This is a genomic window from Flavobacterium lacisediminis (assembly GCF_025909975.1).
Lineage (GTDB): Bacteria > Bacteroidota > Bacteroidia > Flavobacteriales > Flavobacteriaceae > Flavobacterium > Flavobacterium lacisediminis.
Window position 1 is genome coordinate 173015 of sequence record NZ_JAPCIO010000006.1, and the last position, 50609, is coordinate 223623.

45 protein-coding genes are annotated in these 50609 nt (G+C 31.9%); 25 read left to right on the forward strand and 20 right to left on the reverse strand.

Features of this window, described 5'->3' with window-relative positions; genetic code table 11:
• The first annotated feature begins 131 nt into the window (after positions 1 to 131).
• The 10 genes from OJ995_RS10140 to OJ995_RS10185 all read left to right on the forward strand — a co-directional run bounded on the left by OJ995_RS10140 (position 132) and on the right by OJ995_RS10185 (position 11476).
• Positions 132 to 2534, forward strand: a complete 2403-nt coding sequence (locus OJ995_RS10140) for an alpha-ketoacid dehydrogenase subunit alpha/beta (protein WP_264369307.1) — start codon at positions 132 to 134, stop codon at positions 2532 to 2534.
• Positions 2535 to 2740: 206 nt separating this feature from the next.
• A complete protein-coding gene (locus OJ995_RS10145; protein WP_264369308.1) occupies positions 2741 to 4141 on the forward strand; it encodes an anthranilate synthase component I family protein in 1401 nt (466 codons plus the stop codon).
• A gap of 75 nt (positions 4142 to 4216) precedes the next feature.
• Positions 4217 to 4780 (forward strand): anthranilate synthase component II, encoded by a 564-nt coding sequence (locus OJ995_RS10150; RefSeq protein ID WP_133606303.1) that lies wholly within the window; start codon positions 4217 to 4219, stop codon positions 4778 to 4780.
• 44 nt (positions 4781 to 4824) lie between these two features.
• A complete protein-coding gene (trpD, locus tag OJ995_RS10155; protein ID WP_264369309.1) occupies positions 4825 to 5817 on the forward strand; it encodes an anthranilate phosphoribosyltransferase in 993 nt (330 codons plus the stop codon).
• 2 nt (positions 5818 to 5819) lie between these two features.
• Positions 5820 to 6605 (forward strand): indole-3-glycerol phosphate synthase TrpC, encoded by a 786-nt coding sequence (trpC, locus tag OJ995_RS10160; protein WP_264369310.1) that lies wholly within the window; start codon positions 5820 to 5822, stop codon positions 6603 to 6605.
• Entirely contained in the window at positions 6602 to 7243 is a 642-nt protein-coding gene (locus OJ995_RS10165; RefSeq protein WP_264369311.1) for a phosphoribosylanthranilate isomerase, read from the forward strand. The genes trpC and OJ995_RS10165 overlap by 4 nt, the downstream gene beginning before the upstream one ends.
• On the forward strand, positions 7227 to 8414 hold the full coding sequence (gene trpB, locus OJ995_RS10170) for a tryptophan synthase subunit beta (RefSeq protein ID WP_264369312.1): 1188 nt from the start codon (positions 7227 to 7229) through the stop codon (positions 8412 to 8414). The genes OJ995_RS10165 and trpB overlap by 17 nt, the downstream gene beginning before the upstream one ends.
• A 125-nt stretch (positions 8415 to 8539) precedes the next feature.
• Entirely contained in the window at positions 8540 to 9301 is a 762-nt protein-coding gene (gene trpA / locus OJ995_RS10175) for a tryptophan synthase subunit alpha (RefSeq protein WP_264369313.1), read from the forward strand.
• Positions 9302 to 9385: 84 nt separating this feature from the next.
• Positions 9386 to 9943 (forward strand): NfeD family protein, encoded by a 558-nt coding sequence (locus tag OJ995_RS10180; RefSeq protein WP_264369314.1) that lies wholly within the window; start codon positions 9386 to 9388, stop codon positions 9941 to 9943.
• 12 nt (positions 9944 to 9955) lie between these two features.
• A complete protein-coding gene (locus OJ995_RS10185; protein ID WP_264369315.1) occupies positions 9956 to 11476 on the forward strand; it encodes a flotillin family protein in 1521 nt (506 codons plus the stop codon).
• A gap of 78 nt (positions 11477 to 11554) precedes the next feature.
• Here the strand turns inward: OJ995_RS10185 and yaaA are convergent, their stop codons facing one another.
• From yaaA to OJ995_RS10200, 3 genes are all read right to left on the reverse strand, one after another.
• Positions 11555 to 12313, reverse strand: coding sequence for a peroxide stress protein YaaA (gene yaaA, locus OJ995_RS10190; RefSeq protein WP_264369316.1), 759 nt, complete (start codon positions 12311 to 12313; stop codon positions 11555 to 11557).
• Between the two features lie 142 nt (positions 12314 to 12455).
• A complete protein-coding gene (locus tag OJ995_RS10195) occupies positions 12456 to 13493 on the reverse strand; it encodes an RluA family pseudouridine synthase (protein ID WP_264369317.1) in 1038 nt (345 codons plus the stop codon).
• Complete coding sequence (locus OJ995_RS10200) at positions 13480 to 14139, reverse strand: PASTA domain-containing protein (RefSeq protein WP_264369318.1); 660 nt, start codon at positions 14137 to 14139, stop codon at positions 13480 to 13482. Before OJ995_RS10200 ends, OJ995_RS10195 begins: the two co-directional genes overlap by 14 nt.
• 179 nt (positions 14140 to 14318) lie before the next feature.
• Between OJ995_RS10200 and OJ995_RS10205 the strand changes: the two genes are divergently transcribed.
• Both OJ995_RS10205 and coaD read left to right on the forward strand, forming a co-directional pair.
• Positions 14319 to 15293 (forward strand): D-alanine--D-alanine ligase, encoded by a 975-nt coding sequence (locus OJ995_RS10205; RefSeq protein WP_264369319.1) that lies wholly within the window; start codon positions 14319 to 14321, stop codon positions 15291 to 15293.
• A 3-nt stretch (positions 15294 to 15296) separates the two neighbouring features.
• Positions 15297 to 15755: a pantetheine-phosphate adenylyltransferase gene (coaD, locus tag OJ995_RS10210; RefSeq protein ID WP_264369320.1), complete on the forward strand. Its 459-nt coding sequence runs from the start codon at positions 15297 to 15299 to the stop codon at positions 15753 to 15755.
• Position 15756: 1 nt separating this feature from the next.
• Here the strand turns inward: coaD and OJ995_RS10215 are convergent, their stop codons facing one another.
• The 3 genes from OJ995_RS10215 to OJ995_RS10225 are packed head-to-tail and all read right to left on the reverse strand — an operon-like array spanning position 15757 to position 18499.
• Positions 15757 to 16392: a class I SAM-dependent methyltransferase gene (locus tag OJ995_RS10215; protein ID WP_264369321.1), complete on the reverse strand. Its 636-nt coding sequence runs from the start codon at positions 16390 to 16392 to the stop codon at positions 15757 to 15759.
• Between the two features lie 16 nt (positions 16393 to 16408).
• Positions 16409 to 17140, reverse strand: a complete 732-nt coding sequence (locus OJ995_RS10220; protein WP_264369322.1) for a DUF4348 domain-containing protein — start codon at positions 17138 to 17140, stop codon at positions 16409 to 16411.
• A 12-nt stretch (positions 17141 to 17152) separates the two neighbouring features.
• On the reverse strand, positions 17153 to 18499 hold the full coding sequence (locus tag OJ995_RS10225) for a DEAD/DEAH box helicase (protein WP_264369323.1): 1347 nt from the start codon (positions 18497 to 18499) through the stop codon (positions 17153 to 17155).
• 95 nt (positions 18500 to 18594) lie between these two features.
• Here OJ995_RS10225 and OJ995_RS10230 point away from each other — a divergent pair, with 95 nt between their 5' ends.
• From OJ995_RS10230 to OJ995_RS10240, 3 genes are all read left to right on the forward strand, one after another.
• On the forward strand, positions 18595 to 19326 hold the full coding sequence (locus tag OJ995_RS10230; RefSeq protein ID WP_264369324.1) for a hypothetical protein: 732 nt from the start codon (positions 18595 to 18597) through the stop codon (positions 19324 to 19326).
• 7 nt (positions 19327 to 19333) lie between these two features.
• Positions 19334 to 21046 carry a M14 family zinc carboxypeptidase gene (locus OJ995_RS10235; protein WP_264369325.1) on the forward strand — a complete coding sequence of 571 codons (1713 nt, stop codon included), beginning with the start codon at positions 19334 to 19336 and terminating at the stop codon, positions 21044 to 21046.
• Positions 21047 to 21107: 61 nt separating this feature from the next.
• The gene (locus OJ995_RS10240) at positions 21108 to 21626 is read left to right on the forward strand and encodes a hypothetical protein (RefSeq protein ID WP_264369326.1); all 519 of its coding nucleotides are present in this window, start codon (positions 21108 to 21110) and stop codon (positions 21624 to 21626) included.
• Positions 21627 to 21670: 44 nt separating this feature from the next.
• On the opposite strand, the gene OJ995_RS10245 is transcribed toward OJ995_RS10240, so the two are convergent.
• Entirely contained in the window at positions 21671 to 22270 is a 600-nt protein-coding gene (locus OJ995_RS10245) for an NUDIX hydrolase (RefSeq protein WP_264369327.1), read from the reverse strand.
• A gap of 7 nt (positions 22271 to 22277) precedes the next feature.
• Here OJ995_RS10245 and pyrE point away from each other — a divergent pair, with 7 nt between their 5' ends.
• Complete coding sequence (gene pyrE, locus OJ995_RS10250; protein WP_008258530.1) at positions 22278 to 22925, forward strand: orotate phosphoribosyltransferase; 648 nt, start codon at positions 22278 to 22280, stop codon at positions 22923 to 22925.
• Positions 22926 to 22956: 31 nt separating this feature from the next.
• The gene (locus OJ995_RS10255; RefSeq protein ID WP_026725027.1) at positions 22957 to 23349 is read left to right on the forward strand and encodes a hypothetical protein; all 393 of its coding nucleotides are present in this window, start codon (positions 22957 to 22959) and stop codon (positions 23347 to 23349) included.
• A 48-nt stretch (positions 23350 to 23397) separates the two neighbouring features.
• On the opposite strand, the gene OJ995_RS10260 is transcribed toward OJ995_RS10255, so the two are convergent.
• Positions 23398 to 24519, reverse strand: coding sequence for a cysteine desulfurase family protein (locus OJ995_RS10260; protein WP_264369328.1), 1122 nt, complete (start codon positions 24517 to 24519; stop codon positions 23398 to 23400).
• Between the two features lie 122 nt (positions 24520 to 24641).
• Here OJ995_RS10260 and OJ995_RS10265 point away from each other — a divergent pair, with 122 nt between their 5' ends.
• A complete protein-coding gene (locus OJ995_RS10265; RefSeq protein WP_264369329.1) occupies positions 24642 to 25148 on the forward strand; it encodes a hypothetical protein in 507 nt (168 codons plus the stop codon).
• Positions 25149 to 25232: 84 nt separating this feature from the next.
• Here OJ995_RS10265 and OJ995_RS10270 read toward each other — a convergent pair whose 3' ends face one another.
• Positions 25233 to 25793 (reverse strand): DUF8465 domain-containing protein, encoded by a 561-nt coding sequence (locus OJ995_RS10270; RefSeq protein WP_264369330.1) that lies wholly within the window; start codon positions 25791 to 25793, stop codon positions 25233 to 25235.
• Entirely contained in the window at positions 25777 to 25974 is a 198-nt protein-coding gene (locus tag OJ995_RS10275; RefSeq protein ID WP_264369331.1) for a hypothetical protein, read from the reverse strand. The genes OJ995_RS10270 and OJ995_RS10275 overlap by 17 nt, the downstream gene beginning before the upstream one ends.
• Positions 25975 to 26093: 119 nt before the next feature.
• Between OJ995_RS10275 and OJ995_RS10280 the strand changes: the two genes are divergently transcribed.
• The 3 genes from OJ995_RS10280 to OJ995_RS10290 all read left to right on the forward strand — a co-directional run bounded on the left by OJ995_RS10280 (position 26094) and on the right by OJ995_RS10290 (position 27614).
• Positions 26094 to 26375 (forward strand): DUF2752 domain-containing protein, encoded by a 282-nt coding sequence (locus tag OJ995_RS10280; protein WP_264369332.1) that lies wholly within the window; start codon positions 26094 to 26096, stop codon positions 26373 to 26375.
• 20 nt (positions 26376 to 26395) lie between these two features.
• Positions 26396 to 26731, forward strand: a complete 336-nt coding sequence (locus OJ995_RS10285; RefSeq protein WP_264369333.1) for a CCC motif membrane protein — start codon at positions 26396 to 26398, stop codon at positions 26729 to 26731.
• Positions 26732 to 26921: 190 nt separating this feature from the next.
• Positions 26922 to 27614: a hypothetical protein gene (locus OJ995_RS10290; RefSeq protein ID WP_264369334.1), complete on the forward strand. Its 693-nt coding sequence runs from the start codon at positions 26922 to 26924 to the stop codon at positions 27612 to 27614.
• A gap of 62 nt (positions 27615 to 27676) precedes the next feature.
• On the opposite strand, the gene OJ995_RS10295 is transcribed toward OJ995_RS10290, so the two are convergent.
• The 4 genes from OJ995_RS10295 to OJ995_RS10310 form a co-directional block, all read right to left on the reverse strand.
• On the reverse strand, positions 27677 to 29140 hold the full coding sequence (locus OJ995_RS10295) for an oligosaccharide flippase family protein (protein WP_264369335.1): 1464 nt from the start codon (positions 29138 to 29140) through the stop codon (positions 27677 to 27679).
• 4 nt (positions 29141 to 29144) lie between these two features.
• A complete protein-coding gene (locus OJ995_RS10300; protein WP_264369336.1) occupies positions 29145 to 30440 on the reverse strand; it encodes a glycosyltransferase family 4 protein in 1296 nt (431 codons plus the stop codon).
• A 26-nt stretch (positions 30441 to 30466) separates the two neighbouring features.
• The gene (locus OJ995_RS10305; protein ID WP_264369337.1) at positions 30467 to 32947 is read right to left on the reverse strand and encodes a YfhO family protein; all 2481 of its coding nucleotides are present in this window, start codon (positions 32945 to 32947) and stop codon (positions 30467 to 30469) included.
• A gap of 90 nt (positions 32948 to 33037) precedes the next feature.
• Positions 33038 to 33292, reverse strand: a complete 255-nt coding sequence (locus OJ995_RS10310) for a DUF4834 domain-containing protein (RefSeq protein ID WP_133606205.1) — start codon at positions 33290 to 33292, stop codon at positions 33038 to 33040.
• Positions 33293 to 33399: 107 nt separating this feature from the next.
• On the opposite strand from OJ995_RS10310, the gene OJ995_RS10315 reads away from it, so the two are divergent.
• Both OJ995_RS10315 and OJ995_RS10320 read left to right on the forward strand, forming a co-directional pair.
• Positions 33400 to 34368: a transporter gene (locus OJ995_RS10315; protein WP_264369338.1), complete on the forward strand. Its 969-nt coding sequence runs from the start codon at positions 33400 to 33402 to the stop codon at positions 34366 to 34368.
• Position 34369: 1 nt separating this feature from the next.
• Entirely contained in the window at positions 34370 to 35488 is a 1119-nt protein-coding gene (locus OJ995_RS10320) for a GTP cyclohydrolase (RefSeq protein WP_264369339.1), read from the forward strand.
• 46 nt (positions 35489 to 35534) lie between these two features.
• Here OJ995_RS10320 and capB read toward each other — a convergent pair whose 3' ends face one another.
• Entirely contained in the window at positions 35535 to 36794 is a 1260-nt protein-coding gene (gene capB, locus OJ995_RS10325) for a cysteate-C-fatty acyltransferase (protein WP_264369340.1), read from the reverse strand.
• A 405-nt stretch (positions 36795 to 37199) separates the two neighbouring features.
• Between capB and OJ995_RS10330 the strand changes: the two genes are divergently transcribed.
• Entirely contained in the window at positions 37200 to 37418 is a 219-nt protein-coding gene (locus OJ995_RS10330; protein WP_264369341.1) for a hypothetical protein, read from the forward strand.
• 10 nt (positions 37419 to 37428) lie between these two features.
• Here OJ995_RS10330 and OJ995_RS10335 read toward each other — a convergent pair whose 3' ends face one another.
• Entirely contained in the window at positions 37429 to 38184 is a 756-nt protein-coding gene (locus OJ995_RS10335) for a LytR/AlgR family response regulator transcription factor (RefSeq protein WP_264369342.1), read from the reverse strand.
• A gap of 94 nt (positions 38185 to 38278) precedes the next feature.
• On the opposite strand from OJ995_RS10335, the gene OJ995_RS10340 reads away from it, so the two are divergent.
• Positions 38279 to 41200 carry a sensor histidine kinase gene (locus tag OJ995_RS10340; RefSeq protein ID WP_264369343.1) on the forward strand — a complete coding sequence of 974 codons (2922 nt, stop codon included), beginning with the start codon at positions 38279 to 38281 and terminating at the stop codon, positions 41198 to 41200.
• 2012 nt (positions 41201 to 43212) lie between these two features.
• Here OJ995_RS10340 and OJ995_RS10345 read toward each other — a convergent pair.
• The 4 genes from OJ995_RS10345 to OJ995_RS10360 form a co-directional block, all read right to left on the reverse strand.
• The gene (locus tag OJ995_RS10345; RefSeq protein ID WP_264369344.1) at positions 43213 to 45156 is read right to left on the reverse strand and encodes an OmpA family protein; all 1944 of its coding nucleotides are present in this window, start codon (positions 45154 to 45156) and stop codon (positions 43213 to 43215) included.
• An 11-nt stretch (positions 45157 to 45167) separates the two neighbouring features.
• Entirely contained in the window at positions 45168 to 46091 is a 924-nt protein-coding gene (locus tag OJ995_RS10350) for a PorP/SprF family type IX secretion system membrane protein (RefSeq protein ID WP_264369345.1), read from the reverse strand.
• A gap of 6 nt (positions 46092 to 46097) precedes the next feature.
• Positions 46098 to 47345 (reverse strand): T9SS type B sorting domain-containing protein, encoded by a 1248-nt coding sequence (locus OJ995_RS10355; RefSeq protein WP_264369346.1) that lies wholly within the window; start codon positions 47343 to 47345, stop codon positions 46098 to 46100.
• A gap of 83 nt (positions 47346 to 47428) precedes the next feature.
• Positions 47429 to 50609 (reverse strand): beta strand repeat-containing protein (locus tag OJ995_RS10360; RefSeq protein ID WP_432419330.1); only part of this gene is annotated, 3181 nt, incomplete at its 5' end.

A 50609-nucleotide genomic window follows, 5' to 3' on the forward strand; every position in this document is an offset into this window, starting at 1 on the left:
TAGATTCATTGCGTTTTTCAAATTAAAACTATTGATAATTTAATAATAATTAAAAAAATATTGTCCCCCCTATTGTTTTATAATTGGTTTTAATTAAATTTGTTGAATTATCAATTTCGTACAAACGGCTTATGAAAACAGCAACAACATCGGAAGTAGTTTCTTTTGAAGATTTCAAAAAAGAAGTGATTAACGATTATAAAATCGCCCGAATCAGTAGAGAATGTAGTCTTCTTGGTAGAAAAGAAGTGCTTACAGGTAAAGCAAAATTCGGAATTTTTGGCGATGGTAAAGAGGTGCCTCAATTGGCATTAGCGAAAGCATTCCAAAACGGAGATTTCCGTTCTGGATACTATCGTGACCAAACCTTTATGATGGCAATTGGTGCTATGAATATCGAGCAATTCTTCGCTGGTTTATATGGTCATACTGATATTAATTTTGATCCAATGAGTGCTGGTCGTCAAATGGGCGGTCACTTTGCAACACATTCATTAGACGAAAACGGAAATTGGAAAAACTTAACCCAACAAAAAAATTCGAGTTCTGATATCTCTCCTACTGCTGGGCAAATGCCTCGTTTATTAGGATTGGCTCAGGCTTCAAAAATATACAGAAATGTTTCTGGAATCAACCAAACCAACTTCTCCGAAAACGGAAACGAAGTAGCTTGGGGAACCATCGGAAATGCTTCAACTTCTGAAGGTTTATTCTTCGAAACTATCAACGCTGCTGGTGTTTTACAAGTACCAATGGTAATGAGCGTTTGGGATGACGAATACGGAATTTCAGTTCACGCACGTCATCAAACAACAAAAGAAAACATCTCAGAAATCTTAAAAGGTTTCCAACGTGATGAAGAAAATAACGGTTACGAAATTTTACGCGTTAAAGGTTGGGATTACCCTGCTTTAGTAGAAACGTACCAAAAAGCATCGCAAATTGCACGCGAAGAACACGTTCCAGTTTTAGTTCACGTAAGCGAATTAACGCAACCGCAAGGTCACTCAACTTCTGGAAGTCATGAGCGTTACAAAAATGCAGAACGTTTGGCTTGGGAAGCAGAATTTGACTGTGTAGCTAAAATGAAAACTTGGTTAATCGATAACAATATCGCTACTTCTGAAGAATTAGATGAGATTGACAACCAAGCAAAAAAAGACGTTTTAGAAGGTAAAAAAGCAGCTTGGACTAACTTTACTGCACCAACAAAAGCGGAACAACAAGAATTAGTTGGTTTATTAAATACAATCGCTTCACAAAGTGAAAACAAAGTATTTATCGAGAAAATTGCTAACGATGTTGCGTCAATAAAAGAACCAATTCGTAAAGATATTTTAGTGGCAGCTCGTAAAGTGTTGCGCATGATTATCAAAGAAAATACACTTGCTACTTTAGCTACTTGGATTGAAAATTATACGGAGAAAATCCAACCAAAATTCAGTTCGCACTTATTTTCTCAATCGGATAAAACCGTTTTAAAATCAAAAGAAGTAGCTCCAACCTATGATGCAACTGCTGAAGACGTAGATGCGCGTTTGGTGTTAAGAGATAACTTTGATGCTATCTTCTCAAAATATCCAGAAACCTTGATTTTTGGTGAAGATTCAGGAAACATTGGTGACGTAAACCAAGGTTTGGAAGGCATGCAAGAAAAATACGGAGAATTACGCGTTGCCGATGTGGGAATTCGTGAAGCTACTATTTTAGGTCAAGGAATCGGTATGGCAATGAGAGGATTGCGTCCAATTGCTGAAATTCAATATTTAGATTATTTGTTGTACGCTATTCAAATCATGAGTGATGATTTAGCTACATTACAATACAGAACAGCGGGACGTCAAAAAGCACCGTTAATCATCAGAACTCGTGGTCACCGTTTAGAAGGCGTTTGGCATTCAGGTTCTCCAATGGGAATGATTATTAATGCAATCAGAGGAATTCACGTTTTAGTTCCAAGAAACATGACCAAAGCAGCTGGTTTTTACAACACCTTATTAGAAACTGACGAACCTGCATTAGTTGTAGAATGTTTGAACGGTTACCGTTTGAAAGAAAAAATGCCAACGAATTTAGGTGAATTCAAAACACCTATTGGAGTAGTTGAGACTATCAAAACAGGAACTGATATTACGTTAGTTTCTTACGGTTCAACATTACGTTTGGTAGAACAAGCAGCAAACGAATTAGAATCGGTTGGAATTAGCGCTGAAATTATTGATATTCAATCGTTATTGCCTTTTGATATTAATCATGATATTGTGAAATCGGTAGCAAAAACGAATCGTTTATTAGTAATTGACGAAGACGTTCCTGGTGGAGCAAGTGCATACATTTTACAAGAAATTGTTGAGAACCAAAAAGCCTACCAACATTTAGATAGCGCACCGCAAACATTGGCTTCAAAAGCACACCGTCCTGCTTATGGAACCGATGGAGATTACTTCTCAAAACCTTCAACAGAAGACATTTTTGAGAGAGTGTATGCGATTATGAATGAGGCAAATCCAACAAAATATCCAAATTTGTATTAAAAAATTTGTTTATTCGAAAATTAATTAGAAATATTTGCAACATACAATTAAGAAAATGATTTCAATTTTAAACAATACTTGGTGGTGGTCTAACTTACGTCGAACTTCGTGAGCGAAACCTGCTATAGTATAATTTAAAACCAAATACATAGAAAAGGCTTGTCAATCACGACAAGCCTTTTTTTATTGCCAAAAATTAAACAAATATGAAAAAATACAAGTTACATACCAATTACAAACAAATTCTAGCCGACACCATTACGCCTGTGAGTGTTTATTTGAAAATTCGCGATAAATTTCCAAATAGCATCTTGCTAGAAAGTTCTGATTATCATGCGAATGACAACAGTTTTTCATACATCTGTTTCAATCCGATAGCTTCTATTAAGGTAGAAAATCAAAAAATTGAAACGAATTTCCCTGATGGATTTTCAGAGATTATTCCAATTGATTCTGGTGTTAACGTGGCTAAAGAAATCGAAAATTTCTCTAATCAATTTCAAACAGAAAAGTCAGATTTTAAATTCATCACGCAAGGATTATTTGGCTATTTAGCTTATGATGCGATTCAATATTTTGAAAAAGTTTCGATTGCAAAAAAATCAATAGAAAACGAAATTCCCGAAATCTTTTACGCTGTTTATCAAAACATTATTGCTATTAATCATTTCAAAAACGAAGCGTATTTATTTTGTCATAGTTTTGATGGAAGCAATAATATCGCTGAAATTGAACAATTATTACAATCGAAAAACTTTGCTTCCTTTTCGTTTCAAAAATCAGGAAACGGAACTTCAAACTTAACCGATGATGAATTCAAAAACTACGTTTCGTTAGCCAAAAAACATTGCTTACGTGGTGATGTTTTTCAATTGGTGTTATCTCGAAGATTTTCACAAGATTTCAAAGGCGATGAATTCAATGTGTATCGTGCTTTACGAAGTATAAATCCTTCACCGTATTTGTTCTTTTTCGATTATGGAAATTTCAAAATATTCGGTTCATCGCCCGAAGCGCAATTGGTAATCAAAAATAATTTCGCCGAAATTCATCCTATCGCAGGAACATTCAAACGTACCGGAAACGACGAACAAGATGCCGAATTAGCTAAAAAATTAGGCGAAGATTCTAAAGAAAACAGCGAACATGTCATGTTGGTCGATTTAGCAAGAAACGATTTAAGCCGAAGTTGTAACGAAGTAAAAGTAGATAAATACAAGGAAGTCCAATTTTTCTCTCACGTGATTCATTTGGTGTCAAAAGTATCAGGAAAATTAAAAGAAAATCATACTTTTATGGAGTTGGTAGCCAAAACATTCCCAGCCGGAACATTAACCGGAGCACCAAAAATAAAAGCCATGCAATTAATAGAAAACATTGAGAAAACCAACAGAAGTTTCTATGGTGGTGCTATCGGAGTTTTAGATTTTGAAGGCAACTTTAATCACGCTATTATGATTCGTTCTTTTTTGAGTAAAAATCACACCTTACACTTTCAAGCTGGAGCCGGAATTGTAGAAAGTTCATCAGAAGAAAACGAAATGCAAGAAGTATACAACAAATTGGGCGCTTTGCAAAAAGCTTTAGATTTAGCAGAAAACATATAAAAAGGTTTCAAGTTTCAGGTTTCAGGTTAATTGGAACTTGAAACTTGAAACAAAAAAAACATGAAACAAAAAAACATGAAAATAGCAGTTATAGACAATTACGATAGTTTTACATACAATTTAGTCCACTATTTAGAGGATTTGAATGCGAATGTAACCGTTTTCAGAAACGATGAATTTGAATTGAATGAATTAGAAAAGTTCGATAAAATTCTACTTTCGCCAGGACCAGGAATTCCTGATGAAGCGGGTTTGTTGAAAGAGGTAATCAAAAAATATGCTACTACTAAAAGTATTTTCGGAGTTTGCTTAGGATTACAAGCTATAGGAGAAGTTTTCGGCGGCACTTTAACCAACTTAGAAAAAGTCTATCATGGTGTAGCTACAAAAGTCACAAAAACCGAAGACGACTTCATTTTTAATAATTTACCAAACGAATTTGAAGTTGGGCGCTACCATTCTTGGGTAGTTTCAAATGAAAACCTTCCGGCTGAATTAATCGTAACTTCTACTGATAAAAATGGTCAAATTATGTCGATGAAACACGCACATTTTGATATTCGTGGTGTTCAATATCATCCTGAAAGTGTTTTAACACCTTACGGAAAAAAAATCTTAGAAAATTGGCTTTTGAATTAGTTGTCAATATTCAGTAATAAGTGTTCAGTAAATAAAAAATCCAAATGAAAAATATATTAAATCGATTAATTCAACACGAAATCTTAACTAAAGAAGAAGCTAAAGACGTTTTGGTCAATATTTCTTCTGGAAGTTATAATCCAAGTCAAATTGCGGCTTTTATGACCGTTTACATGATGCGAAGTATAACCATTGAAGAATTAGCAGGTTTCCGTGAAGCTTTGCTAGAATTGTGCATTCCAGTTGATTTTTCAGCATATAATACTATCGATTTGTGTGGAACTGGAGGCGATGGAAAAGACACTTTTAACATTTCTACTTTAGCTTCATTCATTGTAGCTGGAGCTGGAATTAAAGTTGCGAAACACGGAAATTATGGCGTTTCCTCTATTTCGGGATCGAGTAATGTGATGGAAAAAATGGGTGTGAAATTTACTAACGATTCTGATTTCCTAACCAAATCCATCGAAGAAACAAATATTGCTATTTTGCACGCACCACTCTTCCATCCGGCTATGAAAAATGTAGGTCCGATTCGAAAAGAATTAGGTGTGAAAACGTTTTTTAATATGTTGGGTCCAATGGTAAATCCATCATTTCCAAAAAATCAAATGGTTGGTGTTTTTAGTTTAGAATTGGCTAGAATGTATGCCTATTTGTACCAAAATACTGAAACCAACTACTCTATTTTACATGGATTAAGCGGCTTTGACGAAGTTTCATTGACTGATGAAGTGAAAATTATATCCAATACATCTGAACAAATTTTAAAACCATCGGATTTCAAATTACCCGAATGCCGATTAGAAACCATCAAAGGTGGAACAACCGTTGATGAATCAGCTAAAATTTTCTACGACGTCATTTCTGGAAAAGGAACAACAGCTCAAAATAATGTAGTTTGTGCTAATGCAGCCATCGCCATTCAAACTGTTGAAAAATCGAATTATGATGAAGCTTTAGCAAAAGCGCAAGAAAGCTTAGTTAGCGGAAAAGCATTAGAAAAAATGAAAAAATTAATCGAAATAAGTAACTAATCATGAACATTTTAGATAAAATAATCATCGATAAAAAACGTGAAGTCGAACTAAAGAAAAGCATCATTCCCGTTTCGCAATTAGAAGCTTCTGTTTTATTCAATTCTCGAACCTATTCATTGAGTAAGTTATTAAAAAACAGCTTTTCAGGAATTATTGCGGAGCACAAACGTCGTTCGCCATCAAAAGCCATTATTAATAACAATCATTCAGTTGAAGATGTAGTTTTAGGATACCAAAATGCGGGAGTTTGCGGAATTTCGGTTTTGACAGATGCTAAATATTTTGGTGGAAGTTTGGATGATTTGTTATTAGCAAAAGCTTCAGTAAATATTCCATTATTACGAAAAGAATTCATTGTAGATGAATACCAAATTTTAGAAGCCAAAGCCCACGGAGCCGATGTAATCCTATTAATTGCAGCGGTTTTAACTCGAAAAGAAATCAAACAACTTTCAGAATTTGCACATAGTTTAGGTTTAGAAGTATTGTTAGAAGTACATAATTTAGAAGAATTAGAAACAGCCATAATGCCAAGTTTAGATATGATTGGTGTTAACAATCGTAATTTAAAATCCTTTGAAGTGAGTTTAGATTATAGTAAAGAATTAGCTTCTAAAATTCCAGACGAATTTGTAAAAGTATCAGAAAGTGGGATTAGTTCTTTTGAAGCAGTAAAAGAATTACAAAAATATGGTTATCAAGGCTTTTTAATGGGTGAACATTTCATGAAAACAGAAAATCCTGGTTCGGAAGCCCAAAGATTCATTCAAAAATTAGTGATATGAAAAACGTAAAACTAAAAATTTGCGGTATGAAATATCCTGAAAACATTGAGGAGATATCAACTCTAAATCCTGATTATTTAGGTTTTATTTTCTGGGAAAAATCAAGTCGAAATATGAATTTGGAAACAATTCCTGAAATTCCAAGATCTATTAGAAAAGTTGGGGTTTTTGTAAATGCATCCATACAAGACATAATTTCAAAAGTGAATCAATATCAATTAGACATAGTGCAATTACATGGAAATGAATCTGTGACCTATTGTAAAAACGTGAAGAAATTTGGGGTTGAAGTAATTAAAGTGTTTTCGATTGGAGATAAATTCGACTTTACAACTATTAAAGAATATGTACTATTTGTTGATTATTTCCTTTTTGATACCAAAGGAAAGTTACCTGGTGGAAACGGCATTACTTTCGACTGGAAAATAGTAGAAAATTATCCCTACGAGAAACCCTTTTTCTTGAGTGGTGGCATAGGTAAAACCGAAGTGGATGCTATAAAAGACTTCTTCAAAACCGATGTAGCAAAAAAATGCATTGCCATAGATGTCAATAGTCGATTTGAAACAAAACCAGCATATAAAAGTGAAATTAAACTAAGAAAATTTAAAAAATTGCTATATGAAAACGAAATATAATGTTGATGAAAATGGTTTTTATGGCCAATTTGGAGGCGCTTTCATTCCTGAAATGTTATACCCAAATGTGGAAGAATTAAAAGAAAACTACTTAAAAATAATGGCTGAACCTTCTTTTCAAGAAGAGTTTAACGACTTATTACAACAATTTGTAGGTCGTCCAACGCCATTATATTTTGCCAAACGGTTATCCGAAAAATACAACACCAAAATCTACTTAAAGCGAGAAGATTTGTGTCATACAGGCGCGCACAAAATCAACAATACTATCGGACAAATTTTAGTTGCGAAGCGTTTAGGAAAAACTAGAATTATTGCCGAAACTGGAGCAGGTCAACACGGTGTTGCTACGGCAACCGTTTGCGCTTTAATGGGATTAGAATGTATCGTTTATATGGGTGAAGTCGATATCAAAAGACAAGCACCAAACGTAGCACGAATGAAAATGTTGGGAGCAGAAGTTCGTCCAGCCACTTCGGGTTCAAAAACCTTGAAAGATGCGACTAACGAAGCTATTCGTGATTGGATTAACAATCCGATTGATACATTTTATATCATTGGTTCTGTGGTTGGACCTCATCCTTATCCCGATATGGTGGCACGTTTTCAAAGTGTGATTTCTAAAGAAATTAAATCCCAACTTCTAACACAAGAAGGCAAAGAAAACCCAGATTACGTAATTGCTTGTGTAGGTGGCGGAAGCAATGCTGCTGGAGCATTTTACGAATTTTTAGATGAAGAATCAGTGAAATTAATTGCTGTGGAAGCGGCTGGACATGGCGTTGATTCTGGCGAAAGTGCTGCGACTTCTGTTTTGGGTAAAATCGGAATTATTCACGGAAGTAAAACCTTATTAATGCAAACTGAAGACGGACAAATCACAGAGCCCTACTCTATTTCAGCAGGATTGGATTACCCAGGTGTAGGACCACTTCATGCACATTTACATGATACAAATCGCGCTGAATTTATTGCTATTACCGATACTGAAGCTATGCATTCAGGATTAGAAATTTCTAAAACTGAAGGAATCATTCCAGCTATTGAAACGGCGCATGCTTTTTCGGTTTTGGATAAAAAACAATTCCAACCAACTGATATTGTGGTCATCAACTTATCAGGAAGAGGTGATAAAGATTTGAATACCTATATCGATTATTTTAAATTTTAAAATCTAACCGCAAAGCACGCAAAGAGAATCGCAATGTTCGCAATGGTTTATCAATTCTTTGCGAACATTGCGTAAAACCTAGCGTCTTTGCGGTTAAATCAACAAAACCCTTAGTATTTTAAAAAATGAACAGAATCAACCAAAAATTACAAGAAGATAAGAAACTGCTTTCCATATATTTCACTGCAGCATTTCCAAAAATAAATGACACTGTTTCCATCATTCAAGAATTGGAAAAAAACGGTGTGGATATGATTGAAATTGGGTTACCTTTTTCAGATCCGTTAGCCGATGGACCTACCATTCAAGAAAGTTCTACTATTGCTATTGAAAACGGAATGACGACTTCGCTCCTATTTGAACAATTAAAGGACATACGAGAATCGGTTCAAATTCCTTTAATCATCATGGGGTATTTTAATCCAATGATGCAATTTGGAATAGAGAAATTTTGTCAAAAATGTGCTGAAGTTGGAATTGATGGATTAATAATACCCGATTTACCTTTATTCGTTTACGAAACCGAGTACAAAGCTATTTTCGAAAAATACAACTTGAAAAATATCTTTTTGATTTCGCCACAAACTTCAGTTGAACGTATCCAACAAATTGATGCTATTTCTGATAGTTTTATCTATATGGTGAGTTCGGCTGCGGTTACGGGAAGTCAATCAGGATTTGGTTCAGAACAAATGGATTATTTCAAACGAATTGCCCATTTAAACTTGAAAAACCCTCAAATTGTTGGTTTTGGAATTAAAGATGAAGAAACGTTTCAACAAGCTACTCAACATCAAAAAGGAGCGATTATTGGAAGCGCTTTTATTAATTTTTTAAAAGACAATCCGATTTCAGACATTTCTAAATTTGTCAATAAAATCAAATAAAAATTAGGAAAGTTCATAGTATTTTTTTGTAAATTGTAACTTTTTGTAAAAGTAATCGTATAATTACAAAACTAACTGACAACTATGAACTTTCTTGAACACTATGAGCCGTTACTCAAGGCTTTTTGGTACATTGCGTTACCTGTGAGTATCTTTTTTCTATTGCAAACCATTTCTACTTTCATTGGATTAAGTGGTTCAGAAACTGATGCCGATTCACACGATGGTGATGGGGATATGCCTTTTGAATTATTTACATTGCGTAACTTAATCAACTTTTTATTAGGATTTAGTTGGACTGGAATTTCGTTTTATCAATCTGTTGAAAACAAAACGATTTTGATTGGAATTTCTGTTTTAGTAGGATTGCTTTTTGTGGGTGTTTTCTTTTTCTTAATCAAACAAATTTTAAAACTTTCAGAAGATAATAGTTTTAAAATTGAAAATACCATCAATAAAACAGCTGAAGTATATCTTACAATTCCAGAAGCTAAATCAGGAAAAGGAAAAATTCAAATTAGTGTGAATGGTTCGTTTCATGAACTGGATGCTATTACAAATTCACAAGAAAAATTAGCTTCAGGAAGCGCTGTAAAAGTAGTTGCTGTGGAGCACAATTTTGTTATCGTAGAAAAAATCTAATCCTTTATTTATATGACACAAATTATCATTATTGTTGTAGCCGCTTTTGTGCTATTCGTTACTTTCGTGACCTTAATTTCGCGATACAAAAGATGTCCTTCAGACAAAATTTTAGTTATTTATGGAAAAACTGGTGGTACATCTGCAAAGTGTGTTCACGGTGGTGGGGCTTTTATTTGGCCAGTAATTCAGGATTATTCATTTTTAGATTTAAAACCAATTTCTATTGAAGCCAATTTAACCAATGCGCTTTCAAGACAAAATATTCGTGTAGATGTTCCGTGTCGCTTTACCATTGCAATTTCAACTGAAACAGATAGTATGAATACTGCTGCTGAACGTTTGTTAGGTTTGGCACCAGAGCAAATTCAAGAATTAGCAAAAGATATTTTATTCGGACAATTGCGTTTAGTTATCGCTACGATGACGATTGAAGAAATCAACTCGGATAGAGATAAATTTTTAGATAATATTTCTAAAAATGTAGATTCGGAATTAAAGAAAATTGGTTTAAAGTTAATTAACGTTAACGTTACCGATATCAAAGACGAATCAGGCTACATCGAAGCTTTAGGAAAAGAAGCTGCTGCAAAAGCGATTAACGAAGCTAAAATTTCAGTTGCTGAACAAGAGAAAATTGGAGAAACTGGAAAAGCAATGGCAGATCGTGAAAAAGACGTTCAAATTGCGGAAACTCATAGAGATCGTGACGTTAAAATTGCGATTACTAATAAAGATAGAGAAGTAAGTATTGCTGCTGCTTTTAAAGATGAAAGCATTGGAAAAGCAGAAGCACAAAGAGATACTCGTGTTGCAACATCTGAAGCTAATGCGATTGCGGTTCAAGGAGAAAATGAAGCAAAAATTGCAATTGCGCAATCAGAAGCTGCAAGACGTGAAAAAGAAGCAGAAGCTTTACGTATCGCGTTAGCATCTGAAAAAGTTCAAAGTGCTAAAGCTTTAGAAGAATCATATTTGGCAGAACAAAAAGCAGAATCGGCCCGTGCTGACAGAGAACGTGCAACTCAAAATGCAAATATTGTAATTCCAGCAGAAATTGCAAAACAAAAGGCAATTATCGATGCGCAAGCAGAAGCAGAAAGAATCCGTGAACAAGCAAAAGGAGAAGCCGATGCAATTTTTGCAAAAATGGAAGCAGAAGCAAAAGGTTTATATGAAATCTTAACAAAACAAGCCGAAGGTTATAAAGAAGTAGTTAGTGCTGCTGGTGGTGATCCAACAAAAGCGTTCCAATTGTTATTAATTGAGAAATTACCTGAATTGGTTAAAACTCAGGTGGAAGCAGTTAAAAACATCAAAATTGATAAAATCACAGTTTGGGATTCTGGAAATAATACAGATGGAAATGGCTCAACAGCGAATTTCGTTTCTGGAATGATGAAAACGGTTCCGCCTTTAAATGACTTATTCAATATGGCTGGTTTAAATTTACCAACGTATTTGAAGGGTGAAGATATGCCAAAAGATGCTTCAAGTTCTACAGAAGTTACATCAACTGAAGAAGTGAAGTAATTTTATTGAAATTTAAAATAGAAATCCCAAATTCCAATAATATGGATTTGGGATTTTTTATATTTCTAAATTTTAATTTTATCTTGTAAAAACTAAGATATTTCCTTTACTCAAATTAGCATCAAAAGCGTAACCTTCGTAGTTAAAACCTTTTAAATCTTCAATGGTTTCAGCATTTGTATCGATAATGTAGCGCACCATCAATCCTCTTGCCTTTTTAGCGAAGAAACTAATCATTTTTAGTTTACCGTCTTTGTAATCTTTGAATTCAGGAGTAATTACTGGAACTTTTAAAGCTTTTGTATCAACTGCACTAAAATATTCATTACTAGCTAAATTTAGGAATAATTCACCCTTAGTAAGCTCTTTATTTAAAGTATCTGTTATAGCTTTCTTCCAAAATTCATAAAGATTTTTCTTGGTTCCAATTGCAATTGAAGTTCCCATTTCTAAACGATAGGGTTGCATTAAATCTAAAGGTTTTAATAGTCCGTACAAACCAGAGAGGATTCGTAATTTGTCTTGTAAAACAGTTACTTTTTCAGCTGGTAAAGAATATACATCTAATCCTGTATATACATCACCATCAAAAGCATAAACTGCTGGGCGTGCATTTTCAGGAGAAAAAGGAATACTCCATTCCTGATTGCGTTGCCAATTTAATTCGGCTAACTTTTCAGAAATATCCATAAGTTCCATCAATTGTTTCGGTTTTTTCTTTTTTAGTGTTTTTTGAATGGTTTCCGATTTTGATAAAAAAGCAGGTTCCGTATAGTTAGAAATGGGTAACGGCCTTTCATAGTTTAAAGATTTAGCTGGAGATATAACAATTTTCATAATTTATACTTTCTGTTTTTCAAAAGTACGAAAATATACAAATGTTGGTTTAAGAGTTTTATAAGAAATTATTATAGCACTATAAAAAAACCTCCTAATATCTTTTGATTTTGGAGGTTCTACTTTTTTTATATATTTTCTATTATTCTTCAGTAAACGTTTGTGCTTTTGAATACACACGCCATTTTTCAATACATTCCTGTAAATCTTGTGGAATTGGCGTATCAAAACGTAAAAATTCTTTTGTGATAGGATGTTCAAATCCTAATGTTTTTGCATGAAGTGCTTGTCTTGGTAATACTTTAAAACAATTGTCTACAAACTGTTTGTATTTTGTAAATGTGGTTCCTTTTAAGATGGAATCACCGCCATAACGCTCGTCATTAAAAAGTGTGTGACCAATATGTTTCATATGCACACGAATTTGGTGTGTTCTACCTGTCTCTAATTGACAAGAAACTAAAGTTACGTACCCAAATCTTTCTAAAACTTTATAATGAGTTACCGCTGGTTTTCCTTTTTCGTCACTTTCATGAACTGCCATTCGCATTCTATTCGTATCATGACGACCGATATTCCCTTCAACAGTTCCTTCGTCTTCTTCGATATTTCCCCAAACTAGAGCAATATATTCACGTTCAGAAGTTTTTTCAGCAAACTGTTTTGTCAAATAAGCCATTGCGTGTTCGGTTTTAGCCACGACTAATAAACCTGTTGTATCTTTATCAATTCGATGCACCAAACCTGGTCTTTCGGAACTATTCATTGGTAAATTCTCAAAATGATAAGCTAATGCATTTACTAAAGTTCCAGAATAATTACCATGACCTGGATGCACAACCATTCCTGCTGGCTTATTAATTACCAACAATTGGTCGTCTTCATAAACAATTTCTAACGGAATATTTTCAGGTGTTAGCAATTGCTCATAAGTTGGGTGTGCCAATACTAAACGTACGACATCTCCTGCTTTTACTTTGTAATTTGATTTTACCGCAACATCGTTCACTAAAATAGAACCATTTTCTGCTGCTTGTTGAATTTTATTTCGAGTAGTATTTTCAATCATGTTCATCAAAAATTTATCCACACGCAAGGCCGATTGACCTTTACTTGCTTCAAAACGATGATGTTCGTATAACTCGTCTTCGAGTTCGTTTCCTACATTATAATCCGCCATTTTCTTCTTTAAATTCTACTGGTTCTGTTACGCCTTCTTCTGCTGGTGGTAATGTATCTGCTGGTTCTTCAGAACTAAAAGTTTCTTCATTAAACACTTCTTTCCCATCTCCTAAAACAAAATCTAAAACAGAGTTTTTCTTTACCTTATCTCCTGCTCTTAAACGTCTACCGTTTTGGTAAATTTGCAATACCACATCTTTAGCAATATGCGGTTTATAAGTAACTTTACCTTCTTTCAACGTTAATGATTTTATGGTGGCCGAAATTTGTCGGAACGTTTTGTCTTTGAATTCTGGAATAGTTATATCTGTAAATTCGCCAGCGTTTAATTTCACATAGACTTTTCTACCGTCTTTTACTAAACTTCCTGCTTTTGGATCTTGTTCTAAAATAGTAAAAGGTGGAAAATCAGCATTAAATTCTACCGTATCTAACAAAAATACTTCTAAATCTAATTCGTTTAACTTTTCTTCAGCAACTTCTAATTTCATTTTTGCCAAATCTGGTACTTTAATTTCCTGACCATGATTGGTTCTAAAATCTAAAAATTGGATTACTAAAAAAGTAAAACCCACTACAATAGCTAATGCTAGAAAAGCTTGAATAAAAAAAGTTCTGCTTATTAAAAACTTAAATAAACTCATACAAAATGATATTTTGACAAAGATATAAAATTCAAAAAGAAATAACGATGCAATTCATTTTGATTTCTTCACAGAATTAAAACGAATGAATTGCAAAAATATTTCTTTGGTAAACGAATAAAAGAACGCAAAATCTCAATAAATAATGTAATTTTGTGTATATCAATTTGAAATTTAAAATGAAAAACGTAGCCATTATCATGGGAGGTTACTCTAGCGAGTACAAAATTTCGTTAACTAGCGGAAATGTAGTGTTTAACAACATTAATCGTGCAAAATTCAATTCATATAGAATTCATATTTTCAAGGAAAAATGGGTGTATGTGGACGAAAATGATGCCGAATTTCCTATTGATAAAAACGATTTTTCAGTATCGGTTAATGGAACGAAAATTAATTTTGATGTCGTTTTTAATGCCATTCATGGAACTCCTGGCGAAGATGGTTTAATGCAAGCGTATTTCGAATTACTAAATATTCCTCAAACTTCTTGCGATTATTATCAAGCAGCGTTAACGTTTAATAAACGCGATATGTTATCGGTTTTAAAACCTTACGGAATCAAAACGGCGGAATCGTATTATTTGAATTTAGGCGATGAAATTAACGTAGACGCCATTTTAGCGAAAGTGGGTTTACCATGTTTCGTAAAACCAAATAAATCCGGCTCAAGTTTCGGAATTTCGAAAGTAAAAACGAAAGAAGAATTCCTTCCAGCCATTGAAAATGCTTACAAAGAAGACGATGAAATCATTATTGAAAGCTTCCTTGACGGAACAGAAGTTTCTGTTGGAGTTATAAATTATAAAGGAACAGTTACCGTTTTACCAATTACCGAAATTGTATCTGAAAACGACTTTTTTGATTACGAAGCAAAATATTTAGGGAAATCTAAAGAGATTACGCCAGCCAGAATTTCAGAAGAATTGAAAGTAAAAATAGAAACGGTTGCTAAAAGAGCTTACGAAGTATTGAAAATGAAAGGTTTTTCGAGAAGTGAATTCATTATCGTAAACAATGAACCACACATGTTAGAAATGAATACGATTCCAGGTTTAACTACCGAAAGTATTTTACCACAACAAGCTCGCGAAGCAGGAATTTCATTACCTGAATTGTTTGAAAACGCTATTGAATTGGCTTTAAAGAAATAAACTATGAAAAAAGCAATATTTCCAGGTTCATTTGACCCAATCACGAACGGACACTACGATATTATCAAAAGAGGTATTTCTTTATTTGATGAAGTTATTGTAGCCATTGGCGTTAATGCTGAAAAAAAATACATGTTTTCATTAGAAGACAGAAAACGTTTTATTGAAGAAGCTTTCAAAGACGAACCTAAAGTAAAAGTTATCACTTACTCTGGTTTGACCATCGATTTGTGTAAAAAAGAAAATGCTGAATTCATATTACGCGGACTAAGAAATCCAGCCGACTTTGAATTCGAAAAAGCCATTGCACACACCAATCGCGTCATGTCGAAAATTGAAACTGTTTTCTTGTTAACCGCTGCTAGAACTTCTTTTATATCCTCAAGTATTGTTCGTGATGTATTAAGAAACGGTGGCGATATTTCTCAGTTAGTTCCTGAATCGGTTTTAGATAAAAAATAGATTAATTCTCAAATACAATCAACTTCTCTTTAATAATTACATTCAAAAAGTGAAATTCGGTTTTTATCCATTCCAAAGTTTTGGGTTGGTAAATAAAAACATGGGTAAAATCATCTTTGTAGTACCAATTCTCAAATGGCTTTTGGTTGTTATAAACCTCAGTTTTGCAAAATAATTTACCTTTTGGAAGTAATAAACTTTGAAGCAACTTAAATTCCTGATATGGATGATGAAAATGCTCCATTACTTCGCAACACGAAACGTAATCGTATTTTTCTTGTAAAAGTGATGGTTCATTCGCGAAAAACAAATCGTAATTCTGTACTTGATAGCCTTTATCAGTCAACATTTTAGCAATCACTGGACCGGTTCCTGAACCGAAATCCAGACCTTTAGCTTCTGCAGTAAAATCGTGCAATACAGCGTTGACTATTGGTGAAACAAACGCTTGGTAGCGTTCATCAAAAACATCATTATTGTGTTTTTCGTAGTGTTCTTTCTCTTCTTCAGCGGTTAAAAAAGTATCTTTTGGTCTGAAAATGCCATCGCAAGTATTACATTTATAAAACAAATGTTTAGGCTTTTCGCAAAAAAGCGTTGCTATGGAATTACATAATGGACAAGTTGGAGAAGTCATAAATCAAAATTATTGATTAAGTTGAATAATCTTCTGTTTTAACCAAAAACCAGTCATTATTGACTCTTTTGAAAGTGAACTTTATTAAAATTCCATTCCCGATTCCTCTGTAATAAATATTTCTAAAAACATTATTTGAATCAATATTTGCAAAAAAAAGTAAACTTTCTATTTCTTCAACAAGATTAAAATGATTCCATTTTTCTTTTTCTATTTTCTGTGAAATGGTCTGATAATCATCATCAAGAGAATAATCTTCTAAGGGAAATAAAATATGTTCTTTTTGATAAATACTATCTTTTGAGAATTTCATTAAAAAATCAACAAACTTTTTTTCGGGCAAACTATTAATGGAAATAGTATTAGAACCTGAAAACGTCCATTTCTGATTTATCTTTTCAAACTTATACTTTAAATTTTTAACTTTTTTAAAATCAAGAATTATCAAATCTTGTTTGTCTGAAAGGTTTTTTTCTTCAAAAACAGATAATGTATCCGAGTTCAAGTAAGCGACAAAATCTTTCGATGAGAAAAAATTATAATCAATAGAATTGTCTTTATTGCTATTTTGAAATCTTTTCTCAAAAATAAAACTTTCAAAAAATTCCATAAAAGAAGTTGTATCTATAGAAACAGTAGAATTTTCCTGATTCATTTCTACTGCTTTTTCCTGAAAACCTTCTAACTTTCTGTCATCAGATTTACATGAAAACAAACCAAATATTAGAATTAAAATCAAATATTTCATGGACCAACCAATTTACTCCTCCTCTTTCTTAATCACCTTTCTCGCTACTTCAATTTTATACTTTTTTCCTTTCATTTTCTCCTCTTTGATGCTTTGCAATAACGATTTTACTTTTGGATATTTCACCGCTACAAACGAAATAAAATCTTTTACTTCGATTAATCCAATATCGTCTTTTTCTAATTTTCCTTTTTGCGAAAAGAAACCTACAATGTCAATTTTATTCAATTTATTTTTCTTTCCTCCGCTAATGTAAAGCGTTTGATATAAAGGCGCTTTTGGCAATGATTTCGCACTAGAAACATCTAATCTACGTTTGCCGTAATCAAAATAATCGGATTTTTTTTCGGTTTCGTGAATTAGCACATAAGCGGTTCCGGTTGCTAACATACGTGCTGTTCTTCCGTTTCTGTGGGTGAATTCGTCTTCTTTTGCGGGTAAATGGTAATGAATTACGTGTTTCATTTCTGGAATATCCAAACCACGTGCCCCTAAATCGGTCGTAATCAAATACGAAACACTTCCATTTCTAAACTGAATCAAAGCACGTTCTCTCTCGTCCTGGTCTAATCCGCCGTGATAATACGTGGAAATAATACCTTTTTGGGTTAACATTTCATTAATGCGTTCTACCGCTTCTCTGTGATTACAAAAAATAATCGCAGCTTCTGAATTTAATGAACAAATCAACTGAAACAACGAATCAATTTTATCTTTGGATTTCGAAAATACAATACGAACATCTAAATTATCATTCTGTTTTTGGTTCGGAATAAAATCAATTACTTTCGGATCAATTACTTTAGTATATTTCGGAATTTCCACACCAGAAGTCGCAGAAACTAAAATGCGTTTGTTGGCTCTCGTGATTTTTCCAATGATATACGACATTTCTTCATGGAAACCCAATTGTAACGATTTATCAAATTCGTCTAAAACATAGGTTTTGATGTTATTGGTAGCAAAACTTCCTCGGTCTAAATGATCGGCAATTCTTCCGGGTGTTCCAATTAACAACGCTGGTGGATTACTTAAATTATTGATTTCGATATCAATCGAATGGCCGCCATAACACGTATTGACTTTGTAATGCGTTCCCATTTTTTTCCAAACTTGTTCAATTTGCAAACCTAATTCGCGCGAAGGCACTAAAATTAAGCATTGAACCCCTTTTACATCTTCTTCTAATAATTGGAAAATAGGCAACAAAAACGCTAATGTTTTCCCCGAACCTGTTGGAGAAAGCAATAAAATATTATCTTCATTCAAAATAGCATGTTGTGCTACTTCTTGCATTTTGTTTAAACTTTGAATACCAAGATTCAATAGTACATTGTTGGAATATGGATTTTGACTCATGCGGCAAAGATAAAGCCAATTAATTAAAAATTACCAATTATAAAATTCTACCTCAAAAAGATTCTTTATTTTTGAAAATCAAATACAATTCTGCTATGCGTTTTTTAAAAATAAGTTTGCTTTTCTTTTCAATTTCTGTGTTTTCTCAAACAAAAACATATGAATTAATTGATTCAAAGCTTGAATGTCATTCAACTGCTACAAATAGAGTAAATCAACGTATAATTTCTTCAAACATTGATAGAGATACTTTATCGATTAAAATTCAATACACAGAAAACTGCAATTATGGTGACATCTTAAACTATTCTATTAAAAAAGACACCATTCAATTCAATTTTGATTTCTCATCTAAAGAAATTGCAGATTGTGATTGTGTTTTTACAAATAATATAAAAATTAAGAAACCTAAAATTAAAAACCCTATTTTTAAAATCAATAACACTCTCGGGATTAAAGAATTAAAACTTTCCGATAATTATTATTTACCCGCTGAATACATAATTAAAAATAATGATACGTTAATGATTTATGATGATAATGGTCATCGTTTTACAAGAACATACTATGAATCTGGAAAAATTAGTTCTATATGGATAAAGAAAAATTCATATAGCGAAAGAATTGTATATCATGAGAATGGAAAAATAAAATCTATTAGACAATCCTTACCTGATTTTGATCATTTTATTTTAAGAGAATGGGATGAAAATGGAAAATTAATTAAATTCGAAAGTACAATCGAAATTGACAATATTAGACTAACTGAAGAACAACAAAATAAAGATGCCATATTAATCATTTCAAGAGGAAAAAACGTTAAATAAAATTAGTATGAAATATATTTTTCTATTGTTCTCAATTTCAATTTTTTCACAAAACTTGAGTACTCCTTTCGAAAATGGCAATGGCAATCAATCTACTACTTATGAGGAATGTATTGCGTTTTATGAAAAATTAGACGAACGTTTTGCCAACATCCAAATGATTCACAAAGGAACCACCGATAGCGGAAAACCTTTGCATTTAGTGCTGTTTTCAAGCGAAGGTAAATTTGATTTTGACGAATATTTTACTAAAAATAAAGCCGTAATTTTAATCAACAACGGAATTCATGCCGGTGAACCTGACGGAATTGACGCTACGATGATGCTGATGCGTGATTTAGCAATGGGGAAAATCAAAACGGCTAAAAACACTTTAATTGCTGCTATTCCGGTGTATAGTGTTGGTGGTATGTTGAACCGAAATTCCCATTCAAGAGCCAATCAAAACGGTCCAGAGGAATATGGTTTTAGAGGTAATGCTCGAAATTATGATTTGAATCGCGATTTTATTAAATCGGACACTAAAAATTCGAGAAGTTTTCAAAAGTTGTTTACCGAGTTAAATCCTGATATTTTCTTAGACAATCACGTTTCTAATGGTGCTGATTATCAATATACGTTTACTTGTATTGCGACCCAACACGAACGTTTAGGAAACAAATTAGGTAATTATTTCATCAACGAATTGTATCCTTCGGTGGTGAAAGACATGAACAAAAAGAAAATCGATGTGGTTCCGTATGTAAATGTGCACAGCACCACGCCTGATAAAGGATTTGAGCAATTTACTGATACACCAAGATATGCGACAGGTTATTCGACTTTATTCCACACCTTAGGATTTGTTCCCGAAACACACATGTTGAAAGTCTACAAAGAACGCGTGAAAGTTACTTACGAATTTATGGTCAGCACGATTAATTTCGCTGATACGAATTGGCAAAAAATCAAGCAAATGCGAAAAGACGCATTGAACGAATTTCAAGCAGGAATGGAATATCCGATGGATTGGGCAATTGATTCAACGAAAGTATCTTATATTGATTTCAAAGGCTATCAAGGCGGATACAAACCAAGTGATATTTCAGGAAAAGATCGATTGTTTTACGATAAAAGCAAACCGTTTACCAAAAAAATTCCGTTTTATGGCAATTATAAACCTACGAAATTTGTAAATATTCCGAAAGCTTATGTTATTCCGCAATCGCAATGGCAAGTGTTGGATATTTTGAAATTGAACAATATCAATGCGCATCGTATTCAAAATGACACCATTATTGAAGTAGAATCGTATAAAATTGAAAGTTATCAAACCTCAAAATCGCCTTACGAAGGACATTACGGACATTACAATACGAAAGTTTCCAAATCGACTCAAAAAGTGAAATTTTTTATGGGCGATTATGTATTTTACACAAATCAACCAGGTGTAAAATATTTAGTTGAAACCTTAGAACCTGAAGCGGTGGACAGTTATTTCAATTGGAACTTCTTTGATCCTATTTTGCAACAAAAAGAATACTTTTCGAGTTATGTTTTTGAAGATTTAGCCAAAGAATTCTTAGATAAAAATCCAAAAATAAAAGCCGAATTAGAACAAAAGAAACAAAACGACAAAGCTTTCGCAGAAAACGGCGCAGCACAATTAGATTGGGTGTACAGACAATCGCCTTATTATGAGAAAGCGCATTTGCAGTATCCGGTTTATAGAGTGAATTAGAGGAAAGAGGAAAGAAGAAAGAAGAAAGAAGAAAGAAAATACATTCATCAAACAAAACAATATGAAAAAAATATTATTAGTGATCCTAATTTTAAGTTCAATATTTATTTATGGACAAAAAGATTGTGGATTTAAAATTGATGAACAAAAAATATTAAAAAATGAAAATTTAGATTTTTTTCTAGATAAAATGAAAAAAGAAAAATTCAAAGTAACTAATAAAAAAGAAGATATTCCAGAACAAGTTTTAGGACAATTAAAATGTCTAAAAGAAGGATTCTCTATAGCAAATCCAGGAGAAAAATATCAAGATAGTGACATAATCGAATTATCAGAAAATTTACCAGTTAGAGGATTGATTTTTTTAGCAAAAAGTAAAAATAATTTAATAATGGTTTATGGAGTAAGTAACGGTTCTAGGTTTGTTTTTATTAATTTTGATGAAACTACGATTAAAGATTTTTGGTGTGGAGTTAGTTTTGGAAAGCCTCAAATAAAATCTATTAAACAAATAATTGATAGAATTGAACATTATAGAGATAAAACTTGGGGTTTAAATACCAATATAATTACTTATTAAGAACTTTCTTCTTGTTTCTTTCTTCTTGTTTCTTTCTTCTCAAATCAAACCACCTTCTCCGCTTCAAACAACAACTTAATATTCTCGTAGGAGTTCTCTAATAAAAACTTAATATCCTTTGGATTCACCCACTCTACACGTTCAATGCCTTCATCGGCTTGACCTTGTGGTGTTCCTTCGAATTTGGTGCGCATTTCAAACCATTGGGTAATTTTTAGTTTGTAGCGACCGTTGCGTTTGAAAATATGGTAGGTTCTTTGTAGTTTTTCGGTGATAGCTAATCCGGTAACGCCAGTTTCTTCCTCTACTTCTCGGATAGCGGTTTCTTCAATGGTTTCGTTTTTTTCGGTGCCGCCTTTTGGTAAATCCCACTTGCCGTTTCTAAAAATAAAAAGCACATCGCCGTCTTTGTTGTAAACCAATCCACCACCTGCTTTTTCCACAGGTAATTTCGCACGAAGTGTTTTCATGATTAACTTTTCATCGGGATGATACAGAAACGCTTTCTGAATTTTATGCTGAAAAATTTTAACAATCAACTTCTTGATATCAACACTTTCCAATAAAAAAAGTTTGAAATCAGTCTCCTTTTGAACTTGATTTGTCAAAAAAAGTGGCTTATCGTTCACAAAAACTTTATACATTTGCAATATGATTTTTAACAACAACACAGCACAACAAACAGCCGAATTGCTTTTACAAATAAACGCAATTAAATTAAATTCTAAAAATCCTTTTACATGGGCTTCAGGCTGGAAGTCTCCGATTTATTGTGATAACCGCATAATCCTTTCATTTCCAGCGGTTAGAAATTATATTCGCGATGAATTTGCCAAACATATTGAAGAAAAATTTGGCAAACCCGATGTAATTGCAGGAGTTGCAACTGGCGCAATCGGAATTGGTATACTTGTTGCAGAAGCAATGGGACTTCCTTTTGTATACGTTAGACCTGAACCAAAAAAACACGGAAGACAAAACCAAGTGGAAGGTTTCTTGCAAAAGGGACAAAATGTAGTTGTCGTAGAAGATTTAATTTCAACAGGTGGAAGTAGCTTATTAGCAGTTGAAGCTTTACGTAATGAAGGTGCTAACATCAAAGGAATGGCAGCAATTTTCACGTATGGTTTTCCCGTTTCAAAAGAACGCTTTGAAGCAGCCAATTTGGATGTTTTCACGTTAAGTAATTACGAAAACTTGTTACAAAAAGCGGTTGACAAACAATATGTTTCAGAAAACGAATTGGAAACGTTGAGTGCTTGGAACGCTAATCCAGCGGAGTGGAACATAGAAGTTTAATCAAGAAAAATCAACAATAAATAAAAAACATATGAACTTAGAAAGTCCAAAAGTAAACGTAGCAAAATCGGCTGAATACTTATTCAACGCTTTAAACGACGTAAAGAATTTCGAGAAATTAATGCCCGAAAATATCGCAAAATTTGAAGTAATCGACGAGAATTGCTTTGAGTTCGGATTAAAAGGTATGCCAGAAATTAAATTGGTAAAAAAAGGTGGAACTCCAAACTCACAAATCGTTTTAGGAGCGGCTTCAAGCAAATTACCTTTTACCTTAACTGGAAACTTAAACGCAATTGACGCTGACAACACCGAAGTACAATTAGCTTTTGAAGGTGATTTCAACCCAATGATGGCAATGATGATCAAAGGTCCTATCACAAAATTTATTGAGACTTTAGCTCAGAATATGGGGAAATTGTAATTCTCTGATTTAAATAAAAATGAAAGTCCGTTTTAAAACGGACTTTTTTTATGCTGTTTTCAAAGCCTCAACCAACAAATCAATATCTTCTTTCGTATTAAAATGACTGAATGAAATGCGTAAACTTGGTTTTTTAGCTTCTTCTGGTGATAAAAACTCGGCTAAAACGTGCGATGGTTTGATGCTTCCACTTTGACAAGCGCTTCCGCGTGAAACGGCAATTCCTTTCATATCTAAAGTAAATAACAACATTGATGTCTTTTCTTCCGATAAAGGCAATTGGACGTTTAAAAGGTTATAAAACGTGTTTTCTCCGTTGATTTTAACTTCTGGAAATACTTTTTTTAATTCTGAAAAGCAGTAATTTTTTAAATCGGAAATGTAATTGGTGTCGTTTTCTAAATTAGCGCAAGCTAATTCTAACGCTTTTGCCATTCCCACAACTTGATGTACTGCTTCAGTTCCAGCACGCATGCCTTTTTCTTGTTCGCCGCCAAAAATCATCGGTTGTAACATTGAATTCTTTTTCAAATACGCAAACCCAATTCCTTTTGGACCATGAAATTTGTGTGCAGAAGCCACTAAAAAGTCGATTCCCAACTCTTGCACATCTAAATTTGTTTTTCCAACAGATTGCACCGTATCGCAATGAAAAAGTGCTTTTGCATACATGCATAAGTCCGAAACACGTTTGATGTCTAAAATCGTTCCTATTTCGTTATTAACGTGTATTAATGATACTAATGTTGGAACATCTGAATGTAATTTAGCCGCTAAATCTTGATAATCGATATTTCCATTTGACAAAACGTCAATATACTCGACTTGAATTCCGAATTCCTTTGCTAAATGTTCGGCCGTATGTAAAGTAGCGTGGTGCTCGATTTTAGACGTAATAATGCGTTTAATTCCCAAATCTTTAACAGCACTAGTTAGAATCCAATTCGTAGCTTCTGTAGCGCTTGACGTAAAAATAATTTCTGAAGCTTGTGCATTTAGTAGTTTAGCAATGGATTTTCGTGAAGATTCTAACAAAGTCTTGGCGCTTCTCCCAAAACTATGCGTTGAAGATGGATTCCCGAAATCATTTTGAAGCACGTTCATCATTGCAGTAATAACTTCTGGATGAATAGGCGTGGTTGCGGCGTTATCTAAATACACTTTTCTCATAAGGCAAAGATACAAATCATTTTATTTTGGAAGTCTTAAATTCAATTCGTGTTGAAATTAACAAACTTTAGCAAATTAATAAATTAAAACCTTTATTTTTGTTGCATAAATTCGATGAATAAATGAAAAAACTTATAGTTTTAGTAGCCTCAGTTTTTATGCTACAAGCCTGTGATGATGGCGATATTACGTTAGAATCTTTCAATTTTGATTCTGTAACCATTCAAGAATGCACAGATAATAATTTGATTTTTAAGATTAATAATGATGAGTTATTATTAATCAATATTCCAGAATCGAGTTTTGCAAACGTTGAAACACCCGATGGAAGTCCTAGAATCGTTAACGTAACTTCGGCAAATCAAATTATTTACAGAATTTACTCTGGAAATGTAACTTTGAGCAATATTTGTTCAACTATTCCACCAGCTACTCCTGTTGTAAAAAAAGAATGGATCGCTACTGGGGGAACAATTGAAATTATCACAGATGCACTTTATGCTATAGATGGAGTTACAATAACTGGATATACACACAACATTAAATTCGTGAATGTGAACTTTTCTGGAAGTTCAAATTCGTTTAGTTTTACGGAATATAATTTTGGAAACTACGAAACCGATTTATAAAATTTTCAACAAAAAAAGTTAAGGACTATTCAATTTTGAGTAGTCCTTTTTTTATTTCTAGAAGTGAAATTTTAATTAAAAACTTTACTTCACATTTTGCTTAATATAAACTTCGGTTGCTCCCAAACCATATTTTTGATAGTTCGCATCTTGGAACGAAATGGTGTCATAGCGACCTAACATAAAATCCAATTCGGCTTTCAAAACACCTTCACCAACACCATGAATAAAGACCACTTTTGGCATTCGATTTTTGATTGCAAAATCGAGTTGTCTTTTTGCGGTTTCCATTTGCAAAGTGAGAATATCATAGTTGCTCATTCCACGTTTTGAAGGCACTAATTTTTCGATGTGCAAATCAACTTCTAAGACAAATTCATCCTTACGAGAGCGCTTTTCTTTGACAAAACTGCGCTTTTTTGGCTCTTCTTTGTCCTTTAAAACCGAACCTAAACTTTGAGTAGAGAAAAAACCACTTAACTCATTGGAATTGTTTATTTTAACTAATTCGTTGACAAAAAATGTCATCACAAATTTATCAGTTGTTTCCACTGAAATTTCATTGTTTTGAACCTTAATTACTACTCCGGAGATGTCGTCGTCTAAAACCGCAACCTTATCTCCTATTTCAAATTTCTTTGTCATTTTCTTCTTCGGTTTCTCCATCATTTTTTGATGGAATTTTCTTCATCAATCTAAATAATCCAAACATAAAAACAGCCATTGCTCCTATCATAATAAATCGATTTGGAGCTGGTTTTGATTGTTCAATCATAGCAAAAATTCCGACTGCAGCGAACATCAAAATGTATAAAAATTGCTTCATAATTCTTTCTCTTAAATAATACTTTTTTCTGGTTTCAAAAATAGTCTTTTTAAATTTAGTATTTGATTGTGAACTTTTTTTTGTAAACTTGTAAAACAAATCTGATAGTAAAAAGTGGTATGGAAGAACATATGTTGCCTTGTATGAACAAACAACTTTTTGGAGTTGAATGTCCGGGTTGTGGCACACAAAGAGCCATTGCTTTTTTATTAGAAGGAGAATTTTATGAAGCCTTTAAAATCTTTCCAGCTATTTATACAATGGGCTTATTTTTTATACTTCTTGGGTTACATCTTATAGACAGAAATAGAAATTACAGCAAGTTAGTAATAACTAGCGCTATTCTTAATGGAGCCGTGATATTAATCGCTTATTTTATTAAAATGTACTTTAAATTATAAACCAATTAAACTTTAACAATATGGAAAACCAAAAATTACCAAATACAACTGCCGTGCTTATTCTTGGCATTTTTTCTATTCTAACTTGCTGTTGCTACGGATTCATAAGCATCATACTTGGTATAGTTGGATTAGTTTTAGCAAAGAAAGACACCGTTTTGTATAACCAAAATCCAGATTTATATTCTAATTATAATAACCTTAAGATTGGAAAAGTGTTGAGTGTCATTGGAGTTGTATTAGGAACTATTTATTTAATTTTAATGATTTGGATGATAGTTACATTTGGATATGATACACTACAAGATCCTGAATTATTAAAAGAAGAAATGAATAGATATTTTGGTATTCAATAATTTAATTCAAAATATAAAATCTTAAAAGACAGTTTATTAACTGTCTTTTTTTATTTAATAACAACTCATTAACAAATCGTTCACAACACATTTTTTGAGTTTGGCACAGCAATTGGAAATACCTAATCAAGCAACAAGTTTTAGAAACGAGTTTTAAAATGAAGTTGCCCAACTTTTAAATTGTTGTATCATGAAAAAAATTACACTTTTAGTAGTAGCCAGTATCCTTCTGGTAGGGAACTTGGCTTTAGCGTCAGAAAACCCTGTTTTTTCTGACAACACAAACAGAAGAGGCTATTACATCGATTATAGAGATGCAGAACCTATTATCTTTAGAGAGCGCGGAATTGAGTTTATGTTGTTTCCTAATGGAGAATTTGACTTTAACACAAGACCATCAGGACCAAGATATCATGTGAACGGAACTAATGGCGCTCCTGGAACAAGAGGATATTATGGAACTTCTGAAAGAGGAATCCGAGTTGAGCATGATAACTTTGGTAGAGTAAGACGTGTAGGAAATGTGTACATTAACTACGATGCTTTTGGAAGAGTAAAACGTATTGGAACTATTTACATGAGCTATAACAGCTTTGCGGTAACAAGAGTTGGGAATATGCGAATTGTGTATGACAGAAGAGGAAGAATTGTAGATGTATATGGTTTTATTAACTACGCTAACAGCGGATATATTTACAACCCTAGAGGAACTCATTACTCAAACGGTGATGGTGGTTATGGTTACGGAGATGATTATGATGATGATTACGATAGTGATGATGACTATTACTACTACAAAAAAGACGGTTCTAAAGTAAAAATGTCTGATGATGACGTAAAAGAAATCAAAAGAGAAACTTTAGAAATAAAAAAAGATAAATAATAATTGGTTGGTTAGTTTGTTTTTTAAATCCTGCGGATTCTGGGAAGATGAAGCAGGATTTTTTATTTCAAAAATTTCTTGAAAACAGAATTCATAACAAAATTAATATCTGAAGATATCTTTAAATAATAGCTCAGTCCCAAGTAGAAAACAGTTACTAAAATAGATTTCAAAACAATATTTACAAAAGGATGAAAACTAAAATCCCAATAATAAAACACCCCAAAACTTACTATTGTTAAAGCCAAAGACACAATAGTTTTTTTTGTAAATGGAAATAGCTTCATTTTAAGCACCACAAAAAGCAATTTAGCTAAACTATATAACGTAATTGAAATTAACGTTGCTATCGAAGCTCCATTCAAGCCATAAAGCGGAATGAATATCATATTTAAAGAAACAGTCAGAAAAACAAGAAATAATCCTAAAAATAAGACCGCTTGATAATATTTTGAATTGAAAATAATGGCATTATTGTTTCCTAAAACCAAATCGAAATACTTGGAAATCCCAATAAAGAAAACCACAGCAATCCCTTCGCTATAACCTGCTGGTAATACACTGTACAATTCATTAATATTGACCAAAATTCCGACTAATATCAATCCACCAATAACCTGTAATGTAATCGAAGACTTTTTATACAATTCATTTAATTCCTCATGCTTGTTTTCGCTCATTAATTTAGCCGTGATAGGATACGTAATTTGATGCATCGCACGACTTGGCACTGCAATCACAGTAGCAATAAATATAGCAACAGAATAAAAAGCAATATTATCGATATTGATATAAAAATTCAGCATGAATTTATCAACGTCTAACAATAAAGTAGCGACACTACCTGACAAAATAATGAAAAAACAATAGGTTAAAACCGCTTTCGCATTATCAGGAAAAACCAAATTAAATCGTGGTGTTTTGACTTTCATCGCATATAAAAACATAGCTAGAAGCGATAAAAAGTAAATTCCCATTAACGCAAAAATGAACTGTTTTGGAGAGATAAAATCAAAATAAACTGCAAATAAGAAGATTGAAATTAAAATACGAAGCAAAACCTCTTTCACAAAACTGCCGTAAACCGATTGCAAATGCACTTTTACCCAAGCATAAAAAATCTCAAAATAGCCCATACAAAGTCCGATTACTGGAATTTGCCAAACATAATCGTAAACAATTGGGTTTTTCTGCGATAATAATTCCGCTATTTGATGATAACCAAAATAACCAATCAAACTTATCGGAAGAATTATTAGTAAAGGTAAAACCAAAACAAACGTAAGAAATTGCGATTTTTTCTCTTCGGTTTCGTATTCATTGTAAAATTTTACCAATGTATTGTGTACACCAAACGCCATCAAAGGCATCATAATATTAGCCGCCGACAAAATAAATCCGACTAAACCATAAAAAGTATCGCCTAGAAATTGTCCATACATAAACAACGTGTTAATCGCACCAATTCCAAAACCGATATAGGTAATGATGGTGTTTTTAATCGATTGTTTGATGACAATTCCCATTTTCTTAGTGATTAGTGATTAGCAGTTTGGCTAATTTCTCTGTCAATGATTTTCTGCTGTATTGTTGCAAACCAACAGGATATACTTTTAAATTATTTTGCTGAAATTGTTCGAAACAGATTAGAATTTGTGCTTTTAAAGCTTCTAATTCGTCATATTTGAAGAAAGTTCCCGTATTAGTTTCTTTTATGATTTGAGAAAAATCAGCGTTTTCAGGTCCGATGGCGATGATTGGTCGCTCTGAAACCATATATTCAAATAATTTTCCTGGAATAATGCATTTCGTTTCTTCTGAATCAATTTCGATAAGCAACAACACTTGTGAGCTACGTTGTTCGATTATGGCTTCATCATGTGGTAAATAGCCCAAATGATTCACATATTTTCCCAATTTAAATTCTTTTATCGCTTGAAGTACCTCAGCACTCACCGCTCCTATTAACTTTAATTGAAATTGTTTTTTGAATTCGGGATTTTCTTTGGTTAATTCTTTCAACGCTTTCCACAAAATTCTCGGATTTCTTGCCGATAAAAACGAACCTATGTGCGCCAAAGTGAATTTTTCATCCAAAGGTTTCTTAATAACCTTTTCTACATCGTAACCATTTGTAATGACTTCAATTGGTTTTGAAGTAATGGCTTGAAATTCGGTTTTTGTTGTTGGAGACGTTACTAAAAGTTGGTCACAAGTCGTCATAACTTCTTTTTCCAACGCTTTGTGTTTTTTAGCTGCCCACGAACTCAATTTTAGTTGTTTGTGATAACCAATCGTAGTCCAAGGATCGCGAAAATCGGCCAACCAAGTAATATTTAATTCTTTTTTTAACTGTAAACCAATCAAATGCAAACTATGTGGCGGACCAGTTGTAATTATAGTATCGATTTGATTTTCTTGAAGATATTTTTTCAGAAACTTAACCGAAGGTTTCACCCAAAATACTCTCGCATCTGGAATAAAAACGTTACCACGAATCCAAAGCATTGCTTTTTCTACAAACGATTGCTTTTTTTGATTTGGAATAATACCCGAACTGATTTTTTTAGTTTTATTCTTTGAAAAAAACGAAGCCAAACCATAAGGTTCAAAAATTGGTTGTTTAATGATAACGGCTTTATCTGAAACTTCACCCAATAATTTCTCATCAATTAAAGGATAAGTTGGATTTTCAGGAATATAAACGTGAGGTTCGATATTAAAATCGGGCAAATATTTTACAAACTTTAACCAACGTTGCACACCCGGACCTCCTGCTGGTGGCCAGTAATACGAAATAATGAGTATTTTTTTAGTTGGTTTCAAATTGAAGTTTATTGTACCGATTTCTTTTACTTATTCTCAAAATAAACTCCTACACCAATTAATAAAAGCATTGCTATTGAACTAATTAAAGCAATCGTACTTCCTGTTTTTACTACTTGAGGTTCAAATTTGAATTCGATTGTATGTTTTCCTGCTGGAACTTTTAAACCACGTAAAACATAATTAGTTCTAAATATTGGTATTTCTTTTCCATCAATTGTTGCCTTCCAACCGTTTTCGTAATACATTTCAGAAAAAACCGCAACTCCATCGTTTGTATTGTCAGAAATATATTTTAAATGATTCGGTTTATAGCTAACTAATTGAATATTTGCTAAACTATCTAATGATATTTTGTCAGACTGAGCTAATCTTACAAAGTCTTTATTAAACACCGCTTCTTTCTTTGTATCCAAATTATCCAAAGCCTTTATCTCTTCGTCAGCTGAATTCACTTTTTTAACATTCTCTACAAACCAAGCATCGCCATTAGCAAAAGGATTGGTAACTGGAACATCGCCATTGCCTGTTGGTACAATAACATATTTTACATTTAACATATCCAAAACTGGATTGCTCTTAGTAAAACTATAGGTTTGCATATCTATTGAACTTGCTAATTTTTCGATATTTTTCTCAATGTTATACTCAAATAACTGGTCTACTCTTCTAGGACGAACCGCGCTATATCCTCCGACCGCTTTGTGGAAATAAGAAGTTCTACCTTGCAATCTTCCTTGAATTTCATACACTCTATAATTGGATGTGTCTTTTAAAATTAACTTATCTGCTTCTGTTGCTTCAAAAGGCATATCCACCTCGCGAGCACTTCTGAATTGACTTGGGTTATTGTTTACATATCGCTTATCAACCATAAATAAATCGGAAACCATAAAGAATCCAACTAATACAACAGCTGTAGTTTGTGCCAATTTATTTTGGATATACAACCATAAAATAACCGCTGCAGCCAACATGAATAAACCAGAACGCATTAAATCGCTAGTATAGAAATTCATTCTATCTTCTTTTAAAGCGTTTATAAAACTGATTCCAAACGATTTATCTTGGCTTTCACCAAACATTTGAATCAATTGTTGGTCAATTGGAGCTGAAAAACTAAAGAATCCTTTTGCTAAATACAATACAACTACTAATCCTAAACTGGTAGCAGCTGCTTTCCATAAACTTGTCCATTGTGCATCTTTTTCTGAATTAAAAAATGATTGAAGTCCCATAATTGCTAAAACTGGGAAACACAATTCTAACACTACTTGAATAGAAGAAACCGCACGGAATTTATCATATAAAGGCACAAAATCAACAAAAAATCGCGTTAATGCATCAAAGTTTTTACCCCATGATAGTAATAAAGAAAGAATGGCTCCCGCTAAGAATAAATATTTTACTTTTCGTTTGTCGTGATACAATCCTAAAACCGCTAAGAAAAATACAATAGCACCAATATACGCTGGAGCTTCTACGATAGGCTGTTCTCCCCAATAGGTTTTTCCATAATATTGAACCGTTTGTAACGCTTCAGGAGGTGTGGCACCATAATTTAAAAGAAACTCGTATAATGCAGATTTTTCATCTAATTCTTCACCATTTCCTCCTCCAAAAAGGCGTGGTGCAATTAAGTTGAAACTTTCGGTAACACCATAACTATATTCAGTAATGTATTCATACTTCATTGATGAATCCTCAGTATTTTGAGAACCATCTGCATTAAAAGTCAATTCGCTTTTTCCACGAATACTGTGATTAGCATATTCTGAAGTCGCCATTAAATTGGTTGCATTGGCTCCGATAGCTAAAATTCCAGCCACAGCAAATACTCCGATTATTTTTCCTAATTCTTTAAATTCTTTATTCTTAACTGCAATTACTACATAATAAACAGCAATTATTGCTAATAAGAGTAATAAATAATACGTCATTTGGAAGTGATTCGCATTAATTTCTAATGCAGCAGCAACCATAGTTAGTAAACCTCCTAGAATATATTTTCTTTGGAACACCAATAAAACTCCTGCAACAACCATTGGCATATAAGCGATTGCGTGTGCTTTGGCATTGTGTCCTACTCCTAAAATGATAATTAAATACGTTGATAATCCAAAAGCTAAAGCTCCAAAGAACGCTTTTAATGGATCTACTTTTAAAACCATCAACAACACATAAAACCCTAAGAAATAAAGGAATAAATAATCTGCTGGTCGAGGTAAAAATCGTAATCCATCATCTACCATTCCAATTACATCATTTGGATATTTTGCTCCTAACTGATACGTTGGCATTCCTCCAAAAGCACTATTCGTCCAAAAAGGTTCTTCACCTGTTTCTTTTCTAAAGTCATTTTGTTCTTTAGCCATTCCGGTATATTGAACGATATCGGATTGGAAAATTTTATTTCCTTGTAAAACTGGGTAAAAATAAATTAGGGAAACCAAAATAAACCCTACTAAAACCAATAAATGAGGATATAATGCTTTGATGTTTTTCATAAGTAGTAAATAATGAATATAAGGTGCTAAAGTAATTAAAAAAAGGATATTGTTAAAATATCCTTGAGAGTAATCTTGCTAAACAAGTAATTATTTCACTTCTTCGTAATCGATGTATTCGCCCACTTCCTTTTTAGGTTTTGGGGTTGGAGCGCTTGCCTGAGAAGTTCTATTTTGTTGTTCTTGTTGTTGTCTATATTGTTCCTGCATTTTTTCTTGCATCTTATTCACCGCTTTTTGCATTAAAATAGGGGCAAAAATTCGCATTAAAAACTTAAACAGATAATAAAACAGAATAATATAAAATATAACCTTTATAGTTCCTGTAAGTGAAGCCATTTCCATGCTAATAAAATTTAAAATTCAAAAATACTGATATTGGTTGGTAAAACTTCAAATTTGTTTCTTAAAATTATGATAAAATAACTATTTTTGGACATAAATCATTTTTTATGAAATCTATTCAAACACTTTTCGTTCTAATTTTAGGAATTATGTCTCAAGTTTCATTTGGACAATTTACAGATGAAATCAACTCTAATAGACCAGGTCGTTCAATGATGGCATTTTCTGTTGGAAAATCAGTTTTTCAAACCGAAACTGGTTTGCATTATGTAAACGAAGACCACAATACATTAGATTATAAAGCCAGTGGCTTTATGGCTGAATTTGATATTCGTTGGGGATTATTTTTTGAGCAATTAGAACTTATTGCAGAATTTCAATATCAAAATGATAATTATACATCTGAATTACTTGACAAAAATAGAAGTGCTTTGAAAAAAACACTTTTGGGAGCAAAATACTTAGTGTATGATCCATTCAAAAATTATGAAGAAAAACCAAATTTATACAGCTGGAAAGCCAATCACCGATTTAAATGGAGACAATTTATTCCTGCCTTAGCAGTTTATGGAGGTGCAAATTTGAATTTTTCTGACAATCCATTTAATTTTGCTCCTATTGATATTGAAGAGCCTAAAGTGAGTCCAAAAGCTATGATTATTGCTCAAAATCACTTTGGGAGCCATTGGGTTCTAGTAACAAACGTAGCTTATAATAAAATAGGTTCAGACTTTGCAAGTATTGATTATATAGTTACTTTGACTAGAGGATTTAATAAACAATGGTCAGGATTTATTGAAAATCAGGGTTACATGGGAGATTATTATTCTGATGGTTTATTTAGAATGGGAGCTGCTTATCTATTTAACAAAGACATGCAAATAGACGCTTCTATAGGAAAAAACATAAAAAACACACCAAGCTTATTTACTGGAGGTATTGGGTTTTCATGGAGATTTACAAAAAACTACAAAGAAGTAAAGATGGCGAAACCAGGAACTGAAACCAAGACAGATAAAAAAATGAAGAAAAAAGGGGAAAAAGAAGCGAAGAAAAGAAAAGATGCCGTAGAATAAAATGATAACAATTAAAGAAGCTTTTACAAAAAAAGAAATGAAAGATTACATAATGTTTTCTTTCGAATTATATAAAAACAATACCTGTTGGATTCCACCCATAATTGCAGAAGAATTAGAAACTTTTGATAAAACAAAAAATCCAGCATTAAAAACAGCTGAAGCTCATTTTTATTTGGCTTACAAAAACAATAAAATTGTTGGTAAAATTGCAGCTATTATTAATTGGGAGGAAGTTAATCTATTAGAAAAAAGAAAAGTACGTTTTGGCTGGTTTGATGTGATTGATGATATTGAAGTAACCAAAGCGCTTTTAAATAAAGTAGAAGAATTAGGCAGAAAACACAACATGGATCACATGGAAGGTCCAATGGGATTCTCTAACTTAGACAAAGTAGGAGTATTAAGTGAAGGCTTTGATCAAATGGGGAATATGATTACTTGGTACAGCCTACCTTATTATATTACTCATTTTGAACAACTTGGATTAGTTAAGGAAAAAGAATATATCGAAAGTAGTTTTTCGTTTAGCAATATTAATCCTGAACCTTTTCAAAAAGCTAGCGAGTTAATTAAAAAAAGATACGAACTACGTTGCTTAAACTTCACAAAAACAAAAGACATTATGCCTTATGTGGATAAAATGTTTGATTTGTTCAATGAAACTTATGCCAAATTACAATCATTTGTACCAATCAATGATATTCAAAAAGAATATTTCAAAAAGAAATACATTGGTTTTATCAATCCCGAATTTATTAAATTCATAATGGATAAAGATGATAATATGATAGCATTTGCAATAGTGATGCCTGGTTTTGCTCAAGCGCTCAAAAAAGCAAATGGAAGACTTTTCCCTTTTGGATTTTATCATTTATTACAAGCACGTAAACATTCAAAAGAAGTTGTTTTTTACTTAATTGGTGTTACACCAGAATACCAAAGTAAAGGTGTTACAGCTATTGTTTTTGATGAATATTACAAAGTGTGTCAAGCAAAAGGCATTGAAACTTGTATAAGAACTCCCGAATTAGAAGAAAACCATGCGATTCATAATTTATGGAAGAACTTTAATTCGAAAATCAATAAACGAAGAAGAACGTATAAAAAAGAGCTATAAAAAAAGGGATTCAATTTGAATCCCTTTTTTGTTATATGTAAAAATATTACTCTACATTTTGAACACTTGCTTCAGCAATTTTAGCATAAGTTCCGTTTACTAATTTTTCACGAATAGCTTCAAAAGCTGTTAGTGTTTCATTAATATCATCAATTGTATGCGAAGCTGTAGGAATCATTCTTAACAAAATAATACCTTTTGGAATTACTGGATACACTACAATTGAAAGGAAAATTCCATAGTTTTCACGTAAATCGTTCACCATAATCATCGCTTCTGGAATAGAACCTTCAAGATAAACTGGTGTAATACATGTATTTGTATCTCCAATATTAAATCCTTTTTCTTTCAATCCGCTTTGTAATGCATTTACGTTTTCCCATAATTTATCTTTAATTTCAGATGAATTACGTAATAACTCTAAACGTTTTAATGACCCAATAGTTTGAATCATTGGTAATGCCTTAGCAAACATTTGCGAACGTAAGTTGTATTTTAAATAATCGATAATATCTTTATCTGCTGCAACGAAAGCACCAATGTTTGCCATTGATTTTGCAAAAGTTGAAAAATAAACGTCAATTCCGTCTTGACAACCTTGCTCTTCTCCTGCTCCTGCACCTGTTTTACCAAGTGTTCCAAAACCGTGTGCATCGTCAACTAACAAACGGAAATTGTATTTTTTCTTCATTTCTACAACTTCTTTCAACTTTCCTTGTTGACCACGCATTCCGAAAACACCTTCGGTAATGAATAAAATTCCTCCACCTGTTTCAGTTGCCATTTTAGTAGCACGTTGCAGGTTTTTTTCCATACTTTCTAAATCATTGTGCTTGTATGTAAAACGTTTTCCCATATGCAAACGTACACCATCAATAATACAAGCATGCGAATCTACATCGTAAACAATGATATCGTTTTTAGTAACCAAAGCATCAATAATAGATACCATTCCTTGGTAACCAAAGTTTAACAAATAAGCCGATTCTTTCATTACAAAAGCAGCTAATTCTTGTTCTAATTGTTCGTGATATTTTGTGTGACCACTCATCATACGAGCACCCATTGGGTAAGCTGCACCAAATTGCATTGCTGCTTCGGTATCTGCTTTACGAACTTCTGAATGATTAGCTAATCCTAAATAGTCATTTAAACTCCAGTTTAAAATATCTTTTCCTTGAAATTGCATTCTTGGACCTAATTCTCCTTCTAATTTAGGGAATACAAAATATCCTTCTGCTTGTGAAGCCCATTTTCCTAATGGACCTTTATTGTTCTGAATTCTTTCGAATAAATCTTTTACCATAATATATTAGGTGTTTAAAACGAAGCAAAAGTAAAAAGAAAAATACTTATATTATAATTTATTTTGATTAGAAAAAAAATTATCGAAATAATAGTTCATAATCGAATTATTGGTCTTACATTTGCACCGAACGACACAGAAATGTGGTTACACGTTCACCGTAAAAGTCGATCGCTCCAGATCGGCTTTTATACTTTTATAAAAAGCCTATTTCTATACTTTTTATCTCCACCTTTTTATTATTTTTTCAAATTTGATAATATAATTTTATAAAACATTATTTACAGAACTTTATATCCAACCAAAATTATTTTTAAAACAATGCAAATTTTAACATAAACTGCAGAAAAACTACAGCAATAAAATGTTAAAAGCACTTTAAATTTGTTTAAAATAATAATTCAAATGAAAAGATATAGCTTAGAAATTAAGGAAAAATGTATTAAATTAATTTATTGGAATGATAACTCACATAATTTAGATACAAAAGAATTTAAAAAACTAGATTCTGTTAGAGTTATTAACACTATTAAATTTAACAATGGAAAAACAGAAATATCACTTTTCCCATCGTCAAAATTCAATATTGAAAGTTTAGTTTACGATTTGAAGAAAAAAATCTAATTTTATAGTATTAATCTTTAATCTTTAAAAACCTATTCAAACTATCCTGCCTGCGCTTTGCAATTGGCAAAAGAGCTCCGTTTATCATTTCACAATAATAACCCGATTTTTTATTAATATTGACAACATGGTCTAAGTTTATTATGTAAGAATGATGAATTCTAAAAAAATTGTCATCTACTAAAATTGACTCATACTCGCCTATATTTTTACAAGCAACAATTTCTTCTTTATTTTTCATAAAAAAAGTAGTATAACGACCATCTGATTTACAAAATACTAAGTCGTCTTTCTTAATAATATCTACTTTATCCATTGAAGCTACTGAAATATACTTTGAATTGGTTAAAGTTTCTTTTTTATAACCATCCTCTAAATGGTTTTCAAATCTTTCTTTTTCTTCAATTCTTGTAATACATTTATTAACAGCTAAAACTAAATCTTCAATTAATACAGGCTTTAAAACATAATCAACAGCATTATATTTAAAAGCTTTCAACGCAAATTCATCATAAGCGGTTACAAATACTATTTCATATTCTGTAAAATCTATTTCATCCAGTATTTCATAAACATCAGAATCATTTAATTTAATATCTAAAAATAGGATTTTAGGTTTTCTTGCATTAATTATATCAATACCTGAAGAAACAGAATCTGCCTCTCCAACTATTTCAATAGTTAAACAAAATTTTTTAATAAAATGTTTTAATAAAACTAAATTATTAATTTCATCATCAATTATTATCGCAGAATAAGTTTTCATAAAAAATCTTTTTTTTTAATAAATCTAAAATAATTTATTAATAAATTTAACAAAAAAACAAAATTAAACTATTTACATTCATAATAACTGATAAATGAAAAAAAGTATATTATTTTTTTTACTACTCTTATACACGGCAATATACAGTCAATCTTATAAATCTATCATTCAATTTGACTCTTCAAATGGTTTAAAATCAGACATTATTTATTCAATAACTGAAGATAAAGAAGGATATATATGGATAGCTACCGATAATGGAGTTGCGAAATTTAATGGCACCTCTTTTATACATTTCCAAAAAAAAGACGGATTACCATCAAACGATATAATTAGTATAATAGTTGATAAAAAAAATCGTATTTGGTTGTCAGGTTTCTATGAAGGTTTATATTATATAGAAAATAATATTATAAAAAAAGTTGTCGGCTCAAGTCGAATTAAAAGCTTAAAATATACTTTTGAAATTGATGATAATATCTACTTTCAAAATTTTACTACTTCTGAATCTTATATTTTGAATTCTTCCAATCACTTAAAAAGATACAAATTAAAATTAGGAAATTACAATTTAGAGTTATTAAATTATAATCAAAAATATAATTTTTTTATAGCTTTATTAAATGCTAATAAAAGAATAAATTGTATTCTGGATAAAAATAAAAAAATCATCAAATACATTCCAACAAAATATGCTTATTGTCCAAGTTTGATTCACAATGAAACTTGTTTCATTTATGAGCCTTCTGAACAAAAGCCATATTTATTAAATAGAGTAATCAATAATGATTTTTTAATTTACAAAAAAAAACTTTCTCTTATTAAATTAAACTATAAAAGCAATAATAATTTTCAACTACTAAATAATGAATATAATACAAAACACAATATTTATTTATTTAATAAAAATAATATACATGTAACCATAGATAATAAATACGATTCAATATTCTCAACTAGAATAAAAAACATCCCATATGAATTAAATTTAGTACATGTATTATTTATAGATAGTCATAATAATTTTTGGGTTATTGACAAAACAAACAGATTAACTTTTTTTCCTTATAATTATGATGAAGTTAAAAATTATTACGCTAAAGAAATTTTAGGAAATAATTTTGAAGGATTTAAATGTTCAAAATCAATTGAAGATTGTTTATATTTTGTGAATTCTAAAAAGGAATTTTATGTTTACAACCTAAAAACAAACAAAAAAAAAATAATAAAAAAATACCTTTCAGAAAATCCATATAAAATACTAGAAAAATCAAACGGAATTATTTTGGCTTGTAATGAAGGGTTCGATTTCTTTGAATATAATAAGAAAAAAGAATTGCAACATTGTTATTTCAAAAAAACTGAATCACGTAATGCAACTATTTTCAAGGATACAATATTTTACACAAGAAACAATTCTATTTATAAAATATATAATTACAAAACAAAAATATTTTCTTATAAAGAATATTTTCGATTTAATAATATCTATAAGCATGATAAAAACAATCTAATAGTTGCAAATGAAGACGAAATCATCCTTATAAATTCTAAAAGAAAAAAAAACACATCAAACAAATTAATTAAAAATACCACTGTAATTAATTCATTCAACAATTTTATCTTAGTTGGCACTAATTTTAATGGCTTATATATTCTTAACAAAAAATTAAATATTATAAGAAAAATATTTCAAAATCATACTATTTATTGTATAAATAAAAATGAAGCGAATGATAAAATTTATATAGGAACAAACGAAGGGTTTTTCATTTTAAATGAAAATTTTGAAATATCAAATAAGTTTGATTACAATAATGGCTTAATAAATGGTAAAGTAAACTCTATAGATTTTTCCGGAAATACTATATTGTACTCAACAAAAAATGGTATTTCAAAAATCAATTATAATAAAGATTATGAATTTTTAAAAAAAGCATTTACATCAATAGATATTAATGCAATTTATAGTAACAATGTTTTGTTAAAAAACAAAAACAATTTTATTTTAGAAAGAAATAGCAATAATATTTCTATAGAAACTTCAATTTTTAATTTTAACAACAAAAGCGTTGTCATAAAAAAATTTTTACTTACTAAAGATAATAACAAAAATAAAATTTGGTCTGATTTTTTTGAAAATAAAATTATATTTAGAGAGCTAGCTCCTGGAAATTACACTTTAAAGATAGCTGCCTTATCAAATAAATATGAACGCCCAACAAACATTAAAACCATAAATTTTTCTATTAAATCTTATTTTTGGGAAAAAAATTCATTTAAAATTGGCTTAATTATCACCGCTTTACTTCTTTCTCTATTTATTATTCTATATGTTAAAAGAAAAACAGAAAGAAAATATAAGCGTAAAATAAAACTCCATTCTTTAGAATTAATAGCTTTAAAAACACAAATGAATCCTCATTTTATTTTTAATGCACTTAATAATTTTCAAAGTTTATTAATTTTAGATGGCATTGAAAAATCAAACATTTATTTATCAAAATTTTCAAAATTAATTAGAGCAACTTTAGAAATAGTAAATAATGACATTATTAGCTTAAATGAAGAATTAGTTTATTTAAAAAAATATATTGATTTTGAAATTTTAAAAATGCCTCAACTTAAAGTAAAATTTATTATTGATAATGACATAAATCTAGAAAAAATAAAAATCCCCGTGATGTTATTACAACCCATTGTTGAAAATGCTATAATACACGGTCTAAGCAAAAGTCCTAAAGAAGAAAAAAAATTAATTATTGAAATAAAAAATAACCCATTTGAAAAAATGATTTACATATCAATAGAAGATAATGGTATTGGCTTTAACAACAATAACGAAGTAAAAAAACACAAATCATTTGCTACTTCAATTATTAATGAGAGAATACATATTTTTAATCAAAATAAAAAAAACAAAATACAATTTAAAATTAAGAACTTAAACCTTGAAAAAGATACTCAAGGAACAAAAGTAATTATTATAATTCCTCATAATTTTAAATATCTATAATAAAACTAAACCATAAAAAAGCCAGAATTTACATTCTGGCTTTTTAAATAATGGAAACTTTTAAGTAAAGACTAGAAAACAAGCGTTTTGATTAATAAATGAATCCCCCAATCCTCTGTAAATAATAATTTGAAAACTTATATCTTTACTAAAAGCAGTACTAAAGTAAATACAAATTAAAATAATTCAAAAATCATGTAATAATTGACACGTTTAAAGTAATAACTGAAAAAAAATATTTAATATTTAAACTCAAAGTTACAACAAGCAACTATAAAAAAAACACAGTGATAAGCATATCTACCAAACTATTTTTTTTATTTATCGAAAAAAAAATAAATACAATGACTAATAAAGCTCATAAAAAAGAAATTTTAAAAGGTTAGGTTAACTAGCCTTTTAAGAATAAGAGTTTTATAAGTTAATCACACTTTTGCCCAATGAGAACTCAACTTAATACAAACTCATACTAAAACTAAATTACAAGTTTAAAAAAGTAAAACAAACCATTCTCAAACCATGCAACAATAGATTGTTCTATGTAATAAACAAATTTTAAATTAGGAAGACTTAAGTCTTCCTAATTTAATAATAACTAATCAAAAAATCTACAAAGTAGGAAATATACAACTATATATAAAAAAAACACTAATTACTATTAATAACTATCGTTTAAATAACAAAATTAATTATATATTTCTTTGCAATTATTTAACATGTAATAAATGTAAATATTGATGTAATCAACGTAAATAATTACAAATAAAAAAAGCCAGTTTAAAACTGGCTTAGAAATAATGAAAACTTTTCAAGTAAAGATTTAAAACAAGCGTTTTGATTAATAAAAAGTTAAAAACCCCAAATTCTCTGTTAATAAATTTTAATTCAACTCATCTTTACTTTTAAACAAATTTATACAAATTTCACTTCATAAAAAAAAAACATGTAATAAGTGATGAAATCAAGTGAATATCTGTAAAAAAAATCATTAAACGTATGAAATATTTCAAATGACAATTTTATTTTAAACCACTGTGATAAGCATGTCTACCAAACTATTTTTTTTTTGCAATTATCGAAAAAAAACACTTAAACACAGTGGCTAATAAAGTTTTAAAAAAAATAAAATTTAAAAGGCTAGATTAACTAGCCTTTTAAGAATAAGAGTTTTATAAGTTAATCACACTTTTGCCCAATGAGAACTCAACTTAATACAAACCCCTACTAAAAATACATTACAAAATTAAAAAAATAAAACAAACCATTTTCAAACCATGTAACAAATAGATTGTTCTATTTAATATACTAATTTTAAATTAGGAAGACCTAAGCCTTCCTAATTAAATGATGACTTTGCAACAAAATCCTATAAAAGTATGAAACTATAAAAAAATAAGTCCTAAATTAATTTTTTTTTAATATTCTTTAGCCATCATCAATACAAAAGTAGGCATCCTTTTTCATTAATCTTACAATAATGTAATAGTCGTAAACAATCATGTAATAAATGAGATAAGCCGCTAAAAAGCGGCTTATAAACTAAAACTACTTAAAACCCTAACTAAAAGTTATAAATATTTAAAAATAAAAAGCATGACAATAAAATTATAATAATACATTCTTAAAAAATGTAAAAAATAAAAGATTACTATTAAACTTGATAATACTAAAGTAATTAAAAAGTTAATCAACTAGAAAAACAACGTAATAATCGGTAGTATGTATGTAATAAATGAAAAAAGAGGACTACTAAATACAGTAATCCTCTTTAAAAAAAAGTAGGCATAGAAGTCAAATTTATTTTTTTTAAGTGGTTAAAACCATATCAAATACAAAAATTTGATCCCTTAAAATAAATTTTATTCTTAAATAGGTCACAATAATAGTTATAATAAAAAACATTTTCAAAATCAAAGTAACAAGTGATTATAATCATGTAATAAATGAAAAAAAAGGACTGCTAAATAAATAGCAGCCCCTTTTCAAAAAAAAGTATGAATGGAATTTTAAACTTATTCTACAATAATAAACTCACTTCGTCTATTTAATTGATGCTCTTCTTCGGTACAATCTACACCATCAGAACAACCATTTACTAACTGAGTCTCTCCATAACCTTTACTTGTTAATCTACTTCTATCAATTCCATTTTGAACAAGGTAATCAACTGTAGATTTTGCTCTATTTGTAGACAACGTCATGTTGTATTTTTTTGAAGCTCTTGAGTCGGTATGAGCACGTACATCAATTTTCATATCAGGGTTCTCTGTTAAAACAACTAAGATTTTTTGCAATTCAACTTCTGCATCTGGTCGAATATTAAACTTATCTAAATCAAAATAAATTTCTTTAATATTTAATATTTTAGCCAAATCTGAACCTGTTGTAACTCCAGTTTTTCCTGAACGTTTTATTAATTCAAAATCTTGATGTGTTTTACCGTGCTCATTTTTAACATCTACAGAAACCTCTTGCGGTTGATGATCTCTTGTCTCAGTTCTAATAAAATATTTATTACCTGGCTCTACTTTAATCTCATAATTACCATGCTCATCTGTAAAAGTTTGAGCTATTTCTTTCATTTGATCATCTAAAATAGTTACCTTAACATTTTCTAAAACTACTTCTTCTTCTAAATCAGAAATATTTCCTGTAATTACCTGTTCATTATTAAACGGTAAAGGAATCTTTTCTACAAACTTATAAATATCATCATAACCTGCTCCTCCATTTCTATTAGACGAGAAAAAACCAAATTTAGACTTCACATCAAAATACACTGCAAAATCATCCATTTCACAATTTAATGGAGCTCCTACATTAAAAACTTTTAAATAAGTGCCATCCTCTTGTGGTTTTGTTGCAAAAATATCTAAACCTCCTAAACCTGGATGACCATCTGATGAAAAATACAACTCGTTATTTTCTGTTATAAAAGGAAACGTTTCTTTACCTTCTGTATTTATAACAGCTCCTAAATTCTCAGGCAAACCATAAGTACCATCTTCATTTACAGCAATTCTAAAAATATCAGATTGTCCTAAAGTACCTGGCATATCAGAAGCAAAATATAAAAATTTATCATCTGGGCTAAGTACTGGGTGGGCACAACTATAATCATCGCTATTAAAAGGCAATTCTTTTATGTTAATCCATTTGCCTTCATTGTAAGTAGCTTTATAAATTTTTAATAAAACCGACTTCTCTTGATTTTTACCTACCTTACCATCATTAAAATTATTTCTAGTAAAATACATGGTGGTACCATCTGCCGTAAAACAAGGTGTAGTTTCATGAAACTTTGTTGCCACCTCATTAATAAACTCTTCAGGTTCAGATAACGTTCCATCAGTTTTAACCTCTGACGCATACAAATTTGTAAAGGCTAAATTATCCCATTTATTAACCTTCTTAGAAAGTTTACTTTTTGTAGGTCTGTTTGACGCAAAAACTAAATAGCCCTTGTAAAAAGACGTTCCATAATCCAAAAACTCTGAATTAATATTCGTTTTTTCTACATTATAACGATTGGATATTTCCTTAATTGTTCCTAAATATTCTACATTCTCTTTAAACTTTTTTGCTCTATTATCATTTTCAGACATTTCGCTAAACTTTGCTAACATTTGATTAGCTAACAAATAATTGCCTGTAGATTTTAATGTTTGAGCATATCTATAATAATATTCAGCAGGGATAGGTTCATTTAAAGCAAATAATTCTCTATACCATTTAAATGCCTGTTCAAATTTTGCGTTAAAATAATAAGCATTCCCAAGACGCTGAAATAATTCTGCAGATTTATATCCTTTTTCTGCCACTTTTTCATAAACGGCAATGGCATCTATGTAAGATAAATTATCATACATTTTATTGGCTGCGGCAATTTTTTTCTGTTGTGCAAAAAACAATTGCGTAAATGCCAATGCTACTAGTAATAAATGTTTAAATCTCATAATAATTACGTTTAAAAGAAACGTGGCGATACCACATTTGAAAGATTACTAAACAATTCAAATCGTAAGAAAATCTCATGTGAGCCCGAATTAAAGCCTCCTAACTTTGTAGTATCCATATCATAAGCATAGCCAGCAAACAAACCTTTTGTAATTTGAAAACCAGCTAAGGCACTTACAGCAGCATCCCATCTATAAGCAGCACCTAATGTAAATTTTTCATAAAGTAAAAAATTAGCAGATAAATCAACCTGTAAAGGAGCACCAACAACCATTTTTGTTAAAAAGGCTGGTTTGAACTTTAAGTTTTCATTAAGTTGAAATACATGACCACCTATTAAATAATAATGCATTTTTTCTTTTGCAACTGTATTATCATCTTCATTATAATGTTTTGTGGCTAGCATAAAAGGTGTTGATAAACCAATATACCCTTTATCTGAGTGTAAATAAAGACCAGCACCCACATTAGGGCTAAACTGGTTATCTACATTATAAGCAAAATAACTATCATCTGGATTATAAATAGACAACTTTGTATAATCTATATTTAACAATCCTGCGGTTCCTTTTATTCCAAAAAACAATCGATATGTTTCATTTAATGGTATATGATAAGAAACATCAACTGAAATAGTACTTTCTGTAGAAGGTCCAATTTTATCGCTTATTACTGAAAAACCCATACCTATACGCTCTGAAATAGGACTATGAAGTGCAAAGGTTCCTGTATCTGGTGCGCCTTCTAAACCTACCCACTGCGTTCTATACAAACCCATAATACTCAAAACATCTCTCGATCCTGCGTAACCCGGATTTATTCCTACTGTATTGTACATGTATTGCGTAAACTGAGCATCTTGCTGGGCATTAATTTCTAATGTTGTTGATAACAACAACACCAGAAAACTTAATTTTTTTATTTTATTTACCATACTATTTTATTTATAATTTAAGTATAAGTACCCAGATTTTTTAACTTTTGTTCCTCCTGTTTCGTCAAAGAATGTTAGAATATAAAAATAGGTTCCTACTGGTAACTTACTATCGGCATTTAAAGTTGCTCTTCCTTCAGAAATACCTTTAAACACATTACCATTTGTATCGTATGCAGTAGTTTCATATACCTTTACTCCCCATCGGTTGTAAACTTCTACTTTATTTTTTGGACATGAACGAATGCCATCTATAATAAAATAATCATTTAAACCATCTTCATTAGGAGAAACTGCATTATAAACATTTATACTTCGACCAGAACATGGCAAAACTGAACGCACTCTGGCTAAAGTAAAATCCCCATAAGCAGTAAGAGGATCTATTACCGTAGTAACTTCCTTTAAATTAGGATCAGCCACTCCTCCTTCGTCAATCCATTTCATCTCATTTTGATCCCAACGAACTATGTGAATTTCATCATAAGGTGCAGCATAAATTTCAGTTGGAGTAGTATCTTCATCCCATGATAAAGTTAAAAAAACATCTGTTGCAGAAGCTGTTTTTTCTACTTTCCAATATTCTGCATTATCAATTAAATCAATGATGTCTTCTTTACTTGAATGAGGATACAAAGGATCTGAATTTTCAAAGAAATACTTAGATGAAAATGCATCGGTTACAAAATCTGGATTAGAAATACCAGAATATCTAAAGTAACCTCCATCTCCAATAGGAAATTTAAAGGCATCATCACCATTTTTTCTAACAAAACCATCAACATGGCTTACATCATCTACATTTATATGATATGCATCGTCTTCAAAAACCAGCAAACCTCCGTGGTTATCGTCATCTACAATACCTTGCTGAAAATCGCCTTCGTTAGCAATACTTACTTCATTTGACAAATGAAAAGCAGGTTGTACTAATGTATTGTTAAACTCTCCATTGTACCACTCCATAGGTATAGAACCTGATAAATCTTGAAAGCCAAATAAACCACGCATACGTGTTAAACCTGTATTGCCTAAAAACGTTACAATACCATCGTTATGATAATGACTATACACATAAAAATCGCCATCGTTATAAATTTCTCCAGTAGTTTGATTATCTATAGCGCCTACACTACCTGCAACAGTACCGGGCATAATAGTAAAAACTCCTGTATTAACCGTTTGCGACATACCTAAAAGTGGGGCAAAAAGGGATGCTAAAACCAGTAGTTGATTTATCTTATTTTTTTTCATAACTCATGAATTTTATATTGTGTAGCTCGGTGCAAAAACTAGTTTGCACCGGCTCACAATAATTATACAATAAATCTAATTTATTAGAAAGCTCTCCAACCAGGAACCATTGAGCCATCACCTAATGAATCTTGTACGTACATTTCACCTCTACCGATGTCTGTATTATAACGTAATTGACCATATTGTGGTGTAGCTGGTTGTTCTGCTGTTGTACCACTAGGAACCAAGATTGCACCAGTTCCTTTAATTTCTACTAAATTAATAGGATATGTAGATGAACCAATCATAAATTGATTTGAAGCTGTATTTTTTGCTTCTGAACCTATTGCAATACTTGAACTAAAACCACCTGTTGATGTAGAATATCCTAATAAAATAGAATGAGAAGTAGTTGGATCTGAAACGCTACTAGCATAACCAGCATCCCTTCCAATAGCTATAATATCACTTGAAGTTGAACCAAAACCAGCATTAACACCTATAAAATTAGCCCAACCACCAGAAGAGTTTTCTCCAGATCGAGAACCTATCGCCACAGTATTAGATGTATTACTAGTAAAGAGTGATCGATAACCAATACCTATTGAATTTTGACTATAACCTGACTGGTAGCCAGATTCAGAACCTATCAGAATTGCATTATTAGAATCTATAGCCCCTGAGTTACCAAAACCTAAACGATAACCAGCAGAAGTTCCAATACAAATAGCACTATCAGTTGATGCAACACTTGTAAAACCATTTCCTGCTCTAAAACCAATCAAAATACATTGAGCTGATTGTAGATTATCTCTTAATCTTCCTGCCTCATAACCGATTGAAATAGAATTAGGAGATTGAGATCCAATATTAGAACCAGCTTGGTAACCAATAGCAACAGAACCACTAGCAAAATTATTCCCTCCTGGTGCATAACCAGCATAGTGTCCCACATTAACTACATTACTAGAAACAGTATAACCAGCAGTATTGTTACCAGAAAATTGCCCTATATTTACAGAAAAACCAGCATCAATAGCTGCTGAACGACCAAAAGAAATTCTAGAACCATCTGCACTTAAAACCCCTACTGGAAGATTATTAGTTTTAAAATATAATGGCATTGCATTAAGAGTACCTAAGAAATTAGCACCAGCAGAAAGTGAAACATTATTTCCTGTTAATTTCCAGTCATCAGTATCAGATAACCCTGTTATAGTAGAAAGAGTAACACTCTTATGTAACTGTCCTAAAGCGTCAGCAGTAACAATAAAGTCAGTTGATGCATAACTTGGTAAATTTCTAACTCTAGCAGTACCATTCACGTCTAATTTATCTGTAGAAGTAGTAGCAGAGGTAAACCCTATACCTACGTTTCCATTTTGATAAATATTTTGTGTATTTAATGTAGCCATAGTTGAAGTCCCTTGAATATTCCAAGGTTCTACAGTTGCTGCATCAGAACCACTTGCTCCTGTTGCTCCTGTAGCACCAGTTGCTCCATTAGCACCAGTTGCTCCATTAGTACCATTAGCTCCAGTTGCTCCTGTAGCACCAGTTGCTCCGTTAGTACCGTTTGCACCAGTTGCTCCTGTAGCACCAGTTGCTCCGTTAGTACCGGTTGCACCAGTTGCTCCTGTAGCACCAGTTGCTCCGTTAGTACCGGTTGCACCAGTTGCTCCTGTAGCACCAGTTGCTCCGTTAGTACCGTTTGCACCAGTTGCTCCTGTAGCACCAGTTGCTCCATTAGTACCATTAGCTCCTGTAGCACCAGTTGCTCCATTAGTACCGTTTGCACCAGTTGCTCCTGTAGCACCAGTTGCTCCGTTAGTACCGTTAGCTCCTGTAGCACCAGTTGCTCCATTAGCTCCTGTTGCACCAGTTGCACCTGTTGCTCCAGTTGCTCCGTTAGTACCATTAGCTCCAGTTGCTCCTGTAGCACCAGTTGCTCCTGTAGTACCATTAGCTCCTGTAGCACCATTTGTTCCGTTAGTACCGTTTGCACCAGTTGCTCCTGTAGCACCAGTAGCTCCGTTAGTACCATTAGCTCCAGTTGCTCCTGGAGCACCAGTTGCTCCTGTAGCACCAGTTGCTCCGTTAGTACCATTAGCTCCTGTAGCACCATTTGATCCGTTAGTACCGTTTGCACCAGTTGCTCCTGTAGCACCAGTAGCTCCGTTAGTACCATTAGCTCCAGTTGCTCCTGGAGCACCAGTTGCTCCTGTAGCACCAGTTGCTCCGTTAGTACCTGTAGCTCCAGTAACTCCTGTTACTCCAGTTGCTCCTGTTACACCTGTAGCTCCTGTTGCTCCTTTACAATCTAAGTAATTCCAAACACCATCACCATTAACATCCTCAGATGGATCAGCTATACCATTATTATTAGCATCCCAACACATTAATCCTGTTGCTCCTGTTACTCCAGTTACACCTGTAGCACCAGTAACTCCTGTTACTCCAGTTGCTCCTGTTACTCCAGTTACACCTGTTGCGCCTGTTGCTCCTTTACAATCTAAATTATTAAATAATCCATCTCCATTTGTATCCTCTGATGGGTCTGCAACACCATTGTTGTTACTATCCCAACAGTTACGTCCTGTTGCTCCTGTTACTCCAGTTACTCCTGTTGCTCCTGTTACTCCAGTTACACCTGTTGCTCCTGTTACTCCAGTTACACCTGTTGCGCCTGTTGCTCCTTTACAATCTAAATTATTAAATAATCCATCTCCATTTGTATCCTCTGATGGATCTGCAACACCATTGTTGTTACTATCCCAACAGTTACGTCCTGTTGCTCCTGTTACTCCAGTTACACCTGTAGCTCCAGTAACTCCTGTTACTCCAGTTGCTCCTGTTACTCCAGTTACACCTGTAGGTCCTGTTGCTCCTTTACAATCTAAGTAATTCCAAACACCATCACCATTAACTTCCTCAGATGCATCAGCTATACCATTATTATTAGCATCCCAACACATTAATCCTGTTGCTCCTGTTACTCCAGTTACTCCTGTTGCTCCTGTTACTCCAGTTACTCCTGTTGCTCCTGTTACTCCAGTTACTCCTGTTGCTCCTGTTACTCCAGTTACTCCTGTTGCTCCTGTTACTCCAGTTACTCCTGTTGCTCCTGTTACTCCAGTTACTCCTGTTGCTCCTGTTACACCTGTAGCTCCTGTTGCTCCTTTACAATCTAAGTAATTCCAAACACCATCACCATTAACATCCTCAGATGCATCAGCAATACCATTATTATTAGCATCCCAACACATTAATCCTGTTGCTCCT

What these genes read in the sequence shown, in the direction of transcription:
- OJ995_RS10140 (WP_264369307.1), top strand. Translation starts at nt 132, where the DNA reads ATGAAAACAGCAACAACATCGGAAGTAGTTTCTTTTGAAGATTTCAAA.
- OJ995_RS10145 (WP_264369308.1), top strand. Translation starts at nt 2,741, where the DNA reads ATGAAAAAATACAAGTTACATACCAATTACAAACAAATTCTAGCCGAC.
- OJ995_RS10150 (WP_133606303.1), top strand. Translation starts at nt 4,217, where the DNA reads ATGAAAATAGCAGTTATAGACAATTACGATAGTTTTACATACAATTTA.
- trpD (WP_264369309.1), top strand. Translation starts at nt 4,825, where the DNA reads ATGAAAAATATATTAAATCGATTAATTCAACACGAAATCTTAACTAAA.
- trpC (WP_264369310.1), top strand. Translation starts at nt 5,820, where the DNA reads ATGAACATTTTAGATAAAATAATCATCGATAAAAAACGTGAAGTCGAA.
- OJ995_RS10165 (WP_264369311.1), top strand. Translation starts at nt 6,602, where the DNA reads ATGAAAAACGTAAAACTAAAAATTTGCGGTATGAAATATCCTGAAAAC.
- trpB (WP_264369312.1), top strand. Translation starts at nt 7,227, where the DNA reads ATGAAAACGAAATATAATGTTGATGAAAATGGTTTTTATGGCCAATTT.
- trpA (WP_264369313.1), top strand. Translation starts at nt 8,540, where the DNA reads ATGAACAGAATCAACCAAAAATTACAAGAAGATAAGAAACTGCTTTCC.
- OJ995_RS10180 (WP_264369314.1), top strand. Translation starts at nt 9,386, where the DNA reads ATGAACTTTCTTGAACACTATGAGCCGTTACTCAAGGCTTTTTGGTAC.
- OJ995_RS10185 (WP_264369315.1), top strand. Translation starts at nt 9,956, where the DNA reads ATGACACAAATTATCATTATTGTTGTAGCCGCTTTTGTGCTATTCGTT.
- yaaA (WP_264369316.1), bottom strand. Translation starts at nt 12,313, where the DNA reads ATGAAAATTGTTATATCTCCAGCTAAATCTTTAAACTATGAAAGGCCG.
- OJ995_RS10195 (WP_264369317.1), bottom strand. Translation starts at nt 13,493, where the DNA reads ATGGCGGATTATAATGTAGGAAACGAACTCGAAGACGAGTTATACGAA.
- OJ995_RS10200 (WP_264369318.1), bottom strand. Translation starts at nt 14,139, where the DNA reads ATGAGTTTATTTAAGTTTTTAATAAGCAGAACTTTTTTTATTCAAGCT.
- OJ995_RS10205 (WP_264369319.1), top strand. Translation starts at nt 14,319, where the DNA reads ATGAAAAACGTAGCCATTATCATGGGAGGTTACTCTAGCGAGTACAAA.
- coaD (WP_264369320.1), top strand. Translation starts at nt 15,297, where the DNA reads ATGAAAAAAGCAATATTTCCAGGTTCATTTGACCCAATCACGAACGGA.
- OJ995_RS10215 (WP_264369321.1), bottom strand. Translation starts at nt 16,392, where the DNA reads ATGACTTCTCCAACTTGTCCATTATGTAATTCCATAGCAACGCTTTTT.
- OJ995_RS10220 (WP_264369322.1), bottom strand. Translation starts at nt 17,140, where the DNA reads ATGAAATATTTGATTTTAATTCTAATATTTGGTTTGTTTTCATGTAAA.
- OJ995_RS10225 (WP_264369323.1), bottom strand. Translation starts at nt 18,499, where the DNA reads ATGAGTCAAAATCCATATTCCAACAATGTACTATTGAATCTTGGTATT.
- OJ995_RS10230 (WP_264369324.1), top strand. Translation starts at nt 18,595, where the DNA reads ATGCGTTTTTTAAAAATAAGTTTGCTTTTCTTTTCAATTTCTGTGTTT.
- OJ995_RS10235 (WP_264369325.1), top strand. Translation starts at nt 19,334, where the DNA reads ATGAAATATATTTTTCTATTGTTCTCAATTTCAATTTTTTCACAAAAC.
- OJ995_RS10240 (WP_264369326.1), top strand. Translation starts at nt 21,108, where the DNA reads ATGAAAAAAATATTATTAGTGATCCTAATTTTAAGTTCAATATTTATT.
- OJ995_RS10245 (WP_264369327.1), bottom strand. Translation starts at nt 22,270, where the DNA reads ATGTATAAAGTTTTTGTGAACGATAAGCCACTTTTTTTGACAAATCAA.
- pyrE (WP_008258530.1), top strand. Translation starts at nt 22,278, where the DNA reads ATGATTTTTAACAACAACACAGCACAACAAACAGCCGAATTGCTTTTA.
- OJ995_RS10255 (WP_026725027.1), top strand. Translation starts at nt 22,957, where the DNA reads ATGAACTTAGAAAGTCCAAAAGTAAACGTAGCAAAATCGGCTGAATAC.
- OJ995_RS10260 (WP_264369328.1), bottom strand. Translation starts at nt 24,519, where the DNA reads ATGAGAAAAGTGTATTTAGATAACGCCGCAACCACGCCTATTCATCCA.
- OJ995_RS10265 (WP_264369329.1), top strand. Translation starts at nt 24,642, where the DNA reads ATGAAAAAACTTATAGTTTTAGTAGCCTCAGTTTTTATGCTACAAGCC.
- OJ995_RS10270 (WP_264369330.1), bottom strand. Translation starts at nt 25,793, where the DNA reads ATGACAAAGAAATTTGAAATAGGAGATAAGGTTGCGGTTTTAGACGAC.
- OJ995_RS10275 (WP_264369331.1), bottom strand. Translation starts at nt 25,974, where the DNA reads ATGAAGCAATTTTTATACATTTTGATGTTCGCTGCAGTCGGAATTTTT.
- OJ995_RS10280 (WP_264369332.1), top strand. Translation starts at nt 26,094, where the DNA reads ATGGAAGAACATATGTTGCCTTGTATGAACAAACAACTTTTTGGAGTT.
- OJ995_RS10285 (WP_264369333.1), top strand. Translation starts at nt 26,396, where the DNA reads ATGGAAAACCAAAAATTACCAAATACAACTGCCGTGCTTATTCTTGGC.
- OJ995_RS10290 (WP_264369334.1), top strand. Translation starts at nt 26,922, where the DNA reads ATGAAAAAAATTACACTTTTAGTAGTAGCCAGTATCCTTCTGGTAGGG.
- OJ995_RS10295 (WP_264369335.1), bottom strand. Translation starts at nt 29,140, where the DNA reads ATGGGAATTGTCATCAAACAATCGATTAAAAACACCATCATTACCTAT.
- OJ995_RS10305 (WP_264369337.1), bottom strand. Translation starts at nt 32,947, where the DNA reads ATGAAAAACATCAAAGCATTATATCCTCATTTATTGGTTTTAGTAGGG.
- OJ995_RS10310 (WP_133606205.1), bottom strand. Translation starts at nt 33,292, where the DNA reads ATGGAAATGGCTTCACTTACAGGAACTATAAAGGTTATATTTTATATT.
- OJ995_RS10315 (WP_264369338.1), top strand. Translation starts at nt 33,400, where the DNA reads ATGAAATCTATTCAAACACTTTTCGTTCTAATTTTAGGAATTATGTCT.
- OJ995_RS10320 (WP_264369339.1), top strand. Translation starts at nt 34,370, where the DNA reads ATGATAACAATTAAAGAAGCTTTTACAAAAAAAGAAATGAAAGATTAC.
- capB (WP_264369340.1), bottom strand. Translation starts at nt 36,794, where the DNA reads ATGGTAAAAGATTTATTCGAAAGAATTCAGAACAATAAAGGTCCATTA.
- OJ995_RS10330 (WP_264369341.1), top strand. Translation starts at nt 37,200, where the DNA reads ATGAAAAGATATAGCTTAGAAATTAAGGAAAAATGTATTAAATTAATT.
- OJ995_RS10335 (WP_264369342.1), bottom strand. Translation starts at nt 38,184, where the DNA reads ATGAAAACTTATTCTGCGATAATAATTGATGATGAAATTAATAATTTA.
- OJ995_RS10340 (WP_264369343.1), top strand. Translation starts at nt 38,279, where the DNA reads ATGAAAAAAAGTATATTATTTTTTTTACTACTCTTATACACGGCAATA.
- OJ995_RS10345 (WP_264369344.1), bottom strand. Translation starts at nt 45,156, where the DNA reads ATGAGATTTAAACATTTATTACTAGTAGCATTGGCATTTACGCAATTG.
- OJ995_RS10350 (WP_264369345.1), bottom strand. Translation starts at nt 46,091, where the DNA reads ATGGTAAATAAAATAAAAAAATTAAGTTTTCTGGTGTTGTTGTTATCA.
- OJ995_RS10355 (WP_264369346.1), bottom strand. Translation starts at nt 47,345, where the DNA reads ATGAAAAAAAATAAGATAAATCAACTACTGGTTTTAGCATCCCTTTTT.